Genomic DNA, 57,671 nt, shown 5'->3' with positions numbered 1-57,671 from the left:
CGTTTTGGAGAATTACCAGATCAGGCAATTGATTTATTAAACTCTGTACGTATCAAGTGGATTGCTACAGCTATTGGATTAGAGAAAATTATATTAAAACAAAAGAAATTAATTGGATATTTTATTAGTAATCAGCAATCAGACTTTTATCAAAGCACTTCGTTTTCTAATGTATTAAAATTTGTACAGCAAAATCCTGGCAAATGCAAAATGAAAGAAAAAAACACTAGAAACGGCTTAAGATTATTACTAACTTTTGACAATATTGATTCTGTAAATAAAGCTTTAAAATCCTTAGATCCTTTTAATGTAACCGCTACAAGTATGGAAGAAAATAACGCATAAGATCTATACTTGATCAATAGAAATTCATTCAAAATTCTATATTAACCTGAGTTTCTCGATTCTTAATGTAAAAGATTAAATACGACCAATGGTAGCATTTTAACGACGGAAAAGTATCTTGATAATAGGTTTTTAAACCAAAAACACATGTGTACGACACAAAATCCTTATCAGAATTTCACTCAAATTGACACGCTTATGATTAATTGAAACCCGATTGTTATTTTTCTTCCTTAATTATTTGGCTATTTCTAAGCAATCGATTAGTTTTGTGTTTAAGAATTAAAATGTGGCTAGAAAAAAAGAATATATAGAAGAAGAAGTTATAGAAAAAGCAATGGAATTGTTCTGGCGTAATGGATACGAAGCTACCTCTGTTCGTATGTTAGAAAAGGAAATGGGAATTAATCAATTTTCCATCTATTCTAGCTTTGGAAATAAAAAAGGAGTGTTCCTAAAAAGTTTGGCCTGTTATAGAGCTAAAGCTAAGGTAGAACTCATAGATAAACTCAAAAATTCTTCTGGCGGTATACAATCGATCAAGGAATATTTCTACGATTTTATTAATTTCTCTAAAGATAGCACACGTACCAAAAAAGGTTGTTTAATTACCAATACCGTAAATGAGTTAGGAGAGAAAGCTGATACAGAAATAATGTCCAATATTATTAGTTTTGCTACTAATGTAAAAACACTATTTATAGAAAAATTAGAATCAAATAAGTTAAAAACTCCAGAAATGATTACCAAACAAGCAAACTACCTGATGGTCTCTTTGCAAGGGTTGTCTGTCGCTTCAAAAATGTTTGATCAAAAACAATTAGATGACTTTATAGAAAGTACATTCGAAAATTTATAATCTTTTTTTTACACAATAACTAAGCGATTGCTTAGAATTAAATTAATTAATTTTTTAACTACAGAAAACAATGAATTTAGAACTTAAACCAATTGAAAAAGCAGATACGATTTCAACTAAAATTTTGGAAAACACTCAAAAGAAATTAGGGTTTATTCCTAATATGTATAGTGGTATGGCGAATAATACAGCATTGCTGGAAGGGTATGTATCATCCTATACTTCTTTTAGAGCCAACTCAGGATTTAATCCGCAAGAGCAAGAAGTCATATTTTTATCAATCGCTTTTGACAATGGGTGTGCGTATTGTATGGCGGCCCATAGTTTTGTTGGTGATACAATGACACAAGTCCCTATCGAAGTTACAAATGCTATAAGAAACAATTCTGAAATACCAGATAAAAAGCTTAGAGCATTAAGTCTATTTTCAAAAACTGTAACCTCAAAAAGAGGAGTACTTACGCAAACGGATATTGATAATTTTATAAATGCCGGTTACACTCAGAACCATATTTTGGGTGTAATTGCTGCTGTGGGAATTAAAACTATGAGCAATTACTTTAATCACATTTTTAACACATCAGTAGATGATGTATTCAAAAACAGAATCTGGAAAAAGGAGTAATCTTACCTGATAAAATTTGTGCTTTTTATTACAGTAAAGGTTAAACAATTTTATATTAATTGGAATATTTCCATAATAAATAGGAAATATTCCAATGTAACTATTTATCTTTATCATTTTAAAATACTACAGCATTTGGAACCAAAAAAAGTGATCAAAGGAAGAGGCGCTCAGGAAAAAATTCATAATCGATTTTCTGCACATCAACATGAATTGCGTGATGATTTTCTCAACTACCTCGAGAAGGAAGGAGAACCTATACATAAGTATCAGACTACTTTCATAGAAACTTTTCCTAAAACTATTGTAAACAAGGTGACAAGCCCCGATGTTGGCATGGTTTATTCTCTTAATCCATATCAGGGGTGTGAGCACGGCTGTGTTTACTGCTACGCACGTAATTCTCACGAATACTGGGGTTATGATGCCGGAATAGATTTTGAGAGTAAAATTTTGGTCAAAAAAAATGCTCCGGAATTACTAGAAAAAAAATTGAAAAGCAAAAAATGGAAGGCATACCCAATTGCACTATCCGGTAATACAGATTGCTACCAACCTATAGAAAAAAAGCTCAAAATCACCAGACAGCTTCTGGAAGTTTTTCTAAAATATAGACATCCTGTTGGGATTATTACTAAAAATGTTCTCATACAACGAGATCTTGATATTCTCTCTTCTTTGGCAAAAGACAATCTGGTATCTGTTTTCTTATCCATTACATCCTTAAAGGAAGAAACCAGAAGAATTCTGGAACCCAGAACGGCAAGTATTAAAAAACGTCTGGAGACCTTAGAAAAATTAAATGCTTTAGGAATACCAACAAATGTTATGATGGCGCCAATCATTCCATCCATTAACAGTCACGAAATATTATCATTATCCAAAGAAGTTTCTTTACGCGGTGCAAAAAGTATTGGATACACTGTAGTAAGATTAAATGGCGCTATTGGCCAGATATTCACAAAATGGCTAGAAAATACGTTACCCGATAAAAAAGACAAAATTCTACATCAAATCATGGAGTGTCACGAAGGTAGTCTAAACGATAGCCAATTCGGAAGAAGAATGAAAGGAACAGGTAATATAGCAGATCAAATACATCAAATGTTTGACATAGCCAGAAAAAAATATTTCCCCACAGCATATAAAACTTATATAAATTGCGAATTGCACGAGTCCCATAAAGATGGACAATTGCGTTTATTTTAAAGGTTTTTTTGGTTACTTTTGAATATCAACCCTCTCTTTAATGAATGTATTACATCTATTCCTTTTTTTTCTTGTGATATCTTTAAACAAAGGCATCGCTCAAGTAGATGAAATTCTCATTGACAAGAATACGGAAGACATACGATTGCAAATCGAGGCATTGGATCATAGCAAAGTAGAAGAAATCATTTCTCTAAGCAATTTATTATACAAAAGAGCATTTGATACTAACGACGCCCAGAATATGATAGAAGCTTTGCAACATCTTAGTACTGCCAATCTCAATTCCGGGAATAATCAGTTGGCTATTGAATATCTGGATAATGCTTCTTCTATAGCAGAAAAAGAAGAATTGCGCGATCAAAATATATTTATAATCAATCTCAAAGGAAATCATTATTTTGATATTGAAGAATATGATAAAGCAAGTTCTGCATATTCTGAAGCATTATCCAAGGCAGAAAAAATCAAAAATCAATCGTACATATCTATCATTAAAACAAATCTGGCTTTTATAAAATTAAGAACCGGAGATTATCGGACTGCCTTAACGGAACTAAAAAACAGTGAGAAAGAACTACTCATGTATGCACATAAAAGCACAGAAAAAAGAGTTCACACAGGACTCATGCTTTTTAATGCCAGAATATCCGAAGCATATATAAAACTAAATTTATTAGACTCTGCACTATATGCTAATGACAGAGGACTCAAGTTTACAAAAAAAACAAAAATCGATAATATACATATTGACCTATTATTGCACCGGGGTATTATCTATAAAAACAAAAAAAAATATACAAAGGCACTTACATTTCTAAATCAAGCAAAAAGTCTATGCTATAAAGCGAATGATATTGTATTCTTAGGGAAAATTCTGAATTTAATTGGTGAGTGCAAACTTAATCAGGAAGAATACGAAGGAAGTATCAAAGTACTCTCAGAATCATTAGAAATACTTACAAATAAATATAGTAACTCTGATGAATTAAGCAGGTGCTATAAATTATTGGGGCAAGCTCATAAAAAAAATGGAGATTTAGAAAACTCTAATTACTATTATGAACAACATATCCTTAGTCTTAGTAAATTGAATTCCAAAAAGTCCTCTGCATCAAAAAAAATACGGGATATCACCATGGCAGATTATCAAAGTGAAATTGATATTCTGGAAAATCAAAAGAAAAAACAGAAAAACAGACTTACATATTCTCAAATTGGTTTGAGTCTGTTTGGTATAAGCTTAGTGATTATAGTATTCTTTTTTCAGAAAGCAAAAAAGAAGAATAAAAAAAAGTTTGATATTCTATTGACCAAAATTGAAAAACAAGAAAACATACATACTAAGATTACACCTGCACAAAAACAACCATTAACTGACATAAAAAATAAAAAATCAGAATCTCAATCATCAGAATTATATATAAGTGATCAACTATATGAACAAATTCTACAAGGATTACAAAAAATAGAATCTCAAGAATACTATCTTAAAACGGAATGTAACCTCTATAATGTAGCAAAAAAAATAGCAACCAATACTTCGTATTTATCCAAAGTAATTAATTCACATTTTGGAAAAAATTTTAATACATATATTAATGATTTAAGAATTGCCTATGCTATTGTAAGATTAAAAAACGATTCCAAATTTAGGTCTTATTCAATTAAATCCATTGCAGAAGAAGTAGGCTATAAGAGTGCAGATTCTTTTTCTAAGTACTTTAAAATCCATACCGGTTTATTACCTTCTTTTTATATAAAAGAGTTGAAATCAAAACACTAGTTTTTTTAAAATCCAAAATGGTATATCTCTTCTAAGTTTTGGCTAAAAATTGAAACGCTTTTTGCTATTAATATACCAGGCAAATCTGCTTTAGGATTGTTAATTTTGGTATAATACGATTTGTGATTAAAAAATTCGTATAAATTCATTGAATTATTTTTTCTTTATGCAAGGCAAAAAAATCAAGCATAGCTATAGCTACGGTTTATTTTTTAAACGAAGTAGAAAGGAAAAAGAAACGATGAATATGCGAAATTTTTAGTTGTAAATCGTATAAAACAATCCTAAATTCATAAAAACAGGGCAAAGTAAAATCTTAAAAAATACTATGCAGACAATATTTCAAAATATTGATTTTCAGAATATTAAATTCGTATTTACAACCCTTTTTTCTTTAAATTGGGTTTACCCACCTTGTTATTACTGTTTTTTTGTAATTACTTTGATACAGTTATCATTGAAATACTTTCTATAGTAAACTACCCTGGGGTTTTCCCACGAGACATTTATTGAAAAAACATTTCGATTTCGAGGCAAGCTGGAGCATTTAAATCTCGATTATCAAGTAAAGACATTAACAATGAGAAAGCAATTAGTTTTATTTTCTATTGGAATCATCGCAGGAATTTTAATCTATGCCAAATTATTTGCAAAAAAGGTAAAAGAAGATAAATCTAATGCTATACTAAATGTTTTAAAATCAAATTGCAAATGCGACCATATTCATCAATTCCTATATGTAAAAGGGTTGCTAGTTTCTGAAAAAGGAACATCTACAGAAACTGTAGAATATGAATTAAAAAATTGCAAATATTCGAATCTAATAGAAGAAGCGGATAGAATAAATACATTATTAATCAATAAAGTAGACGGATATAAGGAGATAGACAGATTTACCATGGAATTCGTAAACAATCGTTCTTCTAAATTAATAACCATTAATAACGGAAAAATAAATCACTAATTATGATAGCATTTACCAAAGTATTAGTAAGCATTATTCTAAATTATTTTCTGCTAATCGCAGAATTTACGGTTAACATTTTTTCATAATCATTCAAAAAAACGAATAGTAATGCCATTTTTTTTGAATGTACTTTAAAAGAAAAGTATATCTATTTTCAGTACATCATTTAATAAATGGTATAATCATCATCAAAAAATGAACATCAAAACAACTATAGGTGGGCAACTCATCAATGCCTGCCTTTCCATTCTCTATAAAACTGTTCTAAAAACTCTTCCATAAAAACATGCCTTTGTTCTGCAATTCTTTTACCTGCTTTGGTATTCATTTTATCTTTAAGAAGCAGTAATTTCTCATAAAAATGATTAATTGTTGGTGCTGTAGAATTTTTATACTCTTCTCTTGTCATTTTTAGATTAGGAGCTATTTCCGGATCATATAATGCTCTGTTCTTAAACCCTCCATAATTAAAACACCTGGCTATACCAATAGCACCTATGGCATCTAATCGATCCGCATCTTGTATAACATCCAGCTCTGGAGATTTAAATTTCTGAACATTATTTCCTCCTTTAAAAGAAATGTTTTCTATAATATGAACTACGTGGTCAATTACATTTTCTTCTAATTGAAGACTTCTTAAAAAATCACTAGCTACCTTAGGGCCTACCGTCTCATCTCCATTATGAAACTTGGAGTCAGCGATATCATGAAGTAAGGCTCCCAGAGAAACAATAAAAATATCCACCTCTTCATCAGAGGCTATTTGCTTTGCATTGGTAAAGACACGCTGAATATGGAACCAATCATGTCCTCCTTCTGCTCCGCTAAGAGTTTCCTTTACAAAATCAATAGTTTTATCTATAATTTGATCTTGAGTCATAATTATAGTAGTTCCTATTTATTTAACCAATGCTGGTTCAACCCATTTGAATTTGAAAATTTCTTCTGGAATCACAAGTCTTTCACTTATTCTTTGCATTCTAGCTGGCAATTTCATTACAAAATCTCTAGCTTTTTCTGCTTCATCGCTAAGATCTACAAGTTTATCAATTTCCCACTTGGTAATTAAGCGTTGCATAATATCGATATAATCCTGAGCGGTATACACACCTATACGCTGGGCAGCATTAGAAAATTCCTCAAAAGCAGTACCCGTTTCATTACCAGATTCTCTAAGAAACACTGCAGGCATCACTATTTTATGCTTCATCATATCGCTAAAAGCGACCATCATCTGACTAGGATCTACTTCAAAGATATTCTTTACAAACTCACTATATGCATTAAAATGACGCATTTCATCACCCGCAATAATTTTACACATTTTTGCTAGTGATTTATTAGAATACTCTCGCGCCAATTTGGCTACTCTATTGTGAGAAATATTAGTGGCTAATTCCTGAAAACTGGTATATACAAAGTTTTTATACGGATCTCTATCAGTCCCAATATCAAAACCATCATTAATTAGATGTTGTGTAGTTCTTTCTACTTCAATCATATTTACACGCCCTGATAGATATAAATACTTGTTTAGAGTATCACCGTGCCTATTTTCCTCACTAGTCCAATACCGAACCCATCTAGACCATCCATTTCCTCGTTCCCCTTCGTGCTGATTCACTCCTTCTACATCCATTAACCAGGATTCATAAGTAGGAAGCGCCTCTTCTGTAATGGTATCTCCAACCAAAACTACCCAAAAATCATATGGGAGTTCTTTTGCTAATTCTCTTAACTCTTTTACCTCATCAAAAAAGGTATCTTCGTTCTGCGAATTAGGTAAAAAATCCGTCGGCTGCCATACCTCATCTATCGGAATCAAAAATCGATCTATGTACGATTCAATCCTTTTTTCCAGTAATTTCATTACTTCTAACCTAATATTATCTATTGCCATAGCTTTTGGTTTTATATTTTTATAGTCGAGACTATCCTATTTTCTACAGTATTCAATAATTCATCTATAGGTAATTTACCTATCTCCAATGGCTTCTGCACTTCTAATGTCAGATGAATACCTACTCCCATCGGAAAATTACCAAATCTTACCAGTTTCCAACTATTATTAATCGTAACAGGGACAACTAATGCGTTTGGAGCATTTTTAAACATTATTTTTAATCCGGTATGAGCAAATTCTTTAGGTTCTCCATTTCTACTTCTTGTCCCCTCAGGAAATATAACTGCCGAAAAATTATTGTTTGCAATGAACTTTCCAAATTTAGAAACTACCGGAATTGATTGTTTTGGATTTTTCCTATCAATGAGCGCATGACCTCCATTCCTTAGATTAAAAGAAATACTTGGAATTCCTGTACCCAATTCAATTTTAGAAATGAACTTAGGTTTATATTTGTGCAAATACCAGGAAATCAGCGGAACATCAAACATGCTCTGATGATTAGAAACAATTATTAATGAACGATTTTTAGGCAACTTGTGTTTATTTTCAAAACTAATTACCACTCCCAATATGTGTAAACACCTAAGTAAACATAGATTCATTATATTCACAACTCCTCTATGAGCTCCTGCTCCTGATAATGTAACTCCTAGCCATTGCAAAGGATGAAAAATTACCAATGTTAATCCAAAAAACAAATAGAAAACTACTGAAAGCGGATATGAAACTACCCTTTTTATTGCCCCCATAACTTCTCTTAGCAATTAATAAATTTTAATTCGTACTACATTAGTGCAAGGTCTGATATTATTTTTAGTTAGCCAATTCTTTGCGCATAAAATTACAACGTCCAGAATACCTAGAGCTAAAAATAATTCAGCGTACTTAATAACAAAAACCGTCTGCAAACTGCAGACGGTTTATAAATTGATAAACGTATTCTTTTATTCTAGCAGTGTTCGTTATAAGCATCTTTAAGATTCTCTGCTATCATTTCTGCTGGTCTGCCTTCAATATGGTGACGCTCCAACATATGCACAAGTTCTCCATTTTTAAATAACGCCATAGATGGAGAAGACGGAGGAAACGGAACCATAAATCCACGAGCCTTATCAGTAGCTTCACGATCTACCCCAGCAAAAACTGTTACTAGATTATCTGGTTTTTTATCATTAGACAGGGAGGATTTTGCTCCCGGTCTTGCATTTGCCGCTGCACATCCGCAAACTGAATTCACTACTACCAAAGTTGTTCCTTCTTTTGCTATAGCAGCTTCTACTGCTTCTGCTGTCTGTAATTCATCAAAACCTATATTGGTAAGATCTTCGCGCATTGGTTTTACTAAATCTGCTGGATACATATTTCTTAACTATTTTTATTTAAAATTTTTATACAAAGGTACAAATAATGTACCATATTACTATGACTGCCAAGTAGTCGTATACATCAATTACATTTTTAAAAATAAAACTATTTATTCTCTATTACTACCTGCTTATATCTGAATTATAAGATAGTACCAACTTTTAATGTTAATTTTTGGTAACGAATTGAAGGTATGATTTACTAATATGGCATATATTAATCAGGGATTAGATAAATCAAGTATCTTTACACCTTCAAAAAATTGTTATTGAATGATTAAATGGATAGCAGCCATATTAGGCTATTCTTTTTTTAGATTACCAGGAGCTTTGCTTGGCTTTATTTTGGGAAGCTTATTTGATGCTACCCGAAATAAAAAAGAAAACAAAAGAAGTTTTACCAATGTATTTTCTCAGCAAGAAGAGGTAACTCCGGGAGATTTTGAATTAAACCTGCTCTCTCTTTCCTCCATTGTTATTAAAGCTGATGGTCAGGTGAATCAAACCGAACTTGATTATGTACGCCAATATTTTGTAAGTGCCTACGGAAAAGAACGTGCCAATGCTACTTTTAGAACTTTTAATGATGTGATAAAAAACAGAGAGATATCTTCACAGCGAATCTGTATATTTCTTACACATCGTACTCGTTATGAAGCGAGATTACAGATTCTTCATTTTTTATTTGGGATTGCAAATGCTGATGGACAGGTTAGTCAAGCAGAAGCTCTTGAAATACAGAAAATGGCTGGTTTTATGCGGGTTAATTTCAGAGATTTTGAAAGCATCAAAGCGATGTTCTTTAAAACAGGAGATCACGCATACAAAATTCTGGAAATCGAAAAAACTGCTACAGATGCTGAAGTAAAAAAAGCCTATAGGACTATGGCAAAAAAATACCATCCTGATAAAGTACAGCATATGGATCCTGTGCATATCAAAGGTGCTGAAGAAAAATTTAAAGAAGTACAAAAAGCATACGAGCAAATACAGAAAGAACGAGGGGTGGTATAAAATTGATTCCTTCAATCTCAATTATTGATCATTAAAAATCCGATACCAAATCATCTTTAAAAATATAAAAGATGGCATAGATCTCGCTATTTTTAAGTCCTCTGCAAGCGAGGTTTCTTCATCCAGAAATTTTAAAATCTTTGTAATTTTATTCTTCTTAAATAACCTTGAGAACAAAAAAGCACCTTTTTGATTTTCTTTATACAACAGATCTAGAAACAATAGGTCATAATACCAGAATTTGGTTCTTGTATCAAACTTGGATACGTCTTCATTTTTTTTAATATATGCAATCAGTGATTTCGTTTTCTTTGAGGCATTCTTAAACGTATATCCTGTACTCGGTTTTGTCCAGCCACCTGCTGTTCCAATATATAATACATTCTCAGAGTTTTGTTTTCTAAATTCATAGCAAGTCATAGGGATACACCCTTTTTCTTTCTCTATTACTGTATAATTTTCTATCCCTTTTTTTTCCAAATATCTGGAAATCTCATTCTCATACGCATGTTTTTCTAAAACATGTTCAGAAAACAAAGTATATTCAAATAAAGCTTCTGTTTCTGAAAGTGGCAGTACATACATAAACCTTGTATTTCCTTCTTGAGGAACTTTAAAATCCATAAAAGTAGCTGTATCACTATCAAAAGCAGGCGCTTCTGTCTTTATAAACCAACCTATAAAATGTTGATGCAATACTGGATATTTTTGCTGATTTTTATATGCCAACGAAAACAAAACACTACTAAAAACTTTATCACCCAGATACATCTGTTGATCTGTTTCTATCTCTACAGCGTTTCCTTCATCAATAATATCAACAACCTGTTGCTGAACCAAAGTAACATTCGATTTTGTTTTTAATGTTTTAAGTACAAACTCATAAAAATACTTACTCCTGATAAGTTTGTAAGAATATGGAGAAATTAAAGTCTGATTAGAATAGTCGTCACTCCCAAAAAAGATCTGATCCCATTTTTTGCTTACTACAGCATCCCAGGTTCCTTTTTTTTCTTCCCAAAAACACCACGTACGATCGTTCCTATCTTTATTTTCTTTATCAATTATCAAGACCTGCTTTTGATCAAAAAATGAATCTATTGCCATACGATATGCAAGCATCAAACCTGATGCTCCGCCACCTATAATAATGTAATCGTATTTTTGCATAAGAAAAACTTAATTATCAATTTTAAAATAAAGAATGTAGGCAATCTACAGTATTTTTAAGACTTTGTTTTCTCAGAATCCCCAAGACCTTGTTTCCATCCAAATCAGGATTTCTCCTATTTACTACTAATTCTTTAAAAGCTTTGATTGTATTTTTTGAATATAAATCAATAATGTCAGCTAAAAAACAACTTGTACCTTTAGTTATCAAACCAAAATATTGAAGACACTCTCTGGGAAAATCTTTTAGATTATTTGTTACAGTTATATTAGTTTTGACAACAACTGCAAGCATATGAATCCCTTTAGGATCTGACAAACTCAATCCATCAACCCGCGAGGTGTTATTATGTACTAATACACCTCGAAATGCTTTGTTAGTCTTGTCATCGCTCTCCCTAATTTCACCTTCACTGACGCCTTTTCTTTTCATTTCGTTTTCCCACTCATCAAAATATGAATACTCCGTTTGGACGTATATAGCTCGCAATAAGTAATTCAAAATAATAAATATCGTTAGTATCCAAAAAAAATAAACCGAATACTATGAATCATACATACCTAATTCTTCATCTAATTTCATTATTCCTCTTAGAAGGTCTTTCTGCCTGGTTTTTATTCCTTTTTTGTATTTCACGACATCATCAAACTTAACCCGCCTATGTTTACCAATCTTCGTAAAATTAATTTGTCCTTCTTCTAATAATTTAACCAAATGCGGTCTTGAACAGCCCAAAAACTGAGCGGCTGCTTGTGTAGTCATTTCTGCGGGAACAGGTACGATAGAAACTGGAGTGCCTTGACCTAAACCCTTTAAAATTTTAGCCAATAATTTTAATGCATGTAATGGAACTTTTATTTTCTCTTGTGTTTCTTTAATTTCTATTTCGGGATTTTCGGTTTCTAATTGCTCCAAAATAGCAGCGAGCGTATCATATGACTTCCTGGCTGTCAATTGCTCGTCTTTAGATGGTTTTCTAATATCTATAAAAGATTCCATTATTTATATTTTAACAGCGCTCATATAAAATTAAACGAAATAAACGAAATAGACTTGCAAAAAGAAGTTAAATTCCTATACTCTCAATAATTTAAACAAACAAAAATATTGTAAAAAAGACAAACATGGCAATGAAGGTATGGATGGAAAGTGTGTATTGCAAGGTTTTGAATACTTTTTGGAATAATATATGAGCAATAAAGGCAGTTATGAACCAACCCATATAGTTTTGTAAAGGGACAACGCCATTCATAAATTCCCAAAAACCGAATCTTGGAGCTGATATTTCTATAATCATATCAAGAGTTACCATAAGTACAGCTCCAATCAGAGAAGAAAAGATTATGTTCTTATGAATTTTTTCTGAAATGGCAGCAGTACAATAGATCAAAATTGCCCAGTTAACACCTATCATTAATGGAACTCCAAGAATTTTGAAGCCTAAATTTTCTCCATATCCATAGTTCCCAAAAATTACCCCATAATTGACACCTAAGTATTCTACAACCATCCCAATACTAAAAGGAATCAATAATGCTAAAATCAGTTTTTTATGTATTGACGAGTTCCAAAAAATGAGTCCCAAATAGATCAACAAATTCAATGGTGTCAGCCTTAAAAACCAATTTTCATGCCCAAAAACAATACCCAGTATTCCTGATATATTAAACAACCAAATAATAAAAATCGAGATTGTGAGCTTTTTATCCTCTCTCATACTTAGCTGGATTTACAATCTTTTTTAATCAATTCTGAGACAATTTTACCCGATAACAAACATAGCGGTATTCCTCCGCCCGGATGGACACTACCACCACAAAAGTATAGATTTTTAATAGTTTGGGAAAAATTAGGATGTCTCAAAAAAGCCGCATATTCAGTATTACTGCCCGCCCCATATAACGAACCTTGATACGATTGTGTTTTGGATTCTATACTTCGGGGATCCAGAATCTCTTCTACTTCAATTAATTCATCAATTCTCGTATTTAGTATGCGCGATAGTTTATTCAAAATATTAATACGGGATCTGGTAATAATCTCGTCCCAATCTTGCCCTTCATTAGCCGGAACATTGATCATAACAAACCAGTTTTCGCATCCCTTAGGCGCATCACTCTCCTCATGCTTAGCCGTAATATTAATATAAATTGTAGGGTCATCAGTGACTTGTTTCTTCTCAAAAATATAGTCAAACTCTCTTTGATAATCTTTTGAAAAAAAAACATTATGTAAATCCAACTCAGGAAATTCATTTTTAATACCCCAGTAAAAAATCAAAGCAGAACTTGATCTTGGTTGTTTTAGTATTTTCTCAGGTGCTTTTTGACCAGGCAATAATTTTCTATATGTGGGAAAAACATCCATATTAGAAATCACGACAGCCGCATCTACTCTGCTATTATTTACAAGGACACCTCTGGCTATTTTATTTTCTACAATAATCTGATCAACTTTTGTATTAAAATGAAATCGTATCCCGATATCTAATGCTAATTGATATATACTTTTTGTTATACTATACATACCTCCTTTTGGGAAAAAAGTACCATAATATTGTTCTAAATGAGGAATGATAGACATAATCCCTGGAGTCAAATATGGAGAGGAGCCATTATAGGTTGCAAATCGATCAAAAAACTGTACCAATCTCGAATCCTCAAAATACTTTTTATTTACCTGATGCAGGCTCCTATTAATCCCCAAAGCACGCATACTTACAATTGCTTTTATAGTATCAATAGACATATATGTAGCTAACTTATGTAATGATTTTTCCAGAAAAACAGATGAAGTCAGGTCATATTTTAGTTTACTATTCTCAAAATAGTCCAAAATAGCATCTGCACGCACATCAAAGGTTTTTTCTGCCGCTCTGGCAAACATCTGAGTATCCGAAAAAGCTGTAAATCGGGTATCATCTTCATAAAAATAGTTGCAAATGACCTCTTTCTTTTGAAAGGTAAAATAATCCAAGGTTTTTTTTCCGGAAATGGTAAATAGCTCTTCTACAAAGTGTGGCATTGTAAATAAAGACGGACCTGCATCAAATCGATATCCATAGTTATGAATTTCAGTCAATTTACCTCCCGGATATGAATTTGCTTCATAGACATGAACATCAAAACCTTGATTCTGTAAACGAATAGCCGATGCCAATCCTGCTATCCCTGAACCAGTGATAATAATTTTCTTCTTTTGCATATGTTTACATGAATATCATTTCCAACTTGAGTCGGTATAAATATAGAACGAAATATGATAGCCCTATCCATATTGTAAATATTTGGAGTATTTTTTATTTTATATTTAAAAAAAATAAAAACTAGTGAAAGACAAGGAAATTATCCTAAGAGAGCTTAGGTTATCAGACAAATTATACGATTTGTGATTAAAAAATTCGTATAAATTCATTGAATTATTTTTTCTTTATGCAAGGCAAAAAAATCAAGCATAGCTATAGCTACGGTTTATTTTTTAAACGAAGTAGAAAGGAAAAAGAAACGATGAATATGCGAAATTTTTAGTTATAAATCGTATTACAATTAGCCCTGCTCGCTAATAACTATAATATCTGGAATAATGTAAGAGATTATTTTCCTCATCCATATTCTGAAAAAGATGCTGAATCCTTTATAAAAATTACAAAATCTCAAGCCCCAAAGCAAAGTTTTGCTATTGAATATAAAAACAACTTATGCGGAGTAATCAGTCTGTTAGTTCAGAAAGATATTTATCACAAATCCGCAGAAGTAGGATACTGGATTGGAGAACCTTATTGGGGTCATGGAATTGCAACCAAAGCGGTAGCACTAATAACCAACTATGGTTTTGAAAAACTAAATCTGATAAGAATTTATGCAGGAGTTTTTGAGCATAATATCGCTTCTATGAAAATACTCGAAAAAAATGGATATAAGAAGGAAGCTATCTTCAGAAAGGCAATTTATAAGAATAGCAAAATATTAGATGAGCATTGATATTTTATCTTACATTAGAACCCGAATGAAAATACCTTATGAAATCAACACGATTAAAAAATCCTTATAAAACAACAAAAGAATGTTTATTTTAGTCATTAAGGGCTCTTATCTGACCGCTAACATAATAAAAAAGAATAGATGAAACGATATATCTTTACACTATTACTGATAGCTCCCATTTACATAATGGGACAGGATTCTATACAAATAACTCCTCCAAAAATTATTACAAAGCTAAAAACAGGAACATCATTTACATTAGATAAAAAGGCAGTTAAATTCATAAAAGTTGTAGAGGATTCCCGATGTCCTTCGGATGTGACTTGTTTCTGGGCTGGACAAGCTACAGTGCTTATCGGACTGTATGAGAATGATGATTTGCTAGAAGAAAAAGAAATCATTATCGGAGCTAAAGGTATATCTCCTAAGAATATCAAAGAACTAATTACTTCACATAATAAGACAATTTTTGGTTATAATCTAATTCCGTATCCGTCATCTGATCAAAAAATAAATCCGTCTGATTATTACCTGGAACTACTCGTTAAATAAATGTTAATTGCATTGCTACCACTAATTTTATCAGGGATAAAAATATTTGAAAAAAAATGATGTTATATCCAAAAAAAGCAAAAAATAAAGTTTTAAATCCTGTTTAATTTTTTAATATTGCCTGATTAGATAATAAGTATTTGACTATCAAATACTTAGTAGACGCTAGATTTTACACAAAGAAACCCACAGTCATATAATAAAAACTACATTTAGGGTATATCTATCAATAGATGGTCTTTAATAAACAACAAAAGAGTACTCCGTAACAGTACTGTACTGTAATTAAATCAATGTTAAAAATGATTTCCAACAAGGCAAAAGCACACATTGCATTATTGAGTCTCAACACTATGTATGGCGCCAATTATCTTATTGCCAAAGGTTTAATGCCTGAAAAAATAGGAGCTTCTGCATTAGTGTTTTTAAGAATTGGTAGCGCTGGATTGTTATTTTTTATTCTAAAATTCTTTAGTAAAGAAAATGTAGAAAAAAAAGATATTCCCAGACTGTTTTTATGTGGACTATTAGGTGTCGCCTCTAATCAATTCTTCTCCATGAATGGGTTAAGCCTGACATCCCCAGTGGATGCCGCAATTATTGTAACGGCTATGCCTATATTTACTATTATCATCAGTTATTTTATACTAAAAGAACCGCTTACTGTACAACGTATTCTAGGAATATTTATGGGAGGTAGTGGTGCCATTTTACTAATTTACCTGGGGAACTCAGCTTTAGGAACAGGTTCTCTAAAAGGAAATATTTTTATAGGACTTAGTGCATTGTCATTTGCATTCTATCTGGTACTGATAAAACCTTTAACGGCAAAATATCAACCTATAACAATCATATTCTGGACTTTTTTGTCAGGTTTTATAGGTATGTTTCCTTTTTGTATTGATCAATTACTGGATACGGATTTTACAACATATGAAACTTCTAACTGGATTTCTTTATGCTATGTAATCATTGGGCCAACTTTTTTAGCATACCTGCTTAATATGTTTGCTTTGCAATATGTAAAACCTGCAGTATCCAGCAGCTATATTTATGTACATCCTGCTGTGGCTATGTTATTAGTTGCCATAATAACTTGCTTTTTCCCTGATAGTCAGTACAAAGGAGATATTACGGTAACCAAACTATTTTGCTGCATTCTTATTTTTATAGGCGTGTACTTGATAAGTACTAATCGGTTAAAGTGGTTTAAAAAATAGCAAAATCTTATTGAGAACATATTTCAGTAATAGACATACTGGAATAAATACTGCTACTGATAAAATGGCATATATTTTACCAAGAATCAAAAAAATATACTGCTATTATTAATAATATAGACATTTTAGAACTTGCTTAAAAACCTTATATATCTCTCGATATGATCAATGACCTAAAATGCACTCAAAGCCTCAAATTATTAATCTTTAAATTTGTATTCTTTTAAAACATGCTCTTAATGACATCCACATTTTGCTGCACCGCAAGGTTTTGACACTCCTTTTTTGTTTGTCTTAACTACTTTTGGTTTTAAAAAGAATTTTTTAATTAAAAAACCCATCGCCATCGCAGCAACAAGAAATACTAATATGTTTTGTATAAGGATATTCATATAAACTCGGTCGTTTAAAGATACTAAAACTTATTCTTTTATTGAATTCATTTTAAAACTTGATATACAATCAATGCTATGCCATATGCCAGTCCACTCATAAATATAAGTTGCGCCATTGGCCATTTCCAGCTATTGGTTTCGCGTTTTACAATAGCCAGCGTACTCATACATTGCATCGCAAAAGCATAAAACAGCAATAATGATATCCCACTGGCAAGATTAAACAAGGGACCTCCGGTAACCGTATTGACCTCTGCCTTCATCCTGTTTTTTATAGTTTCTTCTTCATCACTACCCACACTATAAATTGTTGCCAATGTACCTACAAAAACTTCTCTCGCAGCAAAAGAACTGATAATTCCTATTCCTATTTTCCAATCATACCCCAAAGGAGCTACAATCGGTTCAATAGCTTTTCCCGCATATCCAATAAAAGAATATTCTAATTTATGAGAAGCTATTTTTTGATCTAACTCTTCTCCTGACAAGTTGGTGTATTTTTCTGTAACGATCTGCGCTGCATTACTGAATTTATCATTAGGACCAAAACTTGCTAAAACCCATAATACAATAGAAATAGCTAAGATTATTTTCCCTGCACCTAATACAAATGCCTTTGTTTTCTCAATTACATTTATAACTACATTTTTTAGTAATGGTAGTTTATATCCTGGCATTTCGATTACAAAATAGGTCTTACTTTTGATCTTTAATATTTTATTAAGTATCCAGGCAGAACCTACTGCCGTTCCAAATCCCAAAAAATACAACAACATTAGCGTAAGGCTTTGATAACTAAATATCCATCCCACTTTTTCATTAGGAATTACGAGGGAAATAATAATCAAATAAACAGGAAGTCTTGCTGAGCAGGTAGTAAAAGGAACTACCAAAATAGTAATCAGACGTTCTTTCCAGTTCTCAATATTTCTGGTAGCCATCACAGCAGGTATGGCACAAGCTGTTCCAGAAACTAACGGAACCACACTCTTCCCGCTTAGTCCGAATCTTCTCATCACCCGATCCATAAGAAACACTACCCTGCTCATATAGCCACTTTCTTCCAGAATAGATATAAAAAGAAACAAAAACGCAATCTGAGGGATAAAAATGACAATACCTCCCAAACCAGGAATAATACCTTCGGTAATCAGATCCACAAATGGACCTGATGGGAGTCCGGATTTGGTTACTTCACTAAGCCAGGCAAAGCCTTCATCAATAAGATCCATCGGATAAGATGACCAATCATAAATAGCCTGAAAAATAAATAATAATATCGCAAAAAAGATAAAGTACCCCCAGAACTTATGAGTTAATACCCTATCCAATCTGGCACGCATACCAGTAGCTGCTTTTTCATCAATTATCAATCCTTTTTTTAATACTCCATTGATAAATTGATACCGCTTGATGGTTTCCTTTTGCTGAAAACGCTTTAATTCACTTTCTGATTTTATCTCAAAATCAGGAGTAATAGAAGATTTCTTCTTATCAACCTTCCTGAAATTTACATCTTGAGTAATCACTAACCAAAGTTTATACAATGATTGCTTAGGAAATGCTTTTTGAAGTCTGTTAAAATACTCTGGGGCAAAAGTTAATGCATTAACACAAGGTTTTGTTGACAATGAGCCATATGCAACTATTAATTTTTTGAGCTCATCAATACCTTGATTTTTTCTTGCACTGATTAATGCTATTTTAGTATTTAATTCTTTTTCTAATAGAGGGATATCTAATGAAATTCCACTACTACGCATACGATCCGCCATATTAATGACTAAAATCGTTGGGATTTCTAAATCTTTTATCTGCGTAAAAAGTAATAAATTTCTTTTAAGATTTTCCACATCACTAACGACTACGGCTACATCAGGAAAATCTTTATCTTTTTTGTTGAGTAAAATCTCAATCACTACATTTTCATCAAGAGAAGAAGCATTAAGACTATAAGTTCCAGGTAAATCAAGAATATGTGCCTTCACTCCTCTGGGTAGTTTACAAATACCTTCTTTTTTTTCTACGGTAATACCGGGATAATTTCCTACCTGTTGATTAAGACCGGTAAGCAAATTAAAAACAGACGTTTTACCTGTATTGGGGTTTCCTATAAGTGAAACTTTAATTTGCTTAGCCATAAAAAAACGCTGTTATATAATTTCGACTTCTATTTGAGCTGCCATCTCTCTACGAATCGCCAGATGACTCCCATTGATAGTAAGATACATAGGACATTGAAAAGGAGCTGTTTGTATTAATTCTACCTCATTCCCAGGCAAACACCCCATTTCTAATAACTTTAGTGGAATAATTTCTGATGTTATTTCTTTAATCAAGGCACGTTGCCCCTTTTTTAAGTTTGCAATTGTAATCTTCAAGTCTTTATTTAGATTAATTTTAAACAAGGCAAAAGTAAGTGAAAATTATCTATTGGAAAAGCTAAATTCTTAAAATCGCTCTCAGAGCTCATTTCTTTTTAAGTATTTGTATCAATAGTATTATGATATAAAAACCATAGTTCTTTACCCCCATATATAACAGGGATAACACCTAATATCTGTCTGGAAATTTTGAATTTCAAAGATTTCGGACTCTTTCAATGTACTACGCTGTAGTTTTGACTTATCTAAATTTAGAATCAGGCGGAAACTGAAAAGCCTTATATAGAGTAAGTACTTAATAACACTATTTATCCTTACAATCATGAGAAACTTAAAAATCGGCATATGGATGTATTCTCTGGTAATACTTCTAATTTCGTGTGAAAAAACAGAAATTAAAGAACCTACTACCAACTCATTAGAACAGCTTTCTGAAATTTCTGACACAGAAGCCAAAATTATATTAGATAACGGAAACATAATTCGATTTCATAAAATTGATGATGGAGAACTTCAGGGAGCTTTTATCATGGAAGAAAGTGATTGTTCAGAATGTTCTGTTTTAAATACTATTTCTGAACTCACCGGAAAAGAATTTTCTGAACAGGAAGCTTTCTGGGCACTTTCTCAACCAGGAACTCGGATTCCATCCTTTTTAAAAATGAAGAATACTTCTATACATTCCAAAAATATTGAAGAACAAGGATGGGCCAGAAATGCCGGTATGAATTTTCCTATTGAAATTGCAACGCCTCCTTCACGAAGAATAGTTGCATGTAAGAATAGTAATTTTACCAGTTCTATTGCAGGCGGATTTTTAGGAAATCCAGAATTTGTAGAACTGGATAAAACTCCAAATAATTACCAGGGTTTTGTAAATGATTGTGCCAGTCTTTCTCCTTCTGCCTGTAACAAAGGTCCAAGATATCGGCTACACGCAGTCATGAATAATAGTAAAAAGTGGAAAGGAAAAATATGTAGCAAAGCCGTTCAGAACAGTAGTAATGATCATTATATATCCAATGCTCCTACAGGTAGTATCTGTCAGAGTCCACCTTGTAGTGCTTATAGCGGTCCAGAAGTCTATTTTGAATATTACGCTAACAGAAAGTGGAAATCTATGAAAAATCCGTCAGGAATTATTCCTGAAGGTTTCGAAATCCCGGCGAATTCAACCAAAGTATATACCTATTCCTGGAAAACCAATGTAAAAACATCTTTTCGTCTCAGGGTCAAGAATGCCATGGGCAAGGATCAGTTTGATTTTATGATGGATAAAAAAGATGCCGTTGTAGATTCAGGAAATGGTGGTGATACTCCGGATCCGAAGAATTTTCCAGAATTACCACCATATATTGATTTGTCCTATGGAACACTTGGTAGTCAAAACTACCGAATTGTCATAGATTTTACAACGATCATTGATGATAAACCCAAAATCACAATCCCTGTTCAGTTTTTACCTGCACTTCCTTATTATGAAGATGAAGTCATATTCCCAAACAATTTTTGTGGCATGAGAATCAGAAAGGCTGATCGATTTATATGGCTTGATCAAGGTGGACAAGTAGTTAATACATTTCCTTATAATTATGTTCCGGAAAATGGACCAGATGATTCTATTCTGGGACTTTTTGGAAATGAATTTTATTTTGGCGGAATAGAATTCACCGGACCTATAGGCTCTTGTGATGAAGCAAATGAAAACTGGTCTTTTCCATATCCCTTTACTCAAACTAATCCGGTTATGAACGCGCCATTAAAGCTTGTTATTGAATTGCTTCAAGACAGCGAAATTGAGTTTTTGAACTACAATATCCATCCCCAGGAACCTCTCGATGCTGATGAACTGTTTGAAGATGTAGATTTTAATGAGCTTATTGAATTCTTTAATGAAACATTCTATGATGGATTCGAGCAGTGGATAGATGCCGTATGTGAAGAGAATCCAACTGATTGTCCTTTACAGGATTAATAGCAGTTCTTAAGTGAAATCACCATAAACTGTATTAAATTATTTTTAAATTCAGATGAGAATTATATAACACAGTACGGTAAAAAATGAATTCTACCAGATATATTAGTGTGTATTTGGTAGTTTTTCTTCTTTTAAGATTGAAATATCTTCTAATAAGCGTTTGATTTCTTCTTCATTGGTTCCATCATAAAATCCGCGAATACGTTTTTTTTTATCTATCAAAACAAAATTCTCTGTATGGATCATATCATAGGGACCACCATCTCCATCGGACTTAGCCACCATATATGATTTTCTGGCCAGATCATAAATGTGTTTTTTATCACCTGTCACCAGGTTCCATTTATGATCATCTACTCCTTTCTTGAGTGCATATTTTTTTAATTGCGGAACACTGTCGGTTTCAGGAATCACTGTATGCGATAATAATAAAACTTCCTGATCCTCTTTTAACTCGTCCTGGATTTTCTTCATATTCCCTGTCATAATAGGGCAAATTGTCTGACAGGTAGTAAAGAAAAAATCGGCAACATAGATTTTATTTTTATAATCATCTTGTGTTACCTCTTCCCCATTTTGATTCAGTAAGCTAAAATCTGCAATTTTATGATACTTACGAATATGATGCACCGTACTATCGACCAAAGTAGCATCTATTCGGTAGGGCTCATACACCTGCAATATCTTCTTGGGTTTTAGAATAGAATATATAATAGAAATAATAATCACAGAAAGGACAAAAAGAACGATGGCAAAGAATTTGTATCTGGCAAAGAATCTAAACATAACCGAATGTAAATAAGATTACAAAATTACACCGATTATCTTTGATGGAATTGCGGTTTACGCTAAAAAAATACTAAAAGCAACATCTGCATCTCTGATTTCTTTCATAAACTGGTCTAAAAGATTACTTTTGCGTGATTTAATTTTGAAAATAATATACAAGACCTATGAGTCCATTTTTTATAAAAGCCATACAACTATTACTAAGTTTATCCTTTTTAATCGTTCTTCACGAACTGGGACATTTTATTCCTGCGAAACTATTTAAGACAAGAGTAGAAAAATTTTATCTCTTTTTTGACGTAAAATATTCCTTATTTAAGAAAAAAATAGGTGAAACTGTCTATGGAATTGGATGGCTACCTCTGGGAGGTTATGTAAAAATTGCCGGAATGATCGATGAGAGTATGGATAAAGAACAAATGGCGGGACCACCACAACCATGGGAATTCAGATCCAAACCGGCATGGCAACGATTGATCATTATGCTCGGTGGTGTAACGGTTAACTTTATTTTGGCGATTATTATATATGTTGCATTAGCATATGCATATGGAGATGCGTATATCAAAGCAGATAGCCTTAAAGATGGTTTTCACGTAACCAATACAGAAATTGGAGATAAACTTGGTATTAAAACGGGCGATAATATACTTGCCGTAGATGGTAACCCGATAGAAAAATTTGGAAGCTTACCATTAGAAATTATAAATGGCAATGTAATGACAATCCTCAGAAATGGTACTACTTTTGATCAGGAAATTCCGGTAGATTTTATTGCCAAGCTCTTAGAAATGGAAGAAAAAACTTCTTTTCTGGCACCAAGATTTCCATTTATTATTGCTGAAGTTCCTAAAGATTCTCATAACAAGGGGATTAATCTAAATAAGGGAGACGTAATTATTGCAATCAATGGTCAAAAAGTTACGTATCTTGATGAAATCAAAACAATTATTGACCAGAACATAAATAAAACAGTAACCCTTACAGCAAAAAATGGTGCTTCAGAAAAGACTGTTGAAGCCAAAATAAATGAGAATGGTCAAATTGGAGTGATTAGAACCCGTGATTTTGAAGATTTAGAAAAGCGAGGGGTTCTTTCTCTAAAAAAGATAAAATATTCATTTCTGGAATCAATTCCAGCTGGAATTGACAAAGGTGTATCTACACTGGGAAGTTATGTAAAACAGATGAAAAAAATCTTTAATCCTAGTACTGGTGCGTATAAAGGCGTAGGTGGTTTTGGAGCAATTGGAGGTCTTTTTCCTGATTCTTGGAACTGGAGAGCATTCTGGGGTACCACTGCTTTTATCTCTATAATTTTGGCATTTATGAATATTCTGCCGATTCCTGCATTAGATGGAGGGCATGTGATGTTTTTATTGTATGAGATTATAACAGGAAGAAAACCCGGAGATAAATTTATGGAATATGCACAATTAACTGGTTTTATTATACTTATTACATTATTACTATTTGCCAATGGAAATGATCTATATAAATTGATTTTTGGGTAAACTACTCAGCGTAAACCCATGGATATTTATTGGAGAAAAATCGATTTCGAGGCAAGCTCTGGAGCATTTAAATCTCGATTATCGAGTAAAGAATCATAAAAATCAACCTATTTTTTGATTAGAAATGATACTTGAAAATCTTTTAAGTAAAAATTAATAATAAAAAATTAAAAAAATCTTTTTGAGATTGAAAAATTAGTATATATTTGCACTCGCAAAAGAGAAAAACACGATATCTTTGCAAAGATATATTCCTCCTTAGCTCAGTTGGTTAGAGCATCTGACTGTTAATCAGAGGGTCCTTGGTTCGAGCCCAAGAGGAGGAGCAAAAGTCCAACATCAAAATGTTGGACTTTTTTGTTATTATAAGTTATCGAAGTGAGAATTATATAATAAATCTATTTTAAAACAGGAATCTGTAAATACGAATTATATGCTCCTCCTGTATGTATCCTTGTATTTCCTCTGTTTAGAATACCCTTATGTTCTTCCTGAGAGGCTACAATATCATTCCCCTGGATGACTAACAACAATTTTTCTCCTTTAGTAAATCTTACGGTCGTAGGCCATATCTCTACCTCAACGTCTACAATTTCATTGGGAGTTATTTTTTCAACATGATCGTGCGTATGAAATGGAATTTCAGCCGTAGACAAACTAGTATTCAAATCGCGATGTGAGACACGTAACCAGCCCGCTGCTACTTGTCCAGCTGCTTCTGCGGGTCCTTGAAAATACACATGCTCTCCCGCTCCATCTTCTTTTTGAATACCCACAAACAAATCTATATCGTCTGCTATATCAGAACTCACAAATACATGTAATTTTATACTTCCTACAATATCTGTATCTTCTTCAAATGAATGCCTGAATATCACTCTTTGCGTGTCCGTAATTTGCGATGGATCTTCTAGTACGCTGGCATCATAACTTACGGTTTGTGTATCACTTTTTAAATCCTTATCCATTGTCATGGTTTCTGCATCCAGATACATTTTTGTAAGCTTTCTATTTGCTATTGGCCATTCATTAGCTGTCTTAACATCTCCTTTATAATAGGCCTCTCTTAATTCATACCGTATCTTTGCCTGACCAAAAATTCCAGAATCTTCTTCTTTCAAAAATTGATCAAAAAACATTTTTTGTCTGGAGGTAGCATCAGAAGAATAATAATATTCCCATTTTTTTCGGCCGAATAATTCTAACCATTTCTCAGATGATCCTATTTCTCTAAAACCATTGATAGTACCTCTGGTATGTAATCCATGATCCTGAAGACTTACCGCTACATAAGCCGGAACTTTTATTTGTGATAGCGTACTCTTAATATCCAAATCTTTATAAACACTTGCTGTTGCCAGCGGGCTTTGATTTATCTCGCTCTGCAGATCTCTATACCCGGTATTTCCTGGAGAAAGATTTTCTAATATCCTAAAATTAAACCATCCATCAATAAATTTACTGGAAATACCTCCATGATACGTACCATCCCGGTATACATCTGTAAAGCCCTCGTACGGCATCATTGCTTTGAGATGTGGAGGATTCATTGCCGCAACTCTCCATTGTGAAACTCCATAGTATGAAACTCCGGTGATACCAACATTCCCGGAAGACCAGCTTTGTACTCCTCCCCACTCAATAGCATCATAAAAATCTTCTGCTTCTTTTTCTTCCAACAGACTGGTTTTGCCGGGAGATTTGCCAGAGCCTCTGCTATCTACAGCAACCACCACATAACCATTTTTTACCCAATATGCCGGATCCGGAAGCTCAAATGCAGCATATTCTGAAACCTGTATATTACCATCATCAACAGGGTCGTATGCTGCGGGTAAATCATCTTTGCCATAGGGCCCTAAGGTCATAATTACAGGGAATTTACCTTCTGCATCCGGGCGGTATACGTTTGCAAATAATGAGACATTATCCCTCATTTTTATTTTTACATCTTTTTCTACCAACAGAGTATATGCCACATCGGGATCGGGATTAGGCACAGTATCATCAGAAGTATCACAATTACTTAATAGAAAAACAAAAAAAATGAACATTAAAAATTTCGACATCTTTCGTTGCATAAAATTAGCTTTTAGATTCAGGTGGTTTGTTGAACCTGAATTTTGGTTATACATAACAATTTTTATTTTGGGCACCCAAAATAAATTTAACAGTACAAAGCTATATAGATGTCCAATGTCAAAATAGCCCAAAAAGACAATAGAATACTTCAAAAAGCCATATTCTAAAGCTACACTAAAAACTTCTATTGAATTCTATGAATTATAAACCTCACTTGGAAGACAGTTGTATGTTTTTTTAAAGGTTTTAGAAAACTGACTTAGATTAGAATATCCTATTATATATCCTATATCAGAAACAGAATGCTCTTTTTTTTGAAGTAATTCCATAGCTTTTTCCATCTTAAAACTTAAATAATACTGATAAGGACTACTCCCAAAAACATGTTTAAACAACTGCTTAAATTTACTCAAACTCATGCTTGCTTGTTTTGCTAATCTTTCATTAGAGGGTTTTTCTTTCCAATTGTATTCAATCTGTTCTTTTACTTTTAGTAAACTTTCCAGGTCGTTAGCATTAATTTTAATGCTTTTCTTCAATGTAGCACGTGCTTCTATCTTTTTAAAGAAAATTGCCAATAATTGTAACACATTAGCAAACAAAGTCACCTTGTTTAAACTATCTGAAGCTTGGTTAATTTCTTTCAGAATGCGATTACAATTAAAATCTAAATTTTCATATAGGTATATAGGATCTTCTCTATTAAAAAAATGCTGAAGCACTTCATCATCAAGTCCTAATACATTTTGATGTAACCATTTTTTGGAAAAAGTAATATTAAAAATATGTATGGGAATATTCGCAGGTATTACCGATGTTGATTCTGTCATTGAAGATTGCAACATAATACTATAATATGTGAAGCCTACAGATTTTATAACAGCATCTATTTGCTCTTTGATTTCAATACTTGAAAAATAAAAATTAAGGATAAAATAATCATTTGTTTCGGCAGGTTTTCTTATCAGCTTCAGGCTTTCTGCTAGTGTCACATCAATAAAGGTAATTGCCAAACCTTCCTGGATATTAATCACATCTATTGTTCCTTTACCTGATTTCTCCTGTAAGGTTAACTGATTATTTTTTAATTCTGAAAAGGTATTTTTGTGTATAATTTCCTGCCATATTTTAGGACTATTTATACAATATGTTATGTTGTTTATCAAAACCAAGCATTAAATTTGATAGGTAATTTTACACGAAAAAGTATTTCATTACTATCTGATTTCTGTGATATCAAAGATAAAAAATGGTCTTCATTAAAATACAGAATCATTCCCTTAGAATTTAGAATTGTTTTTGTCAATTTAATGACTTTTTTTTGATTGTTAATAACAACTACAGAGAATTCAAATCAACTATTTTTGGAAAACTACCCAGGAATAAATTCATGAGACATATATTGAACTCATCTTGAGTACTGCTTTGACCTACAAAATTTACATGTTGCACGCTAATTTTGTTGGTTTTTTAACCGTATGGCTATGATAAAAAAACCTACTTCATTATAGTCCAAAAACCATACTTTTCGGCTGAAAACCTCTACTCAAGATGAGTTGATTGAAAAAAAATCGATTATCGAGTAAAAAAGGTAATCATTTTATTCTTTTTGCAGCACCAACCCCTGAAAAAATACCCCTTCTTAAGTTAAAAAATCACTAAAAGTAATTTAAAAAAACATAAGGGCTACGATACATTACAATAGTAGCAACTACAGTATTATTTATGATACAAGTAGGGTTTTCAATAATTAGCCTGTTTATTAATAAAACTCTAATACCTGAAATTTATTATGAAAAAGACTATTAAACCTATGCTAAAAAGTATTTTCTTGATTGACATCCTATCAACTACCTCTTTGCAGTACTCCTACCAACGATCTTTATATCAAAACTCCCAGATAAGAAATTAATTACAAGTTTTCTATTCACTGATTCGATATAACAAAAAACTACTAAAACTTAAATTTTATGAGAAAAATTAGCAATTACATCAGAAACCCCATCATCATCGCAAGTATATTTTTATGCGCTAATATGAATTTGATGGGACAAGAAAAAAACAATGTATTATCCAAAGAGGTAATCAAGCAAAAAAGATTAGATTACATAAACCTTTATAAGCAAAAACAGAAAAATAAAAAAACAGAAAAAAGTTCTTCAAATTCAATGCCCTATGGTGTAAACCCTTTTACCAGTTATCTTTCAAAAAATAAAGGAGATACTGGAGAATGGAGAAAATATCTTCAAAAAAAGAGTATATCATTACACAAAAATAGCAACCTCAAAAATAACCCTGTTGTAATAGATGAAATGGAGAATGATAACCAAAGTATCAACAATACTCTGGATACCGCTCAGGAAATCCCAAACTTTGGCAGTGGAGAGAGTAATACAAACCATATTATTATAAACGGTAGTAGTGGAGTCAGAGATGAAGATATTGATTCTCTTTCTGTAGAGGTAGCATCTCATCCAGAAGATAATGGTTCTATACCGCTGGCTCAATTTATTACTTTTGACCCTAACTCAACAGAAGACATACAACTTATCAATTTATCTGGTACTATTGGTGATGGTCCTCACGGAGCTTCTGGATCAGGCAGCGGGGATATTGATATGTACGCAATTATATTAAATAAAGATCAAATCATTCGAATGATAATAGAAACATCTGGGGATCCTTCTGTTTCTACAATGATGCCTATGGTAACAGTGTATAATGAAAATGGAAAAATTGTAGCTTTTGAACGCGCTCTCTTTTTTGCTCCCGAGAGTATTTTACAATTCAAAAGCCCGGAAACAAGTACTTATTATTTTGCCATTTCTTCTGTCGCACAACAATTAGAAGATCCTTTTGACTCTTCTTCTGGTGAGACATCTCCTCCCGGCGAACCACTTGGAGAAGGAACATATACACTTAAAGTTGAAAATTATGGGATACTAGATAAAGATCATTATGCTATGAGTCTTAAAAAAGGAGATGTTCTGGGAGTATCTGTAAACAATGAATTGATTCTTAAACCTAATATTAGTCTATTCTTTCCTGATGGCACACTTCAAATAGGCACAAACTTTGCCAATAATTTTACAAATGCATCCGAATCACCAATCCCTAGAAATGGAAGGGCTAGCTTTACCCATATAGCTCCACAAGATGGAACTTACATTCTTAGAATTGATCAAACTATTGGAGATTACACAACGGGAATAGTCGCCGCAAGACCTGGATATGAAACCAATAACAAAGGATTAAAACAATTTATTTATCTCGATTTTACTGGTGTAGATGATTTTAATCAAAGAGAATTTCATGGGATAACCGATAGTACTCCGGATGAAGAACTAGACAAAATAAGAACGTTATCGCCATTTAAAGATTTTCTGGAAAACTGGGGCATAGAGAACACAAAGTATAACCTGCTTAAAATGGCTTTTAACACAACAGAAGTTGTTAAAGAAAATACTGTAAATGAGGCAAGACTTTCTGCTATTAACCCTGATTTTACTCCGATCATACTGAGTGATTATGGCAGTGAATTTTTAGGAAAGAAAATCCCTGAAATATTAGAATCACTAAAAATACCTTATAGCAGGGTAATTATTGGTGGTACGGTTGAGGAATCAGGATTTGATACCATTGGAATTGCAAATAATGTTGATCCCGGTAATTACGATTTTGAAAATGATGCAGTGGTTTTATTAGATGCACTAAGTAGTACTAATCCAAATGACCAAGGCATTTCTCTTAATTTTACACCACTAGCAGATGGAGTTACTATAGAAGATTTGATACCAGTGGTTGTAGGAAATGTTGTTTCTCATGAATTTGGTCATTATTTAGGAAATTCTCATTGTAACGGTTTTAATGATGAATTAACCTTAATGGATGAAGGAAGTTTTGGGATTTCCAGTTTGACAGGAATTTTTCCTGATAGAGGTGAAAAATTCGGGGATGCGAACACCAGAGATATAGATTTTACTGTTGATCAACACAGTACTCTTGAAGGACTACAAGGAGAATATCTTACCGATGTAAATACTGCTTTTGCCATGGGTTTTACTCCCGGAAACAGGTCTGAAGGAATAGACACCCCAAAAGAAATTGAACAGCTGGAAAAAAATGCACTCAAAGAGCTGTTTAATCAAATTGATAACCTAGACGCATTTGCCTACCCTAACCCACAGAATCATCAGGAAACATCGCACCTGGTCTTCTCTTCTAAAAAAAGCGGACAGGTTTATGTAGACTTATATGATCTGCAAGGTAGAAAGATTGACCAGTTATTTACAGGTACGATTGAAAAAGGAGAGAAAATGCAATTAGAACTGGTACCATCAAAATACAACCTATCCTCTGGAGTATATATCTATAATATTAAAACTCCCGGACAAGAAATTAATTACAAATTTTCTATTCACTGATTCGATATAACAACAAACTACTAAAACTTAAATTTTATGAGAAAAATTAGTAATTACATCAGAAACGCCATCATCATCGCAAGTATATTTTTATGCGCTAATATGAATTTGATGGGACAAGAAAAAAACAATGTATTATCCAAAGAGGTAATCAAGCAAAAAAGATTAGATTACATAAACTTTTATAAGCAAAAACAGAGAAATAAAAAAACAGAAAAAAGTTCTTCAAATTCAATGCCCTATGGTGTAAACCCTTTTACCAGTTATCATTCAAAAAATAAAGGAGATACTGGAGAATGGAGAAAACATCTTCAAAAAAAGAGTATATCATTACACAAAAATAGCAACCGCAAAAATAACCCTGTTGTTATAGATGAAATTGAGAATGATAACCAAAGTATCAACAATACTCTGGATACCGCTCAGGAAATCCCAAACTTTGGCAGTGGAGAGAGTAATACAAACAATATTATTATAAATGGTAGTAGTGGAGTCAGAGATGAAGATGTTGATTTTGTTGCTGAGGAGGTAGCATCTAATCCAGAAGATAATGGTTCTATACCGTTGGCTCAATTTATTACTTTTGACCCGAACACACCAGAAGATGTACAAATCATCTATTTATCTGATACTATTGGTAATGGTCCTCACGGAGCTTCTGGATCTGGCACTGGGGATATTGATATGTATGCAATTATATTAGAAAAGGATCAAATCATTCGAATATTCCTACAAACATTTGGTGATCCTGCTATTTCTACAATGACACCTGTAATATTAGTATATAATGAAAATGGAGGAATTATAACGGGTAAAGGCCCTGAATTTATTACTAGAGAGAATATCATAGTTACACAATTGCAATTCAAAAGCCCGGAAACGGGTATTTATTATTTTGCCATTTCTTCTGCCGCACAACAATTAGAAGATCCTTTTGACTCTTCTTCTGGTGAGACATTCCCTCCCGGCGAACCACTTGGAGAAGGGATATATACGGTTCAGTTCGAAAATTATGGAGTATTAGATAGCGATCATTATGCTATGAATCTTAAAAAAGGGGATGTTCTGGGAGCATCTGTAATCAATGAATTGGTTCTTAATCCTGGTATTAGTCTACTATCACCCGATGGCTCAATTGAAATAAGCACAAACACTTTCAATAATTTTTCAAACGCACCCGAAACACCAATTTCTAGTGATGGAAGGTCTAATTTTAGCTATATAGCTCCGCAAGATGGAAATTACATTCTTAGAATTGATCAAACTATTGGAGATTACACAACGGAAATAGTCGCCGCAAGACCTGGATATGAAACCAATAACAAAGGATTAAAACAATTTATTTATCTCGATTTTACTGGTGTAGATGATTTTAATCAAAGAGATTTTTTCAGGGAAAACGATAGTATTCCGGATGAAGAACTAGACAAAATAAGAACGTTATCGCCATTTAAAGATTTTCTGGAAAACTGGGGCATAGAGAACACAAAATATAATCTGCTTAAAATGGCTTTTAACATAACAGAAGTTGCCAAAGAAAATACCGTAAAAGAGTCAAGACTTTCTACGATTAATCCTGATTTTACTCCGATCATTCTGAGTGATTACGGTAGTGAATTTCTAGGAAAGAAAATCCCTGAAATATTAGAATCACTAAAAATACCTTATAGCAGGGTAATTATTGGTGGTACAATTGAGGAATCAGGATTTGATACCATTGGAATTGCAGATGATATTGATGTGGGTAATTTTGATTTTGAAAATGATGCATTGGTTTTATTAGATGTACTAAGTAGTACTAATACAGATGATCAAGGAAGCTCTGTTAATTTTATACCATTAGCAGATGGGGTTACTATAGAAGATGTAATGCCAGTGGCTGTAGGCAATATTGTTGCTCATGAATTTGGTCATTATTTAGGAAATTTTCATTGTAATTCTTTTAATGATCAATTAACTCTAATGGACGAAGGAGGAGGAGGAATTTCAACAGCTGTAGGGATTTTTCCTGATAGAGGCGAAAAATTCGGGGATGCGAACACCAGAGATATAGATTTTACTGTTGATCAACACAGTACTCTTGAAGGTATACTAGGAGTAAATCATACCGATGTAAATACTGCTTTTGCCATGGGTTTTACTCCCGGAAACAGGTCTGAAGGAATAGACACCCCAAAAGAAATTGAACAGCTGGAAAAAAATGCACTCAAAGAGCTGTTTAATCAAATTGATAACCTAGACGCATTTGCCTACCCTAACCCACAGAATCATCAGGAAACATCGCACCTGGTCTTCTCTTCTAAAAAAAGCGGACAGGTTTATGTAGACTTATATGATCTGCAAGGTAGAAAGATTGACCAGTTATTTACAGGTACGATTGAAAAAGGAGAGAAAATGCAATTAGAACTGGTACCATCAAAATACAACCTATCCTCTGGAGTATATATCTATAATATTAAAACTCCCGGACAAGAAATTAATTACAAGTTTTCTATTAAGTGATTAATTAGGTTCTTTTTTTCTTTAAAACTGAAGGTCGTTCAAATTAATATTGGGCGACCTTTTTTTTAAAGAATTACAAATAACAAAGCAACGGACACACCATGAACTCATATCGGATTTTTATTTTTGACCGAAAATGAGTTGAAATTTGAACAAATGAGACACTTCTATACTAGTCGTTGTTTGAGTTTACTGGAATAAAATGTACTTTTTTTTCTATTTACTGTGATTTCACATAAGGATAGGAGTATTCTTAAAGTGCTATAAATTCTTTCTCGAGTAATGTCAAATTTAGTTATTGATAATCAGTTAATTATATTTTATTTTTCAGCCTTATTTTTCCTCGTTAGCCTAAGGAATTAATCGGATTCTGATGTGGGGAATGTCTGATAACAGTATTTTTTTTGCCTGAATGCACCCAATATAGGCGTATCCTTTTATCATAAGTACAAAAATGTTACCTCATCAGTAAACTACCTCGGAGCAAGCCCGCCAATTTATTGAAAAAAACATTTTGATTTCGAGGCAAGCCTTGGAGCATTTAAATCTCGAGTATCGAGTAAATCCAAAATTAGAATTGATACGAACTCCATAAACCATTAATCAATTTTAACAATATCTCGGTTTTTTTATTAAATTTTTACAGAATAATTAACGCTAATCTTAACATATGTTTAATATATTCACGGAACAAATTTTCTGTTGATAATCTTAAAACCTCAACCCCATGAAAACTATACACAGATTTTCGCTATTTAAATAACTTACTAAAGGTGTAAACACGCTAATGAAGTAGTTATTACAATTATTAGAAATTACCAAACATACTATTTAGTTGCTTTGTTCATTATTTTGTAATGACACTAGTTTGACCAGTTCTTCGTTTTCTTCTTTCTGATAAATTAGATAATCATCGTATATCAAGACTTCTTCAAGAGGATTAGTTACACCATAAATTTCCTTTCTATAACACTGTTATTTGATTTCTTTGGATAACACATCCGATTTAGACAAATTAACTAACACCATAGAAGACTTTGTAGCTCAACTAGTAAGCTAAGGTTTTTCTATTATCTAAAAATAGGAAATAAATTTTCACACCAAATAATAATCTGAGAGCGCAACTTTCTTAGATATATCTATAACCATAATGCAACTCCCCAAATCAAAAAACACAAAAACATCTAATTAATTATTAACTCTTTTAAAACCTAAAAAAAATGAAAAACATCTTAAAAAACATGCTGTATACCCTACTACTATTGGGTATGAATGTTATCGCACAACAGGATAGTAAAACATTCCAAATTGATCAAGAAAAACTGATAAAACAGGAAAAAGAAACCCTTCAGAAAATTCTTTCTAAACAACCTAACGAAACCTCTTTACCAAGAAACAAATCAGATAACCAAATCATTCCACTTTGTGCTATTAACAATAAAACTCACAAAGATTGGAGGAAACAAGTTGCTGAGAAAAAATCTAAGAAAAAAGCAATGCCTGTGATTGTAAACGAAAATGAAAACAACAATCAAAACCTGAATAATACTCCTGCTACTGCAGAAATGTTACCAAACTTCGGTACTGCCGAAAACAACACAAGTAACATACTCATAAAAGGAGGATTAGCGGTAAATGACTCTATTAGATCCCTGGAAAAAATTATCGCTGCAAAAGAAGAAAACAATGGTACTATCCCATTGTCCCAAAAATTAGAGTTAGTAGATTTTGAAGATAGCTTAAATATCCAAAAGCAAACTTTTATTACATCATCTATTATCAAAAATACACCAAGACCGTCGAATAATGACACGATCATCGATGTAGATATGTATGAATTTTTTGCAGAAAAGAATAGTTTAGTAGAAATAAAAGTATCTAATCTGGAAACATTAGATTTTTTCCCTAGAATAGCTGTTGTGACTGAAGAAGGATTTCATTTTGGTTCTCGTTTTAGTCAACTTGAAGATGGAGAAATATCAGTAACGCTAGAATTTGTAGCACCACTGACAAAAAAGTACTATATATTTATAGGGCCTTCCAACTCTTTTGTTACTGATCCTTTTGATTCTATAAATGGTACTATAAAACTCATTCCCGAAGCACCTATCGGTGAAGGTTCATATGAACTAAAAACTTCTGTCTACAAAAAATTTTCTGATGTAGATCATTATGCTATGGATCTTGAGAAAGGGGATGTTTTTGGTATTGCCGTCAAGGATTTTTTACACCCCAGAACTCTGGTTAGTTTATTACATCCAGATGGTACCCTAGGGATAAAAACAAATGTATTTACAAATACATCTGTCTCTGAAGCATCAATCGGCCCTACCAGCGGAGAAACTTCATTTACTTATGTGATCCCAGAAAATGGAAGGTATGTTATCAAAATGGAAGAAAATATAGGAAAATATCAGGCAGAGCTTGCAGTTTCCAGACCTGGATTTGAAACCAATAATAAAGGAAAAAAACAGTTTATATATCTGGACTTTACAGGTGTAGAAGAGATTACATTACGAGAGTTTTTAAAACTTGGAGATGAAGATCCTGATAATGAAGTCTTAAATAGAGTACGCTCCATATCCCCTTTTAAAGATTTTTTAGAAAACTGGAATATTGAAAACAATGTATTCAGCCTTATTAAATCAGCCGTAGACATAACCAAGGTAGTTAAAGAAAATTTTAAGGATCTGGAAAAATCTAATATAAACCCGGATTTTGAGGTAACGGTTCTTAGCGACTATGGTAATGACCGATTGGGAAAAAGAATACCTCAAATACTTGAAACCATTGGGGTACCATATAGCAGAGTAATCATTGGTGGCACCAGTGCAGAATTTGGTATTCCTACAATTGGACTTGCAAATAACTTTGATATTGGCAATTACGAATATGAAGATGATGCCATTGTATTATTAGATCTTTTATCCAATCCAGATAGCCCGTTTAACATAACTTCTATAAATTCTGTTCCTCTTGCAGAAGGCTATACCACAAAGGATGTAATGCCTGTGGTTATCGGGAACATTGTATCTCATGAAATAGGGCACTATCTCGGTAATGCTCATAGTGATTCTTTTAATAACACACCTACACTTATGGATGAAGGTTCAGCAGGAATTGTTAATCTTACAGGTGTATCCTTAGGAGGCGCATTTGGTGACCCTACTACAAAAGATATTGATTTTGTAAAAGATGAATTTGTTCTGAAAGAATTAATAGCCTCGGATTTTGGTGGGGACGATTTCCCTGTTGGGCAAAATCTCTCTGAAACAATAACCGCATTTGGTTTAGGTTTTACATCTGGGTTCAACAGATCACAAGAAATATTATCAGTAGAACGCATTAAAAACATGGAAGATCAGGTAATAGAAAACGCACTAAAAGAGCTAACAGATTTACAAGCTTTTAGCTATCCTAATCCACAAAGTACACAAGAAAAGTCCAAGCTTGTTTTTTATGCTAATCAAAAAGGGACTACCAGTGTACAGCTATATGAGATAAGTGGTAGAAAAATTGCAGATTTATTTTCTGGAAATCTGCAAAAAGGAGAAAAGAAGCAGTTAGAATTGATGCCTTCAACTTATAAGCTTTCTCCAGGGATTTATTTCTATACTATTAAAACCTCAGACAAGAGTTTTACTCATAAATTTTCGGTAAAGTAAACTACCTCGAGGCAAGCTCACGGGAATGTAAATCCCGATTATCGAGTAATTCTTAAAACATAAACCTCTCTTTTCTTTTTTTAGGGAGGTTTTTTCTTTTTTGAAGATAAACACTACATAGTTCTTGGAACAGACCCTCAAGGAGTTCAACAAAAAAAACGTAGATTTTCAAACTATCTAAAATTAATAGTACAGCTTTGTGATTGCCCGAACCATTTTACCCTATTTCTCGAAGCTAATTTATAGAGACCATCCCGAATCATTCTTGGGACAAATGCCAATAATGCAGCAATGCGTTTCCATTTTGGGATTTTTGAAACAATTTGTAGAAAACCATCAGAATGTGTATGCAATCCTTTTTCATCTATTAAGATAACAGTATCAAGTCTTTTTGTAGAAAACCCATTCTTTTTTAGCAATTCCTGACCTTTTGGAGATTGAAACGGAATAAACTGAAAAATAGATTGAGGAGCAAATCTCATTAACCAACCTATAACACCATTGCATAAATTGCATTCGCCATCAAATACGATCATACCTCTACTCACAGCTGACTCCATTTTATTGATTTTTAAATTATTACACAATTATAGTCGTATAACTCCATCAATCATTTCAATAGTTCGGTGTGAATTTTTATAAATTTTAGAATCATGTGTAGCAACAACAATTGTTTTATTTTTGTAATTTGTAATTTCGCTAAGGAGTTCAAATATCAACGCAGAGTTTTTTTGGTCAAGATTTCCTGTTGGCTCATCAGCTATAATTAATGAAGGATCATTAATCAATGCTCGAGCTATAGCCACTCTTTGCTGTTGCCCTCCAGATAATTTATAAGAGGGTCTTTTTGCATATTCTTTCACCCCTAACTCATCCAGTAATACTAATGCATCGTCCCTAACCTCTTCCTTATTTTTTTTATTTAATTTCATTGCTGGAAGCATAACATTTTGTAATACTGTAAACTCCGGTAGCAAATAATGAAACTGATATACAAACCCAATATGTTTATTTCTAAAATCAGGAAGTTCTTGAGAGCTTAATTCCTTAATATTTTGACCATATATTTCTAAACCTCCACTAAAATCAATATCCAATGTAGATAAAATATATAGTAACGTAGATTTTCCGCTACCGGATTCTCCATACACCGAAACTAATTCTCCTGTATTCAAAGACAATGAAACGTTCTTCAATACTTGTTGTTTTTCTGGTGCTAAAAAAAATTTATTAATATGCTTTGCTTCTAAAATCATAGGCCTCTGATAATATGTACAGGATCTACTCTACTCGCTTTTCTGGAAGGAAAATATCCAGCAAATACTGTGGTCAAAACTCCAAAAGAGAATCCTAAAATGTAATATGATATTTTAAAATTAATCGGATACGTCTCTACAATAATAAAATCAGATGTATCCAAGGGGGTGGTAGAAATTAAATAACTAAGAATATATCCTAAAACGCCTCCCATTATCGATCCTAATACACCAATAATGATGGATTGTACCAAGAAAATAAAGACAATGTCATTACTGGAATATCCAATTGTTTTTAAAACTGCAATATCTTTCCTTTTTTGAATTACTGTAATATTCAGGATATTATAAATACCAAATCCTGCAACCAGAAGCAAGGCAAATGAAACAGACCAGGTGAGTATATCGCGCACCTTATTCCCTATTACTATTGTTTTATTATTTTCTTTCCAATCCTCTGTATCAATAGCATCAACTGCACTTGTCAGCGCAATTTTTAGTCTAACATTATCGCGATTTTTTAGTTTTACATGTACATTCGTAATCCCTTTTTCCTGTACCAATAAATCCTGCAATATATCCGCTGAGACGTATGTTCTTATATTATCTATAGTAGTAATCCCAAAACTAAATATCCCTGAGACTTTTAATTGAATTGTATTTCCATTAGGCACTATCATTTTTAAGGTATCTCCAGTAGAAACCTGCAATCGATTAGCAAGACTGACTCCTAATAGAATGGTATTCTTTTTTGATAAGCTCTGAAAACCTTTGCCTTTGAGTAATCTTCGTTCTAAATCTACCATTGTGCGTTCCTGTATAGGAAAAACTCCTTGAATACTACCAGGAAATTGCTTGCTATTACTAATCAAAATTGCGGGCGATGCAATCTGATGCGCATAGGACTCTACATTTTGATCAACTTTTAAAATGCTGTCAATTCTATTACGTTTCTCTTCTGAAATACCTGCCAATCCAACAAATCCTCTATTTTTAGATTCTTTCTCAGATGTAGCACTAATAATAATATCCGGGCTTCCATTAAAAACTGCATCGTCCAAAAAATCATTCACACCTGTCATGAAATTAACCATAACAATAAATGTAGTCACCCCTAATAATACGCCTATCATAGCCAAAAAACTCTGTCTTTTTCTAACTGACAGGTATTGTAAGGCTATGAATATATTTGTTCTATTAAAAACTTGAATAGACATATCCCATAGGTCGAAAAAGTGAGATAAAGATTACAAATACTTTTGTGAATTAGCGATAAAAAAATCTATGCCCCCTTATTATACGATTTGTGATTAAAAAATTCGTATAAATTCATTGAATTATTTTTTCTTTATGCAAGGCAAAAAAATCAAGCATAGATATAGCTACGGTTTATTTTTTAAACGAAGTAGAAAGGAAAAAGAAACGATGAATATGCGAAATTTTTAGTTATAAATCGTATTATATCATCCTGATCTTAAAATTCCCCGGTAAGATTCATCCTTTTTCGTTTATATATCTAAATAAAAAATGGGTGCTTTTTATTTAAAAAGTTAAAATCAGGAATGGTACTATGAAGAAGTGTAAACTTTTTTCAATTCATTATCAAGACGTTTTTTTTAATTTACTGTAAAAGAAAATTATGATTGCCCTCATCTCGATACTATTTTTCTGCATTTCATTTCAAAAAATCATGATTTGACTGTTTTTACTCAATCAAATCCTTATCCCGAAACGTAGAAAAAAATAAGTAAGAATAAATTACAACACATACTATATTCTTGCTGAAGAAGTACAAGAAATATTTATAAACTAGTTATCGGTAGACTTTCTTTTTTTGCTACTTTTTGCCAAAGGATTGAAGTCTAAACATAATTGAATCCAATATTCCAGATCTTTGTCCATATCGAACCCTTCTGGCGATATAAAAACATAGCCTTTCATAGGTTTACCTGTAAAATCCATAGGGTAGCAACCATCTCTTTTTATAGCAGTAGGATACGCTTCAGTTCCTATTCGAGCCATTAGAAGATCTACCTCCTTTTTTTTATCAAAATGAATTCCACAACACATTTTATGATCCACCATAAAACACAATCCACCCATCATTTTTTTTGCATAAAAATTGACCTTCTTTTCTCTAAAAATCTGATGTATACGATCAGATAAAAATTCATTATACGCCATAATCTATTGCATTGCTCTTAATAAGTATGTGTTTACAGGATGCATTGTTTTCCAGTACTCCATAAGGGTATCTACTAATGAAGTACTCGTTATTAATTCTGGCGATTCCTCCTTTACAAAATAAAACTGCTTATTTGCTATTAACGGTTCTTTTTTACAAGCATCCTGCCATTCCTTTGGAATTCTCTTCATTACATCACCCTTGATATGATTGAATTTTTGCACAAAATCATCATTTTCTAATAGTTTTCTTAGCTTTTTAGGGTTTTCACTAATGATAGTTCTTATTTTTTGAAGCTGCTCTTTTGTTGGCATAAAGCATCCGCCCATAATACCAACCACCTCTGGAGAAAAACGGATAAAAATACCTGGTATACTTTTATCTTTTCGACCAGCTTTGGAGATAAATGCAGTATAATGTATATTATATGGTGACTTATCTTTAGAAAATCGAATATCTTTATTAATTCTCAATATACAATCTTTGGCATCAACCTGTACACTAGCATCATATCGCTGTATCTCTTCAATCATTTTGGTAATAAAAGAAGTAAAAGGTTTTTTTACACTATTTTCATATCTTTTTTTATGTTGGTGAAACCAATCTTTATGATTGTTTTGGGAAAGCTCTTTAAAAAAGAGTACAAAATCCTCTGTAAAGTATTGCATATTCTTGTTTTTAATTTAAAAAAACTATTTCACAAATAAAATTACCTACTAAAATAACTTCATGTTCATTAATCTGAACTTGCAGAAGTCAAAACTTCAATAAGTTCAGATTAATATCATTTCTAGTGAAAATAATTATGTCTATCCCATCGAGTGAAAAGCTACTCGATTCCCTTCGGTATCAATAAAAACAGCCATAAAACCATTTTCTCCCAGAGATGTTTTTGGCATTAATATCTTACCTCCTGCTTTTTCTACTCTGGCTAATGGAATTGACAAATCATCCCCTCCATTAAGGTAAGCAAATGTTCCTTCTTGCGAAGGTGTATTGCCATTGCCATGAGTTACACAACCTCCTACTCCTCCATCTTTGTATGGAAAAAAAGCCATTTTGAAATCCATCTCCATAGGTTGTAATTCGACATCCAAAAGCTCATTGTAAAATTTTACAGCTCTCTCAAAATTAGTACTTGGTATTTCAAACCAGTTAATTGCATTTGACATAATAATATAATGTATTGATTAAGAATATCTCAAAGGTATATGATAATAGTGATTAGAAAAAATACTATTTTTGAAAAAACATAGCATTCTAAAATGAAAAAAAATGAAGAATTGTTTTATTTAATCAAGTCATTGACCAAAAGTGAAAAACGTTATTTCAAACTCAGTACTAAAGGAAATGAAAATGCAGAATATGTAAGTCTATTTGACGCCATAGAAACTCAAAAAAAGTATAATGAAAACAAAATAAAAGAATTATTTAAGGAAAAAGCCTTTACAAATCAATTAACCACAATAAAAAATTATTTAAAACAAAGAATTCTTCAGTCTCTGCGAAATTACCACGCTAGAATTTCGATAAAAGCAGAACTAATTGATATTATAAGAAATGTAGAGATATTATTCAGTAAGGGGCAATATTCAATATGTGAGAGCGAATTGAAACGTGCAGAAAAAAAAGCTGTTAATTTTCAACAAGATCTTCTGCTGTTCTTAATTAAGGATTGGAAAAGAAAAGTGTACCAAGCCCTGTTTCCTCAAAACTTACCAGAGCTAAAAACTATCATTCAGGATCAAAAGAACACCCTGGAATCCACTACAGAATATGTTGATTTATTACTTGCCAATACAGATCCTACTCAATTTTCTTTATCACATAAGAAAAGCCTCTCACTACAAAATAAAACCTTAAAAATATTATATAAATACAGAAAACAGCTAGCTTCCAGAAATAACAAAAAAGCAAAAGAGACATTAGAAAACCTTTTAAAAGAATGGGAACAGTATCCTGATTTACTCAAGGAAAATTTCACCATGTATTTTTCTATAAGCAATAATTACCTCGGCTTTCTTGTTTTTGAAAAATTACACAAAGAAGCCTTTGTAAGAATTCTTCTTCTAAAGCAAAAAGCAAAAGAGATTGGAACGATTTCTGCGACCTTAATCAAAGAAACTTTACGTCTTTATAACATTGAATTAGAAGTACATAGAAGCCTAACAGAGCTACATAATACTCAGGAAATAATTATTGAAATACAGGAGTATATTAAAAAAAATAAGTCACTGATACCAAATAACTATTGGCTATCCTTCCGTTTCCAATTTGCTAATATCTATTTTCAGAAAAAGGATTACAAAAAGGCACTATTATGGATCAATACTATCCTAAATCATCAAACTAAAAAAGACAGAAAAGATCTGATTACGTATACATATTGGCTCAATATATTAACGCATTACGAGCTTAAAAACAGCTTTACATTAAGATACCTTGTTGACGCTCTCAAAAAACATATTAAAAAACAAAAAAACATAGCTCCCTATGAAAAAATATTATTGAAATTTCTATCAAAAACTGTTGAGTTTTCTGAAAAAGAAAAAAAGAAAGCTTTTATAACATTGCTTGAACAACTAGAAGAACTCCCAATCCCTAAATCTGCATTAGGATACATAAACTTTAATTCCTGGATACTTAAAAAAACCTGATGTTGATCTAACGTCAATTATTTTTTAGCTAAACCAAAAAAAACTTCCTACTGATATTTCGATTTACTATAACCTATTTTCCCCAATACAATCTTTTTAAATACAATTCCAGAACAAAAATAACATTACATGTATTAACAGTAAATTAAATAAACTCTTGAATATTTGACACAAAAAACACATAATTCTCAGTTTTTTATGATTTTAAACGCCAAATTAATACTGATAATTATTGAATTAAAAAAATTTAAATTGTTAATTATTTACCGAATAACACTAATTAACTATTTCTTGAGTTTATGTTTACATATAAATAATACAAACTCAAACTTTAAATGAAAATTAACAAATCAATTATGATGCTAAGTATGGCAGTAGCCATAGTAGCATGTTCTGAAAACGAACCTCTTTCAGATTTTGACACTATTCAACCAGAAACCGCTTTTGATGGAGCAGAAAGGGCTAGTTTTAATGAAAACGGAACTGAACAAACAGGGTATTTTAAAGGATTACCAATATCTTATGAAGCCGTCAATGGCTTAAACGTTTTTGAAGGAGATATCATTCTGCCAAAAGATGAAATTTTTAAAGATGATACAAATTTTGTTCTAGAAAACGGGCAAGCTTCCGAATTGAGCAGAAGCGTAGGAAGAACATCTGGTAGATGGACTAATAATATTGTTTACTATACTATAGCTGATGATCTACCTAACAAATCAAGAGTGACCGATGCCATCGCTCATTGGGAGAGCAAAACGAATCTTACTTTTACAGAAAGAACAAGTCAACGTAATTATATTTATTTTAGACCTGGTGGCGGTTGCTCATCAAGTGTAGGAATGGTCGGTGGACGGCAAAATATCAATTTAGGAGGTGGATGTAGCACTGGAAATACCATTCATGAGATAGGACATGCAATAGGTTTATGGCACGAACAAAGTAGAGCTGACAGAGATCAATATATAACTGTTAATTTTCAGAATATCCAATCTGGTAAAGAGTTTAATTTCAGAACCTATGTAGAACAAGGGCGTGATGGTGATGAATATTCAAGTTCTTTAGATTTTGGATCGATTATGATGTATGGCCCTCGTTCTTTTTCTAAAAATAACCGACCTACAATTACCAAAAAAGACGGAAGCTCTTACCGTATTCAAAGAAATGCATTATCAGCATCAGACATACAAGGTATTGCACAAATGTATCCAGGAGGAAATGGCGGTGGAGAGCCAACCTATGAGAATGGTCAATATTACACTTTATATGGATTAAGAGTGTATCGACAGAATAACAAATGGTACTATTATAGTTCTACAGACGGATGGAGACAGGTTGTTTATAGAAACGATGCCTGGTACTATGTCTAATATAATTAACATCCAGTGATTAATTGTTTTAAGCCTCAAGTGAATTAAACTTGAGGCTTTTAATTTTTAGTTGCAACGATATTCCCTATTTTTGGTTTATTATTGAAACTATTATAATGAGATTATTACCGCTTTTTTGCTCTATAATATATCTATTCCTCCTATTAGGATGTAATAACGAAAAAACAACTGTTTCTCAAGAAGAAGACACACGCTTCATATTAGACAGTTTGTCTAAAGAAAAAGTTGATTTGGATGTTTTAAAACTGTCTCCAGTTTCTGAAAAAGATCTAGAAACTTTTGAAGATTTTCAGAATCTAAACACTTTAATGTCATCCATACGCTCCTCTAATCCATTTTACATCAAAAAACACGCTGATAGTTTACACTTTTTAGTAGAAACTTTTAAAGAGAATATATCAGAAGACCTTAAAACAAATACGATAAAATCAAGAATTACAGTGTTGTCCACAGAATCTGGCTTGTTAATGCAGTTAGCTGAAAAGAAAAACGCTGACGCTCAAAAATTTACAGACGCTACAATTAGAATGATAACGGCTTATAATAGTTTAATTATTCAACTAAATGAATTGTCACTGGCTATTCCAGAAAACATCGAAAAAGAACTACTGAGAGAAAATAATATTATCAAAGATTCTCTGGATATTGAAGAAAAAAATCCTTGATCAAAGCATAAACTAAAGATGAGCATTCATAAATTCATTAGTTAAAGTGGTTTAAGCTTTTTTTAAAATTCGCTATAATAATGTTCTTTTTGAATCCATTTTCGACTTTTTCATACTTCAATTGAGCAAAAAATAACTATTTTCCGCCAGAATCAAAAAGGTTTACATCGCTTCGTTGCTAATTACTAAAACATACTACACTTATGAAAAAAATACTCTTTTTAATATTCGTGTTCACTCAAATACTGTGTTCTAGTCAAACTACATCACTCCCCAAGGATCTCCATAGCAAAATTGACAACACCCTAGAAATCTGGCATAAAGCAGCAGCAGATGCTGATTTTGACAAATACTTTGATCTCATGACCGAAGATGCTATTTTTATAGGTACTGACCCAACAGAAAACTGGGCTCTTACTGCTTTTAAAAGTTTTTCTAAGCCCTATTTTGATCAAGGAAAAGCCTGGAGTTTTACAAAACTGGAAAGAAATATTTTCACACAACCTACAACAAACTTAGCCTGGTTTGACGAATTATTAAATACACAAATGGGCATTTGTCGCGGAAGTGGTGTTCTGGAAAAAACTGCCGGGGGATGGAAAATAAAACATTATGTGTTATCAATAGCCATTCCTAATGAAAATGTAAAAGAAATTACTACCCTAAAAGAAGCATTTGATCAGAATTTAATTAAAAAACTTCAAAACAAAACTCACTAAAAAAACAGTGAGTATCTAAATTCATTGATTCCATAGATATAACCTTGAAAACTTAAACTATATGCAATACGGCTATTGAGTTTAGTATAAAAACTAAAATTTAATTATTTAAACACGTTGAATTCCTAGCAGTTTCCAAGAATATGAATAGATTTTTTTTCAGTAAACTACCTCGGGGCAAGCCCGCGAGGCATTTATTGAAAAAGACATTTTGATTTCGAGGCAAGCCTCGGAGCATTTAAATCTCGATTATCGAGTAAATCCAAATGGCAACTGGTATCAGATCAGAAAACGTCTAATCATTTAGTAATTCCAAAGCACGTTCCACTCCACTATCTTTTCCTTCTTGAAAATCCAAAGATGACAAAAATGGGACCTGATTTTCTTGATTTTCAGGCCCAATTCCTACAATTTCAAAAACTTCTCCTTGTGCATCACTATATATCTCATTAGATAATCCTATTACTGCTTCATTAGGCAATACATGTGTAAGAATCGTAGAAAAAGCACCACTTGTATTTTCTCCTACCAGGGTTACATACGGTAAATCTTTTACACATAGCGCAAAAAGTTCTGCTGCACTTATGGTATAGGGACTTGTAAGCAATATAATATCTTCTGTAAATTGAAAATCCCCACGAGGTTCTACAGAAAAGGATTTATTTTCGGTAAAATCGTTACCTAATCTGGCTTTCTTAAAATACGAAATTCGCTCCTGATCCATAAAGCGAGATGCCATATTCAAAGCTACCGTATCATACCCTCCACCGTTAAAACGTATATCGATAATTAGTTTAGAAACCCCAGACGCTTCAAGATCGTTCATCATTCTATCTAATACCTCATTTAATGTTGTCAATTCATTACTAAAATTTGTTCCATATCCTTCCATCGTTGAAATAAGAATGTACCCAATATTATCATTGATCAATCCCCATAGAATATTCTGTTTTTCATCTATTTCAAAGTTTCTTTCTAAATATTTTGTTATTATTGTTGTCACTTTTTGATTTACAAGCGTGTCATAATCGTCTATATTCTCCAGGATAAGATCTCCACTTAGGTTAGCATTCAGTCTTTCCAACAATTTTATATATCCTGATTCAATTTGAATATCATTTTCTTCATCAAAGATACCTACATGTTCATCTTCCAACAACAGCACTAGCTCTTCTAAAGTATCATATAAGTTATCCTCTGTAACCTGATCTCTTAGGTTTTCATATTGAGCCCAGTCTATATTCCTAGCTTCAAAAAAAGCATAGTAGTCATTAAAAATATTCCAGAAATGGTCAAAATTCACCTTTGGATCTTCTGTAGCAGCAATCTGATCAGGTAGACAATATGGGTTTTGATCTGATAACCGCGTACATATTACTTCTGAATCTGATAATTCTGAAGTTATTACCAATTCATTTTCATTTACTAAATCTACCTTAAATCCATAAAAGTCTTCGAGATTAAAATCATCATCCTGAATTGAACATCCTGTAGTATTTACATTATAAAATATGTCTTTATCGTCCGTAAATTCAAAAATCCATCCCTTATCGGCTACTAGCCAAAAACCGTTCATCAAATCTTCCCCAGGAGGAATGGTGCCATCATCATGCTGGCAGGCAACAAAAAAAATGGATATAAGGAATAAGGAACTTCCTTTGAAAGCTTTTATAAAATTTGTTTGTGCAAACAATATAAAGAGAAAACTGAATGATCTTTTAAATGCATTTTTCATTGAAATTATGTTTTTTGATTTATAGTTATAAAAGTATATTTTACAAAAAAGCAAAAACATAACTTTAAGGTTGGAGACGTACTAAAACAAGTGAATTATACGAATTAGGACTTTTTTTGAAGTTTTCTGAAGGCTCCTGGCGATATCCCAAAACTAGTTTTAAAAGTGCTATAAAAAGCACTTTTAGATTTAAAACCAGCTTCCATACCAATGGCCTCAACAGAATATTTATTAAATACCGGATTGCATAATAGATTTTTAGCAGCTTCTATTCGATATTCATTTACAAACTGAATAAGGCTTTTATTGAGTTCCTGATTTATAATCTGTGACAAATACCCTTCGCTAGTTCCTAATTGAGTTGCGAGATCTAATCTACTCAAAAGCGGGTTTTTATACACCTCCGCAACATCCATTAATGCATATAGTTCGGTAATAATTTTGGAAGCAGTCGTTTCGTTTATTCTCTTTTTTGTCTGAGTATCTTTTGTACTTTTTGAAACTAAATATTGGTGTATTTCGTCTTTTTGAACCACTATCTGTAGTTTGAATACTCCATAATACAAGATCCACCACGATAAAACAGAAAGTAAAATCCATAGGAAATTTGTAACATATTCAGAATCCAATATGTAAACTTCTATTTGAGATAAAAGCCAAATTATAATAATGCAGATAATAAAAAGATTTAACCTTAATAACCAACGTCTTTTATCATTTGAAATAGTATCGGAGTTCTTTATTAAATTTCTCCCCCAGAAGATTAAAGTCACATTGTAGACATACGATATATTACTCCTAATATCAAATAACAGATCATCCAAATCTGCACTATACTGGTTAAAACTAAAATATAGCTGAAGAAAAATTTCAATAATCACAGCGAAAAAGAAAGGAAAGTATAGCCATTTGTACCAATTTTTTTTAAGGTACTTGTGCTTAATTTGAATTAGAAAATAGGTGAATAAAGCCGCTCCCAATAGAAAATCCAACATGATATTGTTCAAAAAATCTAAAACGAAGTTTTCTATGTCATACCAATCCAAAAAGGTCAAACTTGTGAGCAAGAATAAGGATAGAGAGAGATAGTTATTTGCACGACTCTTATAAAAAGAAGTAGTGACTAATGAGATACTTATAAAATAGCCTATAACACCACTGGCACTAATTGTGAAATCTAGTATTTTTGTATTCAATCTTTGGAGAAATTAATTGTGCTCAAGTTATTGTTCATAACGAATTCAAAGTATAAATAGTATTCTGTCAGGTTCTCTAAAACCTTGTTTTTATCTTAAGATACATATAATACGATTTGTGATTAAAAAATTCGTATAAATTCATTGAATTATTTTTTCTTTATGCAAGGCAAAAAAATCAAGCATAGCTATAGCTACGGTTTATTTTTTAAACGAAGTAGAAAGGAAAAAGAAACGATGAATATGCGAAATTTTTAGTTATAAATCGTATAAGCAAAAGTGTATCATACTATTCACATAACGCTATTATTTGAATACAACGCAACCCAATCCAATTAGGGCATTTCTAACTGAAATTAAATACACCGCTACACTATCCATCAAGGTAATATCAATATCAAATAGGTCTCACGAGTTTTACAAAGAATATTTTAATGATAAGATAAAGTTCCTGCCAGCTCCCGCAATTCCCGAAGAATATGGACGATAACGTTGATCTGTAATATTTTCAATAGTAAAAGTACTTTGTAAACTTTTAGTAAACTGAAATTGAGATCTTATATTTAATGTATACCACGACGGAGAATAAGGATTGCCGTTTTCATCCTTGGCATATAAAAAATCATTGTTTTGCTGTGAAGGAGCTAAATCTTCAAAATCAAACTTACCATTATACATTGCGAATGCATCGATCATCCACTTATCCCCAGTGTATTTGATATGAGTGTTACCAAACTGTGGAGCAACGTGCCTGGATGGAGAAATAGACCCATCATCTAATTCTTCTTCTCCTCCTGTAAAAGTATATTGAGAAGAAAGAGTAAGGTTTCTGGCAAAATCATAACTAATTCCAGCCTCAAAGCCATAAATTCTCGCATTTGCCGCGTTCTGAATTGCCTGCACATTACTAGGTTCTCCCCCAAAATCAATTTCTGTTTCTCCGTTTAAAGAAAAATCTCTTCTCACTAAGGCATTATCTAATTGTGTATAATATGTGGCTACATCAATTTTAAAATTCTTACATAATTTTGTTGCCAGCCCTAACTCAACATTGTAAGCATATTCTGGTTCCAAATCAGGATTAGGAACTACAACAGAACCCGGTTCTGAGTCAAAAATCTTACCCACATCATCTATATTAGGGGCTCTAAATGCTGTGGAAAAATTCAACTTCCATTGCAAGGCATCGTTTGGCAACCAACTAAACCCTGCTGTTCCGGTAACTGCCTCTGTATCAATATTAGCTTCTCTAAAAGGAAAATCAAAAAATGTGTCATCAAACTCTGAATATAGAATAATACGATTATATCGTAACCCTCCTTGAAACCTTAATTTTTCGCTTAATTTACTTTTTATACTGGTATATGCTGCAATAGATTGCCAGGTAGAACCATCCGGATACCGGGAAGGCGCAGCGACTACTTCATCTGTTAAAATATTCACCTCAGACCCTTCAGATCCAACTTGATTTAGTATATACTCCAGTCCGTAATAAAGTGTAGTTTTTTCACTAAACTTTTTTTCAAAATCCAGACTTGAAGAATACGCATCAACATTTTCTTTTGTTCTGGAAAGAATATCATTTCCAAAATCACGATCATTTCTGCTTTCCTGAAAATTTTGATATGCCGCTGTAAATTTCATCTTGTCATACATGGAATTTTTTTGCTTATTCGTCAATTGAAAATTACTCATCAACCATTTTTGTGGTCCATAGAACCATGCTGCTGACCTAAGGTTTCCATCTCTCTTTCTGATCAACCTATCATACCTGGGATAATCCGAAGATTGGGTATAAATCAATCCAACATTAAAATCCCAATTCTCATTAGGCGTATAATGTACTTTTTGCAAGATATTAAACTGATCATAGCCCGTAAAAATTTGTGTTTCCGGGTCTCTATTTTGTACCACAGTATCTACACCATTTATCCTTTCTACATATTCATTCCTCAGATAATCATCAGGCCCATGACTTCCCATTTTTAAATCGTCAAAATCAGTATAACTAAAACTGGTTAAAAAAGCCCATTTTTCTAATCCTATATTAAAATCTACATGCCCTGTTTTTTCGTTACTTGCCGACGAATATCTAGCAATAGCGTTACCACTTAACTTATTTTTCCCACTAATCGCAAACTTAGGCTGGCTGGTATAAAAATTTATCACTCCTCCTACGGCATCACTTCCATAAACTACAGAACCAGGACCCAGAATCACTTCTGTTCGTTCTACCGTAAAAGGATCAACAGCTATTACATTCTGAACATTACCTCCTCTAAAAATTGCTGTATTCATTCTTACTCCATCCACAGTAAGTAGTAACCTATTTGTTGAGAAGCCTCTAATAATTGGACTCCCTCCTCCTAACTGGCTTTTTTGCACATATACCTGACCACTACTTTGCAATAAATCAGCAGATGTCTGAGGTGTCGATAATGCAATATCATCAGAAGATAGACTTACTATTTTTTGAGTAACATCTTTCTTATCTTGTTTCCATTTAGAGACAGAAATAACAACTTCTGACAGTTGATTTTCATCAATATCAAGATATACTACATGTCCTCTTTTTAGCACTCTGGCTTTTACAAAACTTCTGGGTATATGCGAAATATGCTCAAAATATAGTACTTCATTATTTTTAAATTCTGAAATATCAGCAATCCCATCAAAATCAGTTATTACCGCTTTCGATTTAATTTTATTGTAGATTTCAACATCGGGAATTGGTTGCTTATTAGATTTACTTACCACCGTAATCTTCTGAGCAATGGAAGCCGTAGAAATAGATAAGGTTAATAAGAGAAATATAAATTGACGCATTATTTAATTAAAAATTTCATTCAAAACCGAAATTGATTTCGGCTTTCTAAAACCGTGCAAATGTAGTTCAAAATATACTAATAACATGCTAAGAACATTATTTCTTATGCCCCTAGAAAGTTTAATACTCATACTCTCCTCAAATGTCGTGCCTAAAAACTCTTTAAACTTTTCTATATGCACTCCCTCAACACAATACACATTAGAGCTATCGGATTGAAAACAACCATCACGCATATTAAAAAACTGTGTTGATATTTCAGATGTATCGGGGTAAAACCCTAAATATTGGGTGAGCTTAATTAGGAAAGAAATATGAAAATTACTGATAGTATCGTGACCATCAAGCCATAAAAGTATTGTTTTTAAATATTGAAACAGGTCTTCATTAGTTTCCTGCTCACGAATTGCATTCTTTAATACTTCAGAAAGAAAGAACACTACTGAACTCTTGATCAAATCAGTATGCAAAGTCTGATACTGAATCAAAGGTTTAGCCTCTTTTATTCGTTCTAAAGTTCCTTTGTTTTTATGACTGGCCTCTATTTCTAATAAAGTCAATGGCTGAAAAAAAGAAGCTCTTATTTTACCTTTTTTAGATTTTAAAATCCCTTTTAATAAATAGGACCGTAAACCGCTGGTTTTTGTAAATAAAGAAACAATTAAATCACTCTCACCATAACGCAATGAATGAATCACTATGGCTTCAGAAGCAACTATCATCACCTAACAATCAATAGCTTAGACACTGTTGTCTCTGCCTGATCTTCACCTGTAATAAGAATAAGATATACACCTGAAGCTACTTTATGTCTTCCAAAAGCAGTAGTATCCCACTGAATACTTCCACCTTCACTAACCTCTTCATATACCAGATTACCTTCTATATCTGTTATTTTTACATTTGCATTACTTGTAAGGCCTTTTATTGTAACGTTCCCACTAAAACCAGGTCTAACAGGATTAGGAAAGGCAACCACATTTTCAAGATCATCCAAAGGCCCTGTCGCAGTTCCTTTGAATTCTAAAAGTCCATTCCTGGTAGCAAAGTACACCGCACCTGTAGCATTATCAACCGAAACATCAAAAACATTATTTGATGGCAACGGAGAATTATCTCTTGTAAAATGAGCTAAAGTCTCTTGCCCATCTGAGGAAAAATAAAACACCCCAGATGACCCTGTCGCTACCCATTTATTATTAGAACCATCTACTTCAATATCAGTTATTAGCTGATCAAATAATAGTTCCTGAGGCACTCCTTCATCATCTAAAATAATGATTTGATTGGTTTGAGGATTACTTTGCTGAAACACCCCATTTGTATTAAACAACACTCTCAATCCTCTCTCTGTACCAATCCATAATTGATTATTTCTATCAATTGCCAAAGCTCTGATATAATTACTGGGCAAGCCAGCTCCTTCATCTTCTCCAAATAATTTAATTAATTGTCCAGAGCCTACATTATATCCAACAATACCATTTCTATAAGTTCCGATAAAGACATTACTGTTTCTATCTAAAACCAAATCACTAAAACCCAGATCACCCGATGTATTAGGAATAACAGATAATAGACTAACATTAAATGTCTGCGCAGATTCTATAGAAAATCTTTTTAAGCCATTCTCTACTCTCGAATTCAAAACCCAAAGATCTCCATTATTGTCAAAAGAAGACCCACTTAACCTCACAACCTGTTCATCCGCAACGAGGGATTCAAATCCGCTATTCGCCGAGTTATATAAATTAGTAACAACATTATCATTTACCGCTAATAAACCATCCTGAAAACTACTTATAAAAACCTGCTCTTCGTTTCTTGGATTTATGGTAATATTACTCAAGCTTGTAGCCCCTAAAATATCGTCATTTGTAATATTAAACCATCCTTCATTTGTTAAACGACTAATTCCTCTACTCTTTAAGGGAAAAGGATTATAAAAAGTGTCATACTCCCCAAAGGTTACCCACAAATTATTATCAGAAGTTTCTATTCTAAACGGAACATTAAGTAGTGGTCCTTCTGGAGATAAAGAAGTTCTTGCAGAGCTATCATTAGCGCTAACCTCTATAAGTCCGCGGGTATTTGTTCCTAAATACATTGTATTATTAAAAGATATTGATGTATTTAGGGCAAAATTATTCTCAGCAGTACTCTCAATTATTAGTGTTTCCAGAAGATTGCCATCATAACGTATAGATCTATCGGCAAAGGACAACACCAAATCATCTGTATTTGTATAAAAATCAATTATTGTAGATGAAGCTGTAATCAAAGTAGTTAAAACACTTCCATTAAGACTTCTTATAAGGTTATTATTTTCCCAAACCAAAATCTGATTATTGAAGATATCGATCCCATTAAAAGTTCCCGGAACAACTGTGGACCACTGATTGAAATCTACTAAATTAGGGCTATTAACATTGGCAACTAATATTCCATTATTTTTAGTACTGGCATAAATAGAATTATCAAAAATAGCAGTTCCCGTAATATCAATTTGCGTTCCTCCCGGACCGATAAAAAATGTATCTCCAAATTCTACATTTTCTAAATTAAACTCTACCACACCGAATTCTGTTGAGATGTATAATATCTCCTGATTTTCAAAAAAATTAGTAATCTTTTTCTGAGTTGGAGGGATTGTTGGTTTTTCTACAATATCTACAAAAGTTCTAACTTCGTCATCGATAATTAGCTCTAAAAGCCCATTTTCATAACCTATTACTGTAATATTATATACAGAACTGTGATATATTGAGGTAATAGTTTCTCCTGATAATCCATTAACTGTAGAAAAAGTCTCTGAAGTTCTTGTATCGATATCATAAACAAAAATAGCATTTTCTGAAGCCGCATACACCTTATTATCAATTGCATAAACATCATTAATACGAAAATACGAATAGTGTCCGGTCCATTGATTGCTAAAATCCTGAGAAAAAATAAATAACGGAAAAATTAGAACTACTAATTGTTTAAAATATTGCATAATCCTTGAGTGATATTAACTCTATCTTGATAACACGCTAAAATAGTAATTATTGCTTTTAAATAATGAAAAAAGCTGCTCTAATACATCTTTAGAACAGCTTTATATATTTAATATAACTATTACTATATTACTCCTTGTGCTAACATGGCATCGGCAACTTTTACAAAGCCGGCAATATTAGCTCCTTTTACATAATCAATATATCCATCTTCATCAGAACCATATTCCAGACAGGCAGCATGAATATCTTCCATAATTTGCTTTAGTTTATTATCTACCTCTTCCCGTGTCCATTTATAACGCAATGAATTTTGCGTCATCTCAAGACCAGAAGTAGCAACACCTCCAGCATTTGAAGCTTTACCTGGTGCAAAGAAGATTTTTGCTTTGTGAAAAGCTGTAATAGCTTCTGGAGTGCTAGGCATATTTGCTCCTTCACTAACACAGATACAACCATTTGCAATCAATGTTTCTGCATCATCTCCATTTAATTCGTTTTGAGTGGCACAAGGTAATGCTATATCACATTTCTCATTCCAGGGAGTTTGACCTTTATGAAATTTTGCAGATGGATATTTCTCTGCATACTCATGAATACGACCTCTCTTTACATTTTTTAATTCCATAACAAAAGCCAATTTCTCTCCATCAATACCATCTTCATCATAAATATATCCTGAAGAATCAGAAAGTGTTACTACTTTTCCTCCTAATTGCGTAGCTTTCTCTGTTGCATATTGTGCTACATTTCCAGCACCGGAAACTGTGACAACTTTTCCATTAAATGAATCACTTTTAGTTTCTAACATATTTTGAGCAAAATATACCGTACCGTATCCTGTAGCTTCTGGGCGGATCAGCGATCCTCCCCAGGTAAGTCCTTTTCCGGTCAAAACACCCGTAAATTCGTTACGCATTTTTCTATACATACCAAATAAAAATCCTATCTCACGACCTCCTACTCCTATATCACCGGCAGGAACGTCAGTATCAGGTCCAATATGCCTGAATAGTTCACTCATAAAACTATGGCAAAAACGCATAATTTCATCATCTGATTTCCCTTTGGGATCAAAATCAGAACCTCCTTTACCTCCTCCCATAGGAAGGGTAGTTAAACTATTTTTAAAAACCTGCTCAAAAGCTAAGAATTTCAAAATACTCAAATTCACAGAAGGGTGAAAACGCAATCCTCCCTTATAAGGTCCTATTGCAGAATTCATCTGAATACGATATCCTCTATTGACATGAATTTCTCCTTCATCATCTACCCATGGAACTCTAAACATTATAGCTCTCTCAGGTTCTACCATTCTTAAAAGAATGTTTTTACCATTATAAATTTCATTGGAAGCTATATAAGGAATTACTGTTTCTGCAACTTCCTGAACCGCTTGAAGGAACTCAGGCTCGTGAGAATTACGAGCTTTTACCTCTTCCATAAATGCATTTATCTTTGCTTGCATATGTTAATTGAATTAAAAAATTCTTACTAGATAGTTATTTATTCACATCAAATATATAATATTCTTAAAATCTTATACTTTATTTTTTGAATTTAATAACAGTTCACTCTATCGCCTGTTCCAGATCTGCAATAAGATCATCCACATCTTCTATCCCTACACTCAACCTGATTAATGAGTCTACAACCCCTGTTTTCTCTCGTTCTTCTTTAGGAATAGAAGCATGCGTCATACTGGCTGGGTGTCCGGCAAGGCTTTCTACTCCTCCTAAAGATTCTGCTAACGTAAAAACTTTAAGGTTTTCTATTATTTTAATTGCGCTTTTATAATCACTCCCTTTGGTAATAAAGGAAATCATTCCTCCAAAATCGTCCATTTGTGATTTTGCCACCTCGTGATTGGGATGATCTTCAAAACCTGGCCAATATACTTTTTCTATTTTAGGGTGATTCTTCAAATACATGGCAATTGCTTTGCCGTTTTCGCAATGGCGTTGCATACGTACATGAAGTGTTTTAATCCCCCTAAGCGCTAAAAAGCTATCCTGAGGGCCACAAACTGCTCCACTAGCATTCTGGATAAAATACAGACGCTCTGCAATTTGCTCATCTCGTACAATCAAAGCCCCCATGACTAAATCACTATGACCTCCTATATATTTTGTAGCGCTATGCATCACAATATCTGCTCCCAGATCCAAAGGTCTTTGCAAATAAGGTGTAGCAAAAGTATTATCTACTGCCAATAACAGCTTATGCTTTTTAGACACTTCTGCAATCGCCTTGATATCAATAATATTCATCATTGGATTGGTAGGTGTCTCTACCCATATCAATTTTGTATTCTCAGTAACATATACTTCTATAGCTTCTGCATTTTCCATCCCTATAAAATGAAATTTGATGCCAAAACCTTCAAATATTTTTGTGAACAAACGGTAGGAACCACCATACAAATCATTCGTTGAAATAACCTCGTCTCCAGGTTTTAACAATTTGATGACTGCATCAATTGCTGCCAGACCAGACCCAAATGCCAGTCCAAATTTTCCATTCTCTATACTTGCAAAAGAATCTTCTAATGCTTTTCTAGTAGGATTATGGGTTCTACTATATTCAAACCCTTTATGACCTCCAGGGGTAGTCTGAGCATAAGTAGAGGTTTGATATATTGGTGGCATTACAGCGCCGTATGCAGGGTCATGTTTTTGCCCACCATGTATTGCTTTTGTATTAAATTTCATTCGGTATGATATTTTTGAAAAGAATAAATTAACTTGCCTGTTTATATATAAAAAAACTGAACAAATGTATGACTTAATTCATACTAATCATATTGCAATGAACACCTTTAGTAGATGATTAACACAAAACCTAACATGAAACTTTCCTTCATTAGAATGATAGGAATTTTGATCAGCTTTTATAGTTGTAACAACGTAGAAATGTTGACTTTCGAAAAACAACCGATCGCTATACAAGATTTTTTTGATTGTAAAAATACTGACTGTGTCCTTACAGAAATCCTATTACTACGATTTATAAATGAAACGGATATCACTAAGAAGATTAATCACGAAATCGAACAAGCTACCTCTTCTACTTTACATATTGACGAAGGTGAACCAATAGAAACTATTGAAGAAGCAATTAAAAGTTTTAATATATCTTATCAAAAAATAAAGCAGGAATTCCCCGAAGAAATTGTTCCGTATGAGGCTAGTATCCATTGTGATCTAAGCTTTCAAAACCAAGATATACTCTCTATAAGTATTGATTCTTATATTTTTACTGGTGGCGCTCACGGGAATGAAAATTTCAAATTCATTAATCTAGATCC

At 32.7% G+C, this 57,671-nt stretch carries 48 protein-coding genes and 1 tRNA gene (2 of these 49 cut by a window edge); 21 read left to right on the top strand and 28 right to left on the bottom strand.

Features of this window, described 5'->3' with window-relative positions; translation table 11 throughout:
- The 6 genes from mfd to F0000_RS02570 form a co-directional block, all read left to right on the top strand.
- On the top strand, window positions 1-345 hold the 3' end of the coding sequence (gene mfd / locus F0000_RS02595; protein WP_149623137.1) for a transcription-repair coupling factor. It extends 3,027 nt beyond the left edge of the window; the window shows 345 of its 3,372 coding nt (coding positions 3,028-3,372); the start codon falls outside the window, past its left edge; it ends in the stop codon at window positions 343-345.
- 289 nt (window positions 346-634) lie between these two features.
- On the top strand, window positions 635-1,204 hold the full coding sequence (locus tag F0000_RS02590) for a TetR/AcrR family transcriptional regulator (protein WP_149623136.1): 570 nt from the start codon (window positions 635-637) through the stop codon (window positions 1,202-1,204).
- A gap of 70 nt (window positions 1,205-1,274) precedes the next feature.
- Window positions 1,275-1,829: a carboxymuconolactone decarboxylase family protein gene (locus tag F0000_RS02585; protein WP_149623135.1), complete on the top strand. Its 555-nt coding sequence runs from the start codon at window positions 1,275-1,277 to the stop codon at window positions 1,827-1,829.
- Window positions 1,830-1,964: 135 nt separating this feature from the next.
- A complete protein-coding gene (locus F0000_RS02580) occupies window positions 1,965-3,038 on the top strand; it encodes a PA0069 family radical SAM protein (RefSeq protein WP_149623134.1) in 1,074 nt (357 codons plus the stop codon).
- A 40-nt stretch (window positions 3,039-3,078) separates the two neighbouring features.
- Window positions 3,079-4,824 carry an AraC family transcriptional regulator gene (locus F0000_RS02575; RefSeq protein ID WP_149623133.1) on the top strand — a complete coding sequence of 582 codons (1,746 nt, stop codon included), beginning with the start codon at window positions 3,079-3,081 and terminating at the stop codon, window positions 4,822-4,824.
- Between the two features lie 580 nt (window positions 4,825-5,404).
- Window positions 5,405-5,788: a hypothetical protein gene (locus F0000_RS02570; RefSeq protein WP_149623132.1), complete on the top strand. Its 384-nt coding sequence runs from the start codon at window positions 5,405-5,407 to the stop codon at window positions 5,786-5,788.
- A 232-nt stretch (window positions 5,789-6,020) separates the two neighbouring features.
- On the opposite strand, the gene F0000_RS02565 is transcribed toward F0000_RS02570, so the two are convergent.
- From F0000_RS02565 to F0000_RS02550, 4 genes are all read right to left on the bottom strand, one after another.
- Complete coding sequence (locus tag F0000_RS02565) at window positions 6,021-6,674, bottom strand: HD domain-containing protein (protein ID WP_149623131.1); 654 nt, start codon at window positions 6,672-6,674, stop codon at window positions 6,021-6,023.
- A gap of 18 nt (window positions 6,675-6,692) precedes the next feature.
- Entirely contained in the window at window positions 6,693-7,694 is a 1,002-nt protein-coding gene (locus F0000_RS02560) for an acyl-ACP desaturase (protein WP_149623130.1), read from the bottom strand.
- 11 nt (window positions 7,695-7,705) lie between these two features.
- The gene (locus F0000_RS02555) at window positions 7,706-8,464 is read right to left on the bottom strand and encodes a lysophospholipid acyltransferase family protein (protein WP_368668060.1); all 759 of its coding nucleotides are present in this window, start codon (window positions 8,462-8,464) and stop codon (window positions 7,706-7,708) included.
- A gap of 185 nt (window positions 8,465-8,649) precedes the next feature.
- Complete coding sequence (locus tag F0000_RS02550; RefSeq protein WP_149623129.1) at window positions 8,650-9,060, bottom strand: BrxA/BrxB family bacilliredoxin; 411 nt, start codon at window positions 9,058-9,060, stop codon at window positions 8,650-8,652.
- 277 nt (window positions 9,061-9,337) lie between these two features.
- On the opposite strand from F0000_RS02550, the gene F0000_RS02545 reads away from it, so the two are divergent.
- The gene (locus F0000_RS02545) at window positions 9,338-10,078 is read left to right on the top strand and encodes a TerB family tellurite resistance protein (RefSeq protein ID WP_149623128.1); all 741 of its coding nucleotides are present in this window, start codon (window positions 9,338-9,340) and stop codon (window positions 10,076-10,078) included.
- Window positions 10,079-10,099: 21 nt separating this feature from the next.
- On the opposite strand, the gene F0000_RS02540 is transcribed toward F0000_RS02545, so the two are convergent.
- From F0000_RS02540 to crtD, 5 genes are all read right to left on the bottom strand, one after another.
- Entirely contained in the window at window positions 10,100-11,248 is a 1,149-nt protein-coding gene (locus tag F0000_RS02540; RefSeq protein ID WP_149623127.1) for a lycopene cyclase family protein, read from the bottom strand.
- Between the two features lie 22 nt (window positions 11,249-11,270).
- A complete protein-coding gene (locus F0000_RS02535) occupies window positions 11,271-11,681 on the bottom strand; it encodes a PIN domain-containing protein (RefSeq protein WP_149623126.1) in 411 nt (136 codons plus the stop codon).
- Window positions 11,682-11,792: 111 nt separating this feature from the next.
- Window positions 11,793-12,248 carry a helix-turn-helix domain-containing protein gene (locus tag F0000_RS02530; RefSeq protein WP_149623125.1) on the bottom strand — a complete coding sequence of 152 codons (456 nt, stop codon included), beginning with the start codon at window positions 12,246-12,248 and terminating at the stop codon, window positions 11,793-11,795.
- A gap of 91 nt (window positions 12,249-12,339) precedes the next feature.
- A complete protein-coding gene (locus tag F0000_RS02525; RefSeq protein WP_149623124.1) occupies window positions 12,340-12,966 on the bottom strand; it encodes a carotenoid biosynthesis protein in 627 nt (208 codons plus the stop codon).
- A 2-nt stretch (window positions 12,967-12,968) separates the two neighbouring features.
- The gene (crtD, locus tag F0000_RS02520; protein ID WP_149623123.1) at window positions 12,969-14,453 is read right to left on the bottom strand and encodes a 1-hydroxycarotenoid 3,4-desaturase CrtD; all 1,485 of its coding nucleotides are present in this window, start codon (window positions 14,451-14,453) and stop codon (window positions 12,969-12,971) included.
- Between the two features lie 329 nt (window positions 14,454-14,782).
- On the opposite strand from crtD, the gene F0000_RS02515 reads away from it, so the two are divergent.
- From F0000_RS02515 to F0000_RS02505, 3 genes are all read left to right on the top strand, one after another.
- Window positions 14,783-15,229, top strand: a complete 447-nt coding sequence (locus F0000_RS02515) for a GNAT family N-acetyltransferase (RefSeq protein WP_149623190.1) — start codon at window positions 14,783-14,785, stop codon at window positions 15,227-15,229.
- A 141-nt stretch (window positions 15,230-15,370) separates the two neighbouring features.
- Window positions 15,371-15,784 (top strand): hypothetical protein, encoded by a 414-nt coding sequence (locus tag F0000_RS02510; protein ID WP_149623122.1) that lies wholly within the window; start codon window positions 15,371-15,373, stop codon window positions 15,782-15,784.
- A gap of 302 nt (window positions 15,785-16,086) precedes the next feature.
- Window positions 16,087-17,004: a DMT family transporter gene (locus F0000_RS02505; protein WP_188112003.1), complete on the top strand. Its 918-nt coding sequence runs from the start codon at window positions 16,087-16,089 to the stop codon at window positions 17,002-17,004.
- Window positions 17,005-17,240: 236 nt separating this feature from the next.
- Here F0000_RS02505 and F0000_RS27590 read toward each other — a convergent pair whose 3' ends face one another.
- The 3 genes from F0000_RS27590 to F0000_RS02495 are packed head-to-tail and all read right to left on the bottom strand — an operon-like array spanning window position 17,241 to window position 19,780.
- Entirely contained in the window at window positions 17,241-17,396 is a 156-nt protein-coding gene (locus tag F0000_RS27590) for a hypothetical protein (RefSeq protein ID WP_188112002.1), read from the bottom strand.
- Window positions 17,397-17,443: 47 nt separating this feature from the next.
- Window positions 17,444-19,540, bottom strand: coding sequence for a ferrous iron transport protein B (gene feoB, locus F0000_RS02500; RefSeq protein WP_149623120.1), 2,097 nt, complete (start codon window positions 19,538-19,540; stop codon window positions 17,444-17,446).
- Window positions 19,541-19,552: 12 nt separating this feature from the next.
- Entirely contained in the window at window positions 19,553-19,780 is a 228-nt protein-coding gene (locus F0000_RS02495; protein WP_149623119.1) for a FeoA family protein, read from the bottom strand.
- 325 nt (window positions 19,781-20,105) lie between these two features.
- Here F0000_RS02495 and F0000_RS02490 point away from each other — a divergent pair, with 325 nt between their 5' ends.
- Window positions 20,106-21,758 (top strand): hypothetical protein, encoded by a 1,653-nt coding sequence (locus F0000_RS02490; RefSeq protein WP_149623118.1) that lies wholly within the window; start codon window positions 20,106-20,108, stop codon window positions 21,756-21,758.
- Between the two features lie 105 nt (window positions 21,759-21,863).
- Here the strand turns inward: F0000_RS02490 and F0000_RS02485 are convergent, their stop codons facing one another.
- On the bottom strand, window positions 21,864-22,547 hold the full coding sequence (locus F0000_RS02485) for an SCO family protein (RefSeq protein ID WP_149623117.1): 684 nt from the start codon (window positions 22,545-22,547) through the stop codon (window positions 21,864-21,866).
- Window positions 22,548-22,714: 167 nt separating this feature from the next.
- On the opposite strand from F0000_RS02485, the gene rseP reads away from it, so the two are divergent.
- The gene (rseP, locus tag F0000_RS02480; RefSeq protein ID WP_149623116.1) at window positions 22,715-24,064 is read left to right on the top strand and encodes an RIP metalloprotease RseP; all 1,350 of its coding nucleotides are present in this window, start codon (window positions 22,715-22,717) and stop codon (window positions 24,062-24,064) included.
- 252 nt (window positions 24,065-24,316) lie between these two features.
- Window positions 24,317-24,390, top strand: a tRNA-Asn gene (locus F0000_RS02475).
- Between the two features lie 72 nt (window positions 24,391-24,462).
- Here F0000_RS02475 and F0000_RS02470 read toward each other — a convergent pair.
- Both F0000_RS02470 and F0000_RS02465 read right to left on the bottom strand, forming a co-directional pair.
- Window positions 24,463-26,118, bottom strand: a complete 1,656-nt coding sequence (locus F0000_RS02470; protein WP_188112001.1) for a CocE/NonD family hydrolase — start codon at window positions 26,116-26,118, stop codon at window positions 24,463-24,465.
- Window positions 26,119-26,340: 222 nt separating this feature from the next.
- Window positions 26,341-27,312, bottom strand: coding sequence for an AraC family transcriptional regulator (locus F0000_RS02465; RefSeq protein WP_149623114.1), 972 nt, complete (start codon window positions 27,310-27,312; stop codon window positions 26,341-26,343).
- A gap of 804 nt (window positions 27,313-28,116) precedes the next feature.
- Here F0000_RS02465 and F0000_RS02460 point away from each other — a divergent pair.
- From F0000_RS02460 to F0000_RS02450, 3 genes are all read left to right on the top strand, one after another.
- Window positions 28,117-30,570 carry a T9SS type A sorting domain-containing protein gene (locus tag F0000_RS02460; RefSeq protein WP_149623113.1) on the top strand — a complete coding sequence of 818 codons (2,454 nt, stop codon included), beginning with the start codon at window positions 28,117-28,119 and terminating at the stop codon, window positions 30,568-30,570.
- 36 nt (window positions 30,571-30,606) lie between these two features.
- Complete coding sequence (locus tag F0000_RS02455) at window positions 30,607-33,072, top strand: T9SS type A sorting domain-containing protein (protein ID WP_149623112.1); 2,466 nt, start codon at window positions 30,607-30,609, stop codon at window positions 33,070-33,072.
- A gap of 1,220 nt (window positions 33,073-34,292) precedes the next feature.
- A complete protein-coding gene (locus F0000_RS02450; RefSeq protein WP_149623111.1) occupies window positions 34,293-36,737 on the top strand; it encodes a T9SS type A sorting domain-containing protein in 2,445 nt (814 codons plus the stop codon).
- 173 nt (window positions 36,738-36,910) lie between these two features.
- Here the strand turns inward: F0000_RS02450 and F0000_RS02445 are convergent, their stop codons facing one another.
- The 6 genes from F0000_RS02445 to F0000_RS02420 all read right to left on the bottom strand — a co-directional run bounded on the left by F0000_RS02445 (window position 36,911) and on the right by F0000_RS02420 (window position 41,350).
- Window positions 36,911-37,297, bottom strand: a complete 387-nt coding sequence (locus tag F0000_RS02445; protein ID WP_149623110.1) for a thiol-disulfide oxidoreductase DCC family protein — start codon at window positions 37,295-37,297, stop codon at window positions 36,911-36,913.
- 27 nt (window positions 37,298-37,324) lie between these two features.
- On the bottom strand, window positions 37,325-37,993 hold the full coding sequence (locus F0000_RS02440; protein ID WP_149623109.1) for an ABC transporter ATP-binding protein: 669 nt from the start codon (window positions 37,991-37,993) through the stop codon (window positions 37,325-37,327).
- The gene (locus F0000_RS02435; protein ID WP_149623108.1) at window positions 37,990-39,210 is read right to left on the bottom strand and encodes an FtsX-like permease family protein; all 1,221 of its coding nucleotides are present in this window, start codon (window positions 39,208-39,210) and stop codon (window positions 37,990-37,992) included. Before F0000_RS02435 ends, F0000_RS02440 begins: the two co-directional genes overlap by 4 nt.
- Window positions 39,211-39,802: 592 nt before the next feature.
- Complete coding sequence (locus tag F0000_RS02430; protein WP_149623107.1) at window positions 39,803-40,177, bottom strand: TfoX/Sxy family protein; 375 nt, start codon at window positions 40,175-40,177, stop codon at window positions 39,803-39,805.
- A 3-nt stretch (window positions 40,178-40,180) separates the two neighbouring features.
- Window positions 40,181-40,846 (bottom strand): DUF2461 domain-containing protein, encoded by a 666-nt coding sequence (locus F0000_RS02425; protein WP_149623106.1) that lies wholly within the window; start codon window positions 40,844-40,846, stop codon window positions 40,181-40,183.
- A gap of 141 nt (window positions 40,847-40,987) precedes the next feature.
- Window positions 40,988-41,350: a VOC family protein gene (locus tag F0000_RS02420; protein ID WP_149623105.1), complete on the bottom strand. Its 363-nt coding sequence runs from the start codon at window positions 41,348-41,350 to the stop codon at window positions 40,988-40,990.
- A gap of 93 nt (window positions 41,351-41,443) precedes the next feature.
- Here F0000_RS02420 and F0000_RS02415 point away from each other — a divergent pair, with 93 nt between their 5' ends.
- The 4 genes from F0000_RS02415 to F0000_RS02400 all read left to right on the top strand — a co-directional run bounded on the left by F0000_RS02415 (window position 41,444) and on the right by F0000_RS02400 (window position 45,607).
- Entirely contained in the window at window positions 41,444-42,835 is a 1,392-nt protein-coding gene (locus F0000_RS02415; protein ID WP_149623104.1) for a hypothetical protein, read from the top strand.
- A 335-nt stretch (window positions 42,836-43,170) separates the two neighbouring features.
- Complete coding sequence (locus F0000_RS02410; protein WP_149623103.1) at window positions 43,171-44,202, top strand: M12 family metallopeptidase; 1,032 nt, start codon at window positions 43,171-43,173, stop codon at window positions 44,200-44,202.
- A 116-nt stretch (window positions 44,203-44,318) separates the two neighbouring features.
- On the top strand, window positions 44,319-44,888 hold the full coding sequence (locus tag F0000_RS02405; RefSeq protein WP_149623102.1) for a hypothetical protein: 570 nt from the start codon (window positions 44,319-44,321) through the stop codon (window positions 44,886-44,888).
- 203 nt (window positions 44,889-45,091) lie between these two features.
- Window positions 45,092-45,607 carry a nuclear transport factor 2 family protein gene (locus tag F0000_RS02400; protein ID WP_149623101.1) on the top strand — a complete coding sequence of 172 codons (516 nt, stop codon included), beginning with the start codon at window positions 45,092-45,094 and terminating at the stop codon, window positions 45,605-45,607.
- Window positions 45,608-45,902: 295 nt separating this feature from the next.
- Here the strand turns inward: F0000_RS02400 and F0000_RS02395 are convergent, their stop codons facing one another.
- The 7 genes from F0000_RS02395 to F0000_RS02365 all read right to left on the bottom strand — a co-directional run bounded on the left by F0000_RS02395 (window position 45,903) and on the right by F0000_RS02365 (window position 57,075).
- Entirely contained in the window at window positions 45,903-47,342 is a 1,440-nt protein-coding gene (locus F0000_RS02395; protein ID WP_188112000.1) for a S41 family peptidase, read from the bottom strand.
- A 104-nt stretch (window positions 47,343-47,446) separates the two neighbouring features.
- Complete coding sequence (locus F0000_RS02390; protein ID WP_149623099.1) at window positions 47,447-48,538, bottom strand: AraC family transcriptional regulator; 1,092 nt, start codon at window positions 48,536-48,538, stop codon at window positions 47,447-47,449.
- Window positions 48,539-48,955: 417 nt separating this feature from the next.
- A complete protein-coding gene (locus tag F0000_RS02385) occupies window positions 48,956-51,364 on the bottom strand; it encodes a TonB-dependent siderophore receptor (protein ID WP_149623098.1) in 2,409 nt (802 codons plus the stop codon).
- A 3-nt stretch (window positions 51,365-51,367) separates the two neighbouring features.
- Window positions 51,368-52,087: a DNA repair protein RecO gene (recO, locus tag F0000_RS02380; protein ID WP_149623097.1), complete on the bottom strand. Its 720-nt coding sequence runs from the start codon at window positions 52,085-52,087 to the stop codon at window positions 51,368-51,370.
- A complete protein-coding gene (locus F0000_RS02375; RefSeq protein WP_149623096.1) occupies window positions 52,087-54,363 on the bottom strand; it encodes a two-component regulator propeller domain-containing protein in 2,277 nt (758 codons plus the stop codon). Before F0000_RS02375 ends, recO begins: the two co-directional genes overlap by 1 nt.
- 125 nt (window positions 54,364-54,488) lie before the next feature.
- A complete protein-coding gene (gdhA, locus tag F0000_RS02370) occupies window positions 54,489-55,832 on the bottom strand; it encodes an NADP-specific glutamate dehydrogenase (protein ID WP_149623095.1) in 1,344 nt (447 codons plus the stop codon).
- 103 nt (window positions 55,833-55,935) lie between these two features.
- Window positions 55,936-57,075 carry a cystathionine gamma-synthase gene (locus tag F0000_RS02365; RefSeq protein ID WP_149623094.1) on the bottom strand — a complete coding sequence of 380 codons (1,140 nt, stop codon included), beginning with the start codon at window positions 57,073-57,075 and terminating at the stop codon, window positions 55,936-55,938.
- 135 nt (window positions 57,076-57,210) lie between these two features.
- Here F0000_RS02365 and F0000_RS02360 point away from each other — a divergent pair, with 135 nt between their 5' ends.
- Window positions 57,211-57,671 carry the 5' portion of a DUF3298 and DUF4163 domain-containing protein gene (locus tag F0000_RS02360; RefSeq protein ID WP_188111999.1) on the top strand. The gene runs 298 nt beyond the window's last position, so 461 of the gene's 759 nt are visible here — the first part of the coding sequence; the start codon lies at window positions 57,211-57,213; its stop codon lies beyond the right edge, outside the window.

The organism is Aquimarina sp. RZ0, from assembly GCF_008370685.1.
Classification (GTDB): domain Bacteria; phylum Bacteroidota; class Bacteroidia; order Flavobacteriales; family Flavobacteriaceae; genus Aquimarina.
The sequence above is the reverse complement of the archived record's forward strand: the minus strand, read 5'-3'. Positions and strand labels throughout refer to the sequence as shown.

What these genes read in the sequence shown, in the direction of transcription:
- F0000_RS02420 (WP_149623105.1), bottom strand. Translation starts at nt 41,350, where the DNA reads ATGTCAAATGCAATTAACTGGTTTGAAATACCAAGTACTAATTTTGAG.
- crtD (WP_149623123.1), bottom strand. Translation starts at nt 14,453, where the DNA reads ATGCAAAAGAAGAAAATTATTATCACTGGTTCAGGGATAGCAGGATTG.
- F0000_RS02415 (WP_149623104.1), top strand. Translation starts at nt 41,444, where the DNA reads ATGAAAAAAAATGAAGAATTGTTTTATTTAATCAAGTCATTGACCAAA.
- F0000_RS02585 (WP_149623135.1), top strand. Translation starts at nt 1,275, where the DNA reads ATGAATTTAGAACTTAAACCAATTGAAAAAGCAGATACGATTTCAACT.
- F0000_RS02485 (WP_149623117.1), bottom strand. Translation starts at nt 22,547, where the DNA reads ATGTTTAGATTCTTTGCCAGATACAAATTCTTTGCCATCGTTCTTTTT.
- F0000_RS02530 (WP_149623125.1), bottom strand. Translation starts at nt 12,248, where the DNA reads ATGGAATCTTTTATAGATATTAGAAAACCATCTAAAGACGAGCAATTG.
- F0000_RS02470 (WP_188112001.1), bottom strand. Translation starts at nt 26,118, where the DNA reads ATGTTCATTTTTTTTGTTTTTCTATTAAGTAATTGTGATACTTCTGAT.
- F0000_RS02400 (WP_149623101.1), top strand. Translation starts at nt 45,092, where the DNA reads ATGAAAAAAATACTCTTTTTAATATTCGTGTTCACTCAAATACTGTGT.
- F0000_RS02435 (WP_149623108.1), bottom strand. Translation starts at nt 39,210, where the DNA reads ATGTCTATTCAAGTTTTTAATAGAACAAATATATTCATAGCCTTACAA.
- F0000_RS02550 (WP_149623129.1), bottom strand. Translation starts at nt 9,060, where the DNA reads ATGTATCCAGCAGATTTAGTAAAACCAATGCGCGAAGATCTTACCAAT.
- F0000_RS02445 (WP_149623110.1), bottom strand. Translation starts at nt 37,297, where the DNA reads ATGGAGTCAGCTGTGAGTAGAGGTATGATCGTATTTGATGGCGAATGC.
- recO (WP_149623097.1), bottom strand. Translation starts at nt 52,087, where the DNA reads ATGATAGTTGCTTCTGAAGCCATAGTGATTCATTCATTGCGTTATGGT.
- feoB (WP_149623120.1), bottom strand. Translation starts at nt 19,540, where the DNA reads ATGGCTAAGCAAATTAAAGTTTCACTTATAGGAAACCCCAATACAGGT.
- F0000_RS02395 (WP_188112000.1), bottom strand. Translation starts at nt 47,342, where the DNA reads ATGAAAAATGCATTTAAAAGATCATTCAGTTTTCTCTTTATATTGTTT.
- F0000_RS02405 (WP_149623102.1), top strand. Translation starts at nt 44,319, where the DNA reads ATGAGATTATTACCGCTTTTTTGCTCTATAATATATCTATTCCTCCTA.
- F0000_RS02425 (WP_149623106.1), bottom strand. Translation starts at nt 40,846, where the DNA reads ATGCAATACTTTACAGAGGATTTTGTACTCTTTTTTAAAGAGCTTTCC.
- F0000_RS02560 (WP_149623130.1), bottom strand. Translation starts at nt 7,694, where the DNA reads ATGGCAATAGATAATATTAGGTTAGAAGTAATGAAATTACTGGAAAAA.
- gdhA (WP_149623095.1), bottom strand. Translation starts at nt 55,832, where the DNA reads ATGCAAGCAAAGATAAATGCATTTATGGAAGAGGTAAAAGCTCGTAAT.
- F0000_RS02490 (WP_149623118.1), top strand. Translation starts at nt 20,106, where the DNA reads ATGAGAAACTTAAAAATCGGCATATGGATGTATTCTCTGGTAATACTT.
- F0000_RS02410 (WP_149623103.1), top strand. Translation starts at nt 43,171, where the DNA reads ATGAAAATTAACAAATCAATTATGATGCTAAGTATGGCAGTAGCCATA.
- F0000_RS02540 (WP_149623127.1), bottom strand. Translation starts at nt 11,248, where the DNA reads ATGCAAAAATACGATTACATTATTATAGGTGGCGGAGCATCAGGTTTG.
- F0000_RS27590 (WP_188112002.1), bottom strand. Translation starts at nt 17,396, where the DNA reads ATGAATATCCTTATACAAAACATATTAGTATTTCTTGTTGCTGCGATG.
- F0000_RS02525 (WP_149623124.1), bottom strand. Translation starts at nt 12,966, where the DNA reads ATGAGAGAGGATAAAAAGCTCACAATCTCGATTTTTATTATTTGGTTG.
- F0000_RS02535 (WP_149623126.1), bottom strand. Translation starts at nt 11,681, where the DNA reads ATGAAAAGAAAAGGCGTCAGTGAAGGTGAAATTAGGGAGAGCGATGAC.
- F0000_RS02375 (WP_149623096.1), bottom strand. Translation starts at nt 54,363, where the DNA reads ATGCAATATTTTAAACAATTAGTAGTTCTAATTTTTCCGTTATTTATT.
- F0000_RS02575 (WP_149623133.1), top strand. Translation starts at nt 3,079, where the DNA reads ATGAATGTATTACATCTATTCCTTTTTTTTCTTGTGATATCTTTAAAC.
- F0000_RS02430 (WP_149623107.1), bottom strand. Translation starts at nt 40,177, where the DNA reads ATGGCGTATAATGAATTTTTATCTGATCGTATACATCAGATTTTTAGA.
- F0000_RS02450 (WP_149623111.1), top strand. Translation starts at nt 34,293, where the DNA reads ATGAAAAACATCTTAAAAAACATGCTGTATACCCTACTACTATTGGGT.
- F0000_RS02505 (WP_188112003.1), top strand. Translation starts at nt 16,087, where the DNA reads ATGATTTCCAACAAGGCAAAAGCACACATTGCATTATTGAGTCTCAAC.
- F0000_RS02455 (WP_149623112.1), top strand. Translation starts at nt 30,607, where the DNA reads ATGAGAAAAATTAGTAATTACATCAGAAACGCCATCATCATCGCAAGT.
- F0000_RS02570 (WP_149623132.1), top strand. Translation starts at nt 5,405, where the DNA reads ATGAGAAAGCAATTAGTTTTATTTTCTATTGGAATCATCGCAGGAATT.
- F0000_RS02510 (WP_149623122.1), top strand. Translation starts at nt 15,371, where the DNA reads ATGAAACGATATATCTTTACACTATTACTGATAGCTCCCATTTACATA.
- F0000_RS02565 (WP_149623131.1), bottom strand. Translation starts at nt 6,674, where the DNA reads ATGACTCAAGATCAAATTATAGATAAAACTATTGATTTTGTAAAGGAA.
- rseP (WP_149623116.1), top strand. Translation starts at nt 22,715, where the DNA reads ATGAGTCCATTTTTTATAAAAGCCATACAACTATTACTAAGTTTATCC.
- F0000_RS02460 (WP_149623113.1), top strand. Translation starts at nt 28,117, where the DNA reads ATGAGAAAAATTAGCAATTACATCAGAAACCCCATCATCATCGCAAGT.
- F0000_RS02440 (WP_149623109.1), bottom strand. Translation starts at nt 37,993, where the DNA reads ATGATTTTAGAAGCAAAGCATATTAATAAATTTTTTTTAGCACCAGAA.
- F0000_RS02365 (WP_149623094.1), bottom strand. Translation starts at nt 57,075, where the DNA reads ATGAAATTTAATACAAAAGCAATACATGGTGGGCAAAAACATGACCCT.
- F0000_RS02545 (WP_149623128.1), top strand. Translation starts at nt 9,338, where the DNA reads ATGATTAAATGGATAGCAGCCATATTAGGCTATTCTTTTTTTAGATTA.
- F0000_RS02385 (WP_149623098.1), bottom strand. Translation starts at nt 51,364, where the DNA reads ATGCGTCAATTTATATTTCTCTTATTAACCTTATCTATTTCTACGGCT.